The organism is Azospirillum sp. TSH20, assembly GCF_003115935.1.
Lineage (GTDB): Bacteria > Pseudomonadota > Alphaproteobacteria > Azospirillales > Azospirillaceae > Azospirillum.
This window is the reverse complement of record NZ_LGQU01000103.1, coordinates 1-41,753: the sequence shown is the minus strand read 5'-3', so window position 1 is coordinate 41,753 and position 41,753 is coordinate 1. Positions and strand designations below refer to the sequence as shown.

Sequence of the window (41,753 nt, the reverse complement as noted above, 5' to 3'; positions counted from 1 at the left end):
CGGACGCCCGGACTCCATCCGCATCGCGTAATCAACAGCGTCGGCCACGCCGTCAGAAGTTCCACCGCCTCGATGCAACAACGTCGGTTGGGTCGATAGTAGGTCGGGTTCTGCGGCTACGGCACACCGAAGCGACCACACTGACTGTTGCGGCTTGTGCATGTGTGGCGCCAATGTCTGTCCATCTTTTTCCGGCACCTCTAACCGCCTTTTCCCGCAATATGTAATCGGCTTTTTCCGCCATATCTAGTAGTCTTTTCCCGCTGTTTCTAATCACCATTTTCCGTCATATTGGCCTTGGACAGAGTGGACCGCGAGCAGGATCATGGCACCAATCCCGAGGCATCTCACACCGAAGGTCGAGCGAGCGCTTGCCACCTCTCGGGTCGTCAACGTCATCGGCCCACGCCAGGTCGGGAAGACCACCCTGGTTCGCGACCTCATTGATTCTGCCGTCTACGTTACGCTTGACGCGGACGATCTGCGCTCTTCGATCGACAGCGACCCTTATGGACAATTGCAACTTCTATCTAAGGAAGGAGCGACCAAGCAACTCCCCATAGTGATCGATGAGGTGCAGCGGCTGCCCGATGTCACACTGGCGCTGAAGCGCATCGTCGACACCGAAAGCCGTCCAGGACAGTTCCTGCTGACCGGTTCCGCCGACATCTTCACGATCGGCCGGGCGCTGGATTCCCTAGCCGGTCGGGTGATGACGCTGACGCTCCGTCCGCTGAGCGGAGCAGAGATCCACATGAAGAATCCCGCAGCGATCCTCGATGCCGTTGCGAAGAACCCCGACGACTGTCTGCAACACCTGCCGGCGCCTGCTGCCTACGCCCGCGAGGTGGCCATCGATCTCATGCTGCGCGGCGGATTTCCGGAGATCCGCCACCTCGACACCCCTGATCGCATGGACCGGTATCAGAGTTACCTGGACAGCGTCGTCGAAAAGGACGTGGCCGTTGTGGCGCCGATCCGCAAGCCGGACGTCCTGCGCAGGCTCATCGATCAACTCGCGAACCGCACGGCCAACGAGTTGAACATTGCGTCCCTGTGCAGCGCGCTGGGTGATGTCCGCAAGGAAACCGTCAACGAGTACATCGACATCCTACGGCGTTTGGGCATCGTCCATCTGCTCGGCGCCTGGACGTCCGCAGCAACCAAGCGGGAGGTGAAGCGGCCCAAGATCCACTTCATGGACACCGGGATCGCCACCGCGCTTCGCGGTGAGGACGAGAACAGTTTCGGCCTGCTGGCAAACCCGACGGCGCTTGGCCATGTGCTGGAGACTTTCGTCTACACCGAGGTCGAAAAAAGCCTGCCGCTGCAATCAAAGCGCTGGACGCTCCATCACTACCGGGACGACAAACAGCGCGAGGTGGACCTCATCGCCCAGGCTCCCAACCGCGTCCTCGCCCTGTTCGAGATGAAGGCGTCAGCCACCGTCACGAACGGCGACTTCCGCCACGCAGACTGGTTCTTCGGACCCGGCGGCCCAGCCGAAGCGTACAAAGGATGCTCGTTCGTTGTTTACCTCGGCGACCGCCTCTTGTCGTTCGGCCCACGCAAGATCGCGCTGCCGCTTTCCATGTTCTGGTCGTTCTGAAAAGTCCGACCATCATGTAAAGAGCGCGCTTCCGCCATCGGCCTTCCCGCCGTGGCAGACCGTTTACCGCTACTTCCGCGCCCTCCTGGAGGCTGGGCTGTGCGAGGGCCTGCGCCCTCGCTTGGTGATGCTGCGCCAGCTGGAGGGTCGCGGTCCGACGCCGTCAGCGACCATCCTCAACACCCAGAGCGCCAAGACGACAGAAAAGGGGGCGCCCGAGGCTTTGACACGGCCAAAAAGGTCAAGGGTCGCAAGCCCCACATCGTGGTCGATACTTTGGGTTTCCTGCTTGGCGTCCTCGTCCACACTACCGACCTCCAGGACGCCGACAGTGCGGGAACGTTGATGACGCGGGTCAAGCGACTCTACTGCTGGCTCCCACCTCTGTTTCGAGGATTTTTGCTGGATCACCGCTACATTCGCCTGATTGCCCTCCCACCTATAACCTGAATGTTCTGCCCCCTTATCTTGCCAGCCCCTGCCTGCTTGGCAACGGCGATCTGGCGAAGACGCTCCGCCAAGCCTCGTTCATTGGCGACTGCCTCGTCGCACAGCGCCCGCATCTCCATGATCGTTGGCCGCCATTTCTTCGTTCGCCGCCAGACACGGACCGCCTGATCGACTGCCCATTGCGGATACTCACCAAGATCCTCTGCCCAGTCGCTAGCGACCATCCGTTCGACAGCCGGATCCAGCGGGGTCGAACGCGGGGGACAATGAGCGAAAAGCGCAAGCAGGCGAGCCAGCAGCCAACCCGGATCGACCGGCGCCAGGATCTCATGATCTATTGCGGCCAACGCCCTGGTAGCGGCCTCGGTGTGAATCGACTCGGAAGCGGGCCCCCTATCAGAAGCAATGTAGACCTTTGTAAATGAATGAATTTTACTCACTAAGGTGGGGTCCCGATCAGCGCCGATCGGGACCCCACTTCAGCAGAGTTTTCCTCAACCAATTCAAGTGTTTGTGGTGCGTCGGTTTGGGGGCTCGGTTGGCTGCTGGTTCACAGAGAAGCCTTATGAGGTTGGCGGCTTCCAGACCGCCCGCCTCGACCGGCTGCGCGCCGCGCTGGAGGCCAACCCGGGCAGCTTTTGCCCTTCTCAGTATGGCAACGCCGACAACCCGCGCGCCTATGCCGAGGTCGCCGAGCAGATCGCCGAACGCCTCGGTCATGTCGATTGCCTCGTCGGCACCGTCGGGTCCGGCGGCTCGATGTCAGGCATCGCCCGCTTCCTGCGCCACCTCAACCCCGACCTTCACGTCATCGGCGTCGACACCCCCAACAGCGTCGTCTTCGGCCAGCCCGACGGCAAGCGGCTGCTGCGCGGCCTCGGCAACAGCTTGGTGCCGCCGAACGTCGACCACCGCCAGTTCGACGAGATCCATTGGGTCGGCGCCGCCGAGGCGTTCTTGGCCACCCGCCGCCTGCACCAGCACCACGCGCTCTACCAGGGCGGCACGAGTGGCGCCGCGTACCTGGTGGCCGAGTGGTGGGCGCGCACCCATCCCGACCGCAAGGTGGTGACGCTGTTCCCCGACGAGGGTCACCGCTACGTCGCCACCATCTACAACGACGACTGGCTTGCCGCGCTGCCGGGCTGGACCGGCGTGCTGCCCGCAGCTCCACAGCCGGTGGCGCATCCCAGCGACATCCGGCCCAGCTGGAGCAGCTTCCGCTGGGACCGCCGGACGCTGGACGAGGTGCTGGCGGCAGGCACCCCGGTTGCGCGCGACCTCGCGGAGGCCGCGTGATGCCGCGCCTCCTGCTGTTCATCGAAAGCAACACGTCCGGCACCGGCCGCCTTTTCGCCCAAACCGCCCGTACCCTCGGCTTCGAGCCGGTGCTGATCAGCTGCCAGCCCAGCCGCTATCCCTATGTCGCCGAAGACGCCATCCGCAGCGTCGAGGCCAATACCGCCGACCTGAACGTCTTGCGCTCGCTTGTGCGGCAGCTGGCGCTCAGCGAGGGGGTGGCCGGGATCACCTCCAGTTCGGAATACTACATCGCCACCGCCGCTCGCCTGGCCGCCGAACTCGGCCTGCCGGGGCCGGATGCCGACGCGGTGGCCGCCTGCCGCAACAAGGCGACCCAGCGCCGCCGCCTGGGCGAGGCCGGTATCGACCGCGTGCGCCACGCCGAGGTCACCGACGCCGCCGATGCCGTCCAGGCCGCCATCGGCATCGGATTGCCCGTTGTCCTGAAGCCGGTGGCCGGATCGGGCAGTGTCGGCGTTCGGCTCTGCGCCACGATGGCCGAGGTGGCCGCTCACGCCAGATCGCTGCTCGCCGACCCGACCTGTGGCGCACTGCTGGTCGAGGAAGTCGTCCGGGGCGACGAGTATTCGGTGGAAATCTTCCACGACACGGTCATCGGCGTGACCCGCAAGCACCTGGGTGCCCTGCCGCACTTTGTTGAGATGGGCCACGATTTCCCGGCCCCTCTCGCCTCGACAGTGGCAGATCGGATCGCGGGCTTCGCGCTGGCCGCAACGCGAGCACTCGGCCTCACCTGGGGGCCGCTGCATGTCGAGCTTCGCCTTGGCGAGGACGGCCCGCATCTGATGGAGGTCAACCCGCGGCTGGCCGGAGGATTCATCCCGGAGCTCGTCCGCCAGGCCACCGGCATCGACCTCATCCGGGCGACCGTCGAACTGGCCGTCGGCCGGACGTCGGTGGTGACGCCGATCCGGCAGGAGCACGCGGCGATCCGCTTCCTCACGCCCCCCGACGACGGACTGTGGTTCGCCACCGAGGGTCTGGAGGCGGCACGGGGTGCGCCCTTCCTGCGCGACCTGCGGCTTTACCGCGCGTCGCCGCTGCTGATCGCTCGCCGCGGCGATTTCCAGGACCGCCTTGGCCACGCGCTCACCAGCGCCCCCACCCTGGAGGCAGCCGTGGCCGCCGCCGAACTGGCGCGCTGCGCCATCCGCTTCCGTGTCGCAGCCGACGGCACCGGAACCCTTGCCACCGTCGCCTGACCGGAACAGCAGCAGGAGCCCCCCTTCCATGTCCTCAACCTCCATTGCGGCCGCCGGACCGTCGCGCGCCGGGGCGAACCCGGCGCTGCTCTCCCTGCTAGCGGGCGCGCTCGCCATTGCGCTCGCCCCCATCCTGGTGCGGGTCAGCGAACTGGAGCCGATCGCCACCGCCTTCTACCGGCTGGTCATCGCACTCCCCTTCTTCTGGCTTGGCATGCTCGCCGAACGGAAGGCACCCCAGGCCGCCAGCGCGCGCGTCACCGCCGCCGACATGGCGCTGATGGGGGTGGCCGGGCTGATGCTGGCGGGGGACTTGGCACTTTGGCATCTCAGCATCACGATGACCTCGGTGGCCAAGGCGACGCTGTTCAACAACTGCGCACCGGTCTTCGTCGCCCTGCTCGGCTGGCTGCTGTTCGGCGAGCGGATCGGCCTCGGCCTGATTGTCGCCTTGGCGGTGTCGCTGTCGGGCATGGCGCTGCTGATTGGCGACGGGCTGTTCGCGTCGGTGGGAAGCGCGGCGGAGGGGCAATGGCAGGGTGACGCCATCGCCGTCAGCACCGCCGCCTTCTACGCCGTCTACTTGATGGCGGTGAAACGCCTGCGGGCCAGCCACTCGACCAGCGTCATCATGGCGGGATCGAGCGCTGCGGCCGCCCTGGTGCTGGCGGTGGCCGCCTGGATTGAGGGCGGCCCGCTGCTGCCCGCAACCGCTTGGGGCTGGGCCGTGGTGCTGGCGCTGGGCGTCGCCTGCCATGTCATCGGCCAAGGCCTCATCACCCATGCGCTGGCACACCTTCCGGTCACCTTTTCGTCCATCGGCCTGCTCATCCAGCCAGTCGCGGCGGCGGCGCTGGCCTGGATGCTATTCGGCGAGGCCCTGGGGCCGCTCCAGTGGCTCGGCGGCGCGCTGGCGCTGGTCGGCATCACGCTGGCCCGCCGGACCTCCAGCCGCTGACCCAGCGACCAGCCACGCTCCGACCAGCCAAACACCCTAAATTCCTTCTCACCGAGAGCCACCCTCATGGTGATCAGCAACGCCCAGATCCTGGCCCACCTCGGCGACACCGGCCGGGTGGCCGGGACGCTCAACCCGACGGCCCAGTCCATCCTGTTCGGCGACGTCGCCGACGACGCCATCGACCGCGACCTGCCCTGGATCACCCAGGTCGACCGGGCGCACCTGGTGATGATGGCCGAGACCGGCCTGCTGCCGGTGGCGCAGGTCTCCCCCCTGCTCCGGCGCATCGACGAGATGGAAGGGTCGGGTTTCGCCGTCCTGCGCGGCCGGTCGGCCCCGCGCGGCGTCTACCTGCTCTACGAGACCTATCTCATCGCCGACCTCGGCGAGGAGATAGGCGGCGTCCTCCAGACGGCGCGCTCGCGCAACGATCTGGGCGCCACCGTGCTGCGCCTGCGGCTGCGCAACATCGTCGCCGATCTGCTGACCGGCCTGACCCGTCTCCAGGCCACGCTCCTGCGCCGGGCAGAGGCCTGCACCGACGCCGTGTTCCCAATCTACACCCACTACCAGCCCGCCCAGCCGGTGACGCTGGCCCATTATTACGCCGGGGTCGCCGCGGCGCTGGACCGCGACGCCGAGTCCTTGCATGCGGTGCTGGCCGATCTCGACCGCTGTCCGCTGGGCGCCGGGGCGGTGGGTGGTACCGGGCTACCAATCGACACTCGGCGAACAGCTACCCTGCTCGGCTTCTCAGGGCCCTGGACGCACTCCATCGACGCCGTGGCCTCGCGGGATGCCGTCCTGCGCCTGCTGGCGGCCCTGGGCATCCTCGGCGTGACGCTCAGCCGCCTTGCCCATGACCTCCAGCTGTGGACCACCGGCGAGTTCGGTTTCCTGACAGTGGCCGACGATCTGGTCGGCACCAGTTCGATGATGCCGCAGAAGCGCAACGTCTACATGCTGGAGCATGTCAAGGGTCTGGCGGCGGCGCCGATGGGAGCGCTGACGTCGGCAGCGATGGCGATGCACGCCACCCCCTTCTCCAACTCCATCGCCGTCGGCACCGAGGGCGTTAAGCCGGTGTGGTCGGCGGCCTCGGGAATGCTGGACGCCCTGACGCTGGTCCGGCTGATCGTGGCCGGGGCGGAGCCAAACCAGGGCGCTATGCGCCTCAGGGCGGTGTCCGGCCAGACCAATGCCACCGCGCTGGCCGACTGGCTGGTCCGGGAGCATGGCATGCCCTTCCGCCGCGCCCACCATGAGGTCGGGGACATCATCCGCTCGATGATGGTCCAGGGTGTGGTCGATCTCGAGACCGCCGCGCGCGAGGCTCGGCCGGAGTGGTTCCGCGGCACCCGGTCGCCGGTGTTGCGGCCAGTCGACATTGCCGCTGCCCAGGAGTATGGCGGCGGCCCCGGGCGCGCATCCACCGCCAGCGAGATCGAACGGGTGCGGGACTCGCTTCGCAGCCGCCGTGGCGCGCTGGTGGAGCAGCGGCGGCGCTGGCGCCGGGCAAACCGGTCCTTGCGTTTGGCGGTCGATGGCGTCCTCGGCATTGCCGTTCTCGACCGGACGGGCCGTGGCCGCTCCGGCCAAGCATAATCAGGAGTGAGAGGTCGACCATGCCAAGCATGGCCAAGGTTGCGCCCAGGGCGAGGGCCGGGAGACCGGCGGCCGCCAACAGCCCCCGGCCGTTCCCGGTGATGAGGGACCCGAGGGTCGGCGGGAGCCTGGAGGGGATGCCGGACGAAGCCCTGCTGTCCTCTTTACTCGCGATGGCCGCCCCGGACGCCGACGGCGATCTCCTGGCCCTGCGCCTGCTGGCTGGGCATGGCTCATTGGAGACGGCAATCGCAGCGGCGTCAGCGGGGAAGCTGCCCGGCGGCATACCCTGGGACGATCATGCTGCCCTCCGCTTCCAGGCCGTGCTCGAACTGGCGGTACGCTTGGCAAGGCCTGTGCTGGAGCAACGCCTGCTCCTGTCCTCTCACGAGGATCTGGTCACCTATGCCCGCCTCCGCGCCGCGTGCTCGTCCGTCCAGACGCTGCGCCTGCTGTTCCTCGACCGCCAGCGCAAGTTGATTGCCGATGAGCTTCACCGAACCGGGTCAGTCGGTGACGTCGCCTTGTATGTCCGGGAGATCATGAGTCGTGCGCTGACCATGGACGCCAGTGGTTTGGTGATCGTCCACAGCTGCCCCAGCGATGAACCACCGAACCCGGCCAGCGTCAGGGTGTCCTGCGCGGACATCCAGAAGGCCGGGAGCTTGCTCGGGGTCGAATTGGTCGAGTACCTCCTCATCGGCAGGCGCTCTTACGTCACCCTGCTGGGCGAACCTGTCGTGAAGCGGCTGGCCCGCCTTGTTGCAGCGGAACGGGACGGTGCAACGGCGTCGCCGGAAGCCGCCATCCGTTAGGCATCGGTGGCGGCCAGAAAGGCGTCCGCTGGGACGTCCGCTGCGGCAAGCGCCCTGATCAGGTCGAGCAGCCGTCTGCGCTGGCCTCGGTCCTCGATGCGGTAATAGGCTCGGACGAGCTCGAGCGTCTCTCGCCTTGCCATCGGGTCCGGCTCTCCCGGTGTGCAGAGGTCGGGTTCGAGGATCACGTCCGGTAGATCGCCCTGGTCGGCAAATCCGTCGAAGAAGAAGGAAACGGGCACGTCCAGCGTCACACCGAACTGCCACAAGTGGGATGCTGAAACCCGGTTGGCTCCCTTCTCGTACTTCTGGATCTGCTGGAACGTCAGGCCGACGGCTTGGCCCAGCGCCGTCTGGGTCATACCCAGGAGTGTGCGACGCATCCGGATGCGGCTTCCAACATGCCGGTCGACCGCTGTGGTCGCTACAACTTCGTCTTTAGCTTGGGTTCCATTCCTTCGACGCGCCATGCCGCCCAACCGATCCGTTTGCGTGAGCATATGAAATCATTATACAACCCTAACGTCCGCACATCCAAATGTACTTTCACGGACCTGGGTCGGGCACAGAGGGCAAGGAGTGCTTGTTGGCATGTCCCGAGGGTCAGCGGGACAGCCAAGGCTGTGAACTCTGCGTCCGCTGCCATTCACTTGAACGGGTTGTCGACCGTATCCGTCGGCTTCGGGGGAGGGATCTGGTCGGGAAGATCAGTTTCGGTCTCCAGGGATTTCACGACGGCAGCCAGCAGGTCACGCAGCTTGCGGGCATGTTCCAGTCCTTGCTTATCCCTGGTCAGATCGATTGACCCATAGAGCGCCACCCGGTCGGTGCCGTTCTCGACCTGGAGTTCACCGATCTGCATGGCTCCGGCGTCGTCGGCATACGGCTTGATCATCGCATCAACTCCTTCAGGAACTTCAGCACGTCGCGTTCAGAGAAACCGGGCTCATCCTTCTTCCGTCCCCGCCCCGAGGCCTGAGGTTCCGGCAGAGCCAGTACCGTGGACTTGGCCGCGGCTGGAACTCCTGGAAAGACCGAGATGCCGGTGACCTCCTCCAGCTGTGCAATGGGGATGCGCTGGTAATCGTTCCCTGGCGCGTTGGGCACGAGATAGGCGGCGGCCTCACGGCGACGCGGATCGTAGATGGCCTTGAAGACGTGGGTCGGCACGAGAACCCGGCCGCCGATACGCTGGAGGTTGACGCCCTGGAAGACGGGACCAGTCACGACATAGACCTCGCCGCGGGTGTTGGCGAGATGGCGGGTCGCCCCTTCGATGGCACTCCAGATCCCACGGTTGCTCTCACCGATCTGGGGGATCATGTTGGCCAGAGTAAAGCTCTCCTGCTGGGCCTTAGGCGTCGGCATGTCGCCGTTCGGCGCCATGTGGCCGCGGTCGAAGCCAGAGCGCTTGAAGTCGGCCAATTCGGAGCGCTCGTCCGGCGGCAAGGCCGTTTCGGCGTGGAAGGCGCTCGCCTCCGGACGCTCGAGGCCCTTGGCGGCCGCAACGCTGTCGCGGGTCAGGTGCTCAACCGCATAGAGAGGAGTCCGTGTCACACCGGAATGAAGAGCGGCGAAGGCTGAGTAGCAAAGCTCCCGCGTCTTCGCAGCCAGCTTCTGATTGATCAGATCCGGCGCTACGGCCGCAGCATAATGATCAGGGCAAGCAGTCGACGCGGCGTCAGCGGGAGCAGAAAGGGCGAACAGGACGAGAGCCGGAAGCGAGCAGGCAACCCCCGATCGGGCAACTGCATATAGTCCGCGAAGCATGATGTCTCCCATTCCCAGAAAGGGCCGAAGCTACGACAGCTTGCAGTGCACTGTCAGCCGTTGTGCACTTCCAACAGGAGCAGCCGCTTGTCGAAATCGATGACCAGAGGTTCGTCGCTATCGTACTCCTGCACGCCTCCGAATCGGAGAATCTCGACCCGAATAGGCACGTAGCTGCCGGGCGTGTAGGAGGAAGCAGAGGCGGCCGTCAGGTCGGGCGGCGTCTGGGCGGCGGCGTCCACCTGGAGCGGCAGCAGGTCTTTGGCGACGGCCTTCGACCACACTGGCCGGTTCCTCCGGTACCAGTCGAGCAAGGCCCGCGCCTCGTCCGTTCCCAGGGCGAAACGGCGCGTTCCATCCGCGTCCAACCCAACCGGCCGACCGCTGACCAGATCGACCAGCAGACTGTCCAGGGAATGGAGATGCAGGCTGCGGACGTCTGCGGTATCCAGCATGAAATCGTCCAGTTCGGCAATGATCGGACGAAAGGTAGAGTGGTCTTGACCATTTACGCAACCAGGGAGAGCTGGACTTCACGAACCCGCGCGCCGCACGGAATGGTCCGACGCCGGGATTGACCGTGACGGGTCGAACACCCGACACTGTGACCATAACTCCCCCCTTCCGGCTATTCAGATCGCCATTCTCCATGCCGACCTTCGTCCGACGTTCACCGAGGCAATGTCCTGTCCTCGTGACGCGCCGCCTCCGGCAGGTTCTGCCCGCATCCGAAGACGGCCAGCCGCGCGAGGGGGTGTTCGCGGACTTCCTGGACAACCGCCTCGTCGTGCTGCTGGGCGAGCCGGGGCTCGACAAGACCACCGAGTTCAAACGGGCCGCGGCGGGTGAGGCGGATGCGGAGGTGATGCCGGTCGGCCGCTTCCTGAGCCGGCCGGCATCGGCGATGCAGGGCCGAACGCTGTACCTGGACGGTCTTGACGAGCACCGGGCGCGCACCGGCGGCGGGCGCAGCGTGATGGATCACATCCTCGGCAAGCTGGAGGAACTCGGCATCCCGAAGGTCCGGCTGTCCTGTCGCACCGCCGACTGGTACGGCGGCAGCGATACCCGCATGCTGTCGCAGCTCGGCAGGGAGCCGGTGGTCCTGGAGCTGCTGCCGCTCAGGTTCGAGGATGCCGTCTTCATCGCGGCAGCGCGGTTGGACGACGCCGGGGCCAGGGCTTTCATCGCCGGAGCCAGGGCGCGCAACCTGGACCCCTGGCTGCTCAATCCCGAACTGCTCGGCCTGTTGCTGGAGGCCCATGGCGGTGATGGCGGCTGGCCCGCCACCCGCACCGCCCTGTTCGAAAGCGCCCGTGCCCAGCTGCTGACGGAACTGAACGACGAGCATGCCGAGATGGTGGGCGATTCCGTGTCCGACCCGGCGCTGTCCGCGGCGGCCGATTGGCTCTCCGCCGTGGCGCTGCTTGCCAATCGGATGGGCTTCGCGCTCCACCCCAACCAAGCCGATGCCGAGTTCACCGCGATCCAGTCCCTTGGCGGCGATGTTCCGGCCTTATCCGCGGCGGCACGGCGGCGGCCGTTCTCACCGGTCGAGGGCCGGCGGGTGGTGCCGCGCCACGACGTTGGTGCAGAAATCAGCATTTGGGCGGACTTCGCCCTATCCCACGGTGTTCAGGTGGCGCGACGGGACACCGGCATGCCGAAGCCGGTCATGATGTTGATCACCTTGCAGGCGACCTTGGCCTCGGTCTTCTGTCGGGGCAGAGACCGGGCGTGGAGGCTGCGACCGATCAGCGTCTTGTAGCGCAGCATCGCGACTTCCCCGAGGGAGCGGCGGCCGTAATCGACGGCGCGCTGCCAACCAGCCCGGCCGCGCTCCTTGATCATCCGGATGTGCCGGTCGCGTTGGGTTGGAGCGGTTTCGGTCGTGTCGCTCGGCACGGCGGTCGAGCGGGGTGGGATGACCACTGCGGCGTCGGGCGTGTGGCCCATGACGGCCTGGTAGATTGGCTCGCCATCGTAGGCGCCGTCCGCCAGCACCGTGCCGATCGGGCGGGCGATCTGGTCGAGCAGCGGACCGATCAGCGAGGCATCCCCCTCCTCGTTGGACGTCAACGCCGATGCCAGGATCTCACCGGTGTCCGGATCGATCGCCAAGTGGAGCTTTCTCCAGCTCCGGCGCGCTTGGCCTCCATGCTTTTCCAGGTGCCACTCGCCCGTGCCGAACACCTTCAGCCCGGTGGAGTCGATGACCACTCTGACCGGCCCGTCCGTCCTGGCCAGCGCTGACGCGACCTCCAGATTAGCGCTGCGCCGGGAGAAGGTCGTGTGATCCGGAACCGGCAGGTCCAGGCCGAGCAGGCGCATGAGCGAACTCAGCAAACCTTCGGTCTGCCGCCATGGCCGACCGAACGCCAGACGCAGCATCAGCCCGGCTTCGATCGCCACGTCCGAGTAGCGCGCTGGCCGGCCGCGTCGGCCCGAAGCCGGCGGCGTCCAGGTGGCGATCGCCTCCGGCATCACCCAGATCGTCAGGTCACCGCGCCGGCGCAACGCCGCATCGTAGTTCGACCAGTTCTCGACCGGGTAGCGCGCCTTCGGGATTTTGTGGCGACGGCTTTCGTTGGCCTTGTACGGCATCACACTCTCGGTCTCAGAGGGGCCGCTTTTCTACCCAATACCCCAAGCCCAAGGCCAATCTCCGACCGATTTACGCGCCAACGCCGTTCCGCTCAGCATCCACCTGATCGCCTTCTACACCCGCGTCGCCCAGGTCAGCCTGAACGAAGTGGACCATGGGCTGATCGAGGCGGCCCACGCCATGGGCTTCCGCCGCTGGCACATCGTCCGCCATGTCATCCTGCCCGAGGCCCTGCCCGGCCTGATCGGCGGTATGACGGTCTGCGTGATCGCGATGATCAACGCCTCGGCAATGGCGGGGGCTGTCGGCGCCGGCGGCCTGGGCGACCTCGCCATACGCTACGGCTATGAACGCTACGAGACCCAGGTGCTGTTCGAGATCATCGTGATCCTCATAGTGCTGGTGACTTCGGTGCAGTTCGGCGGCGAATGGCTGTCGCGCCGGGTCGATCATCGCCGCTGAGGCCATCCCCGGCAAATCAAGTTCCGGAGCGGCGCCGGCTACCGCCAAACCCTACCCTTCCCAGCGGTGGGAGAGGATGAAGCTGTAGCGTTCGGACCGGATGTGGAACACCGAACGGTCGGCACAGCCGCCGCCGACGAAGACGGAGCGGCGGTCCATCACCAGCACCGGCGCGCCCGCCGGCAGACCGAGCGCCGCCGCCACCTCCGCATCGGCCGCTGCCGCCTTCACCTCGATGTCGGCGCCGCCGACCGGCTTGCCGACGATGTCCTGCAGGATGCCGTAGATCGGCCGGTGTCCTGCCGCCTGCCAGTCGACCGGCTCCAGAGCCTGCGGCAGCAGGCTGCGACCCAGCGCCACCGGCTCGCCATCCACCAGATGCAGGCGGCAGACCTCCAGGCAATGGGGGCCGAAATCCTCCCGCAGGTCCGGGGGCGTCACGACGATCCGCGCCGAGATCGGCCGCATCGCGGCATCCAACCCCTGAAGCCGCAGGGATTCGTGAAAGCTGCGCAGGCGGTCGAGCGGATGCTGGACACGCTTGCCCACCGTGAAGGTGCCCTTGCCCTTGCGGCGCTCGATCAGCCCGTCCGCCTCCAGCCGGTCGAGCGCCAGCCGGACGGTGACCCGGCTGACGCCGAAGCGGGTCCCGATCTCGCTTTCCGTCGGCAGCCGCCCTGACGGCTCGAACAGCCGGGCGGCGATCTCGTCGCGCAGCCGGTCGGCGATCTGCCGGTACAGCGCCGTCGCGTTGTCTCGCACCACGGGCACCCTGGCGTACCTCCCTGATTGATCGACCCAGCCAATGGATCGAGGCCGCCTTGATGCCACCGGCGACGGGATGGCTCAAGCGTCCATGCCGCTACGGTGCCAGCCGCGTGAATCCAATCCAATTCCCTAGTTGCCACGTATTGTATACTATGTATTATAATGTATTATCGAATTGGGTCGGTTGATCGAGGGGATAAAACGGACATGGACTGTGGACTTCCGACCTCTCCATCCAGCAGCCGCTTCGGTGCTTTTTCCGGTGATCGCTCCGGCGGTGCCGCCTTCCACGTCGATGGCGTGGGTTTCGCCTATGACGGTGCACACCCGGTGTTCCGCTCGCTGGCGCTGTCCGCCCGGCCCGGAGAGTTCGTGGCGCTGCTCGGCCCGTCGGGCTGCGGCAAGACCACGCTGCTGAACCTGCTGTCCGGCTTCCTGCCGCCCGACTCCGGCCGCATCACCATCGACGGGGAGACGGTGACGCCGGAAATGCTGGCGCTCGGCTATGTCTTCCAATCGCCGCAGCTGTTTCCCTGGCTCGACGTGCTCGACAATGTCCGCTTCGGCCTGCGGATGGCGGGCCGGCTGCCGGATGCGGACCAGCGGGACAAGGCGATGGCGGCGCTGGCGCTGGTCGGGCTGGAGGCTGCTGCCGGCAAATTCCCCCACCAGCTGTCGGGCGGCATGCAGCAGCGGGTGGCTCTGGCGCGCGCGCTGGTGCTGGAGCCACGCCTGCTGCTGATGGACGAGCCCTTCGCCGCGCTGGACGCCATCACCCGCGCCACCCTGAACGAAGAACTGCTGCGGCTGTGCGGCCAGCTCGGCCAGACGGTCCTGTTCATCACCCACGACGTCGAGGAGGCGGTGTTCCTGGCCGACCGCGTCGTGCTGCTCGGCATCGCCCCGGCCGGCATCCACAGCGAACTGACCATCGACCTGCCCCGCCCGCGCCGCCTGCGCGAGACGCGGCGGCTGCAGCGCTTCACCACCCTGACCGACACACTGCTGGAGCGGATTTCCGCCATCGTCGCCGCGGCCTGAGCCGCGGCCGGGACTATCCCCGGCCAGCCCCCTACCAAAAGGATTTCGCGCATGAACCGGATGTTCGCCGCGGCGCTGTCCGCCGCCCTGTACGGCTCCATCGTCCTGCTCGCCGGCATCGCCCCGGCCGGGGCCGCCACAACAGGCGACAGCCGGCCGCTCCGGGTCGGCTGGGTCTTCGCCATGGCCAACGCCCCGGCGCTGGTCGCCGACCGGAAGGGCTTCTATGCCGAAGAGGGGCTGACAGTGGAGGCCAAGCCTTTCGGCGACGGGCCGGTCATCCAGCAGGCGCTGGCTGCCGGCGAACTGGATGTCGCCTATATCGGCGCGCCGCCGGTCTATCAATGGGCGGCGCGCGGGCTGGACAGCCGCATCCTGGCCAAGGTCAACTACGGGCAGGCGGCGATGATCGCCAACAACCCCGCCATCGCCAAGCTGTCCGACCTGCGCGGCCGCAAGGTCGCCGGGGTGGCGCGCGGCAGCGGAATGGACGTGCTGCTGCGCGGCGTCGTGCTGAAGGAGGCCGCCGGCCTCGACCCCGACCGCGACCTGTCGGTGGTCTCCATGCCGGTCGGCAACATGAACGCCGCGCTGGACAGCGGTACGGTGGACGCCGCCTTCACCTGGGAACCCTTCATCAGCCAGCAGGTGCTGCGGGGGAGCGCGCATGTGCTTTTCGACGTGAACCAGGCGCTGCCCGGCTATCCCTGGTACGTGGTGATGGCGCCGAAGAAGACGCTGGCGGAACGGCCGGACGATGTGGTGAAGCTGCTGCGCGCCCATGCGAAGGCCATCGCCTGGCTGTCCGACCACCCGGCCGAGGGCGACGCCCTGATCGCCGAAGCGTTCAAGCTGGAGACGGTGAAGCGCCCCGACGGCACCGAGATCGCGCCGGCCGCGGTCGCCGCAGAGGCGCGCAAGCGGCTGGGCTGGTCGGACCGGCTGGAGGAGAGCGACCTCGCCTTCATCCAGCGGCTGATGGACAGCTCGCTGGCGCTCGGCTTCATTCCGGTGCCGATGAAGGCGGCGGACATCGTCGACGGCTCCTATCTGCGCCGGGCGGGCCGCTGATGCGGACCCGGCTTTACGGCTGGGCGGCCTTTCCGGCGCTGCTGCTGGTGTGGAGTGCGGCCGCCTGGAACCTGCCGCCCTATGTCCTGCCGCAGCCCTGGGCGGTGGTGGCGGAGGCGCTGCGCTGGCTCGACAGCGGCCAGCTCGCCGCCCATGTCGGCGCCAGCCTGCTGCGCGAGGCCGGCGGCTTCGCCGTCGCCGTGCTGGGCGCGCTGGCGCTGGGTCTGGCCGGCGCGCTGTCGCCGGGCTTCCGCGCCTTCTCCGCGCCGCTGACCGGCCTGTTCATGGCGATCCCGCCCATCGCCTGGGCGCCGCTGTCGATGATCTTCTTCGGGCTGGGCTATGTCGCCATCACCATGGTGATCGTGGTCGCCGCCCTGTTCCCGATGGCGGTGACGGTGCAGGAGGGCTTTCTCGCCATCCGCAACGGCAACCTGCGCGCCGCCCGCGTGCTGGGCGCTCGCCGCTGGCAGCTGATCCGCCATGTCTATCTGCCGGCTTCGCTGCCCTTCCTGACCGCGGCGCTGCGCATCGGCTTCAGCCAGGCGTGGCGGGCGCTGGTGGCGGCCGAGATGCTGGGCGCCTCGCAGGGGATCGGCTGGATGGTGGCGATGGGCGGCCAGATCGGCAACGCCACCCAGGTGCTGCTGGGCGTCGCCATCATCGGCATGACCGCCTGGATCACCGAAAGCCTCGTCTTCCGCCGCATCGAGCGGCGCTACCGCCACTGGCACCTCGCCTGACCCGAAAAACCGCGAAACCGGAGGAAACGCCGCCATGTCCGAAGCCCAGCCGCCTGTCCGCCACATCGCCCCCGTCGGGCTGTACGAGCGCAACAAGGACCGTCCCTTCCTGGGATCAACCAGCTGTTCGCACCGCCGGCTGGTCGCCGGCGAATGGACCGAACTGCAGCTGGTCTATGAGGTCGGCGCGTCGGGGCTTGCCGACGGCGCCGGCATCAAGCTGGCGATGAAGTTCTATTCCGACTGGTCGCTGTTCCAGACCAGCGACCCGCAGGCCGCCAACTATGTCTCGGCGGAGTATGAGGCCGGGCCGCTGGTGCCGGGGCAGAGCCCGGCGACGATCCAGGCGCTGAAGGTGCGTTTCGACCAGAAGGGACATGAGCGCCCCTATCAGAAGGCCATCGTCATCGACGTGATCGACGGCTACCTCAACCCCGGCGACCGCATCGTCATCCGTCTGGGCGACCGGCGGCGCGGCGGGCCGGGCACGCGGGTGCAGAGCTTCGTCGAACAGGGCTTCCGCTTCCGCGTCTTCATCGACCCGCTCGGCAGCCAGAAATACGCCGAGGTGCCGGGCGACTGCATGATCGACATCGTCCCCGGCGCACCGGCCGCCCTGCGTCTGGTGGCGCCGCGCCTGATCGCGCCCGGCCCGGCCAGCCTGCTGCTGCGCGCCGAGGATGTCTGGGGCAATTGCTGCACCGGCGGCGCCATCGATGCCGCCCTGACGCTGACGGGCCCGCAGGGTGAGACCACGCAGCAACTGACGCTCTCGCCCAACCCGGACGCCTATGGCTGGCTGGTCCATCGCCAGGAAACGGCGTTGCCGGTAGGCGAATGGCGCATCGCCGCCACCGCCGACGGGCTGGTCCCGGCCGAAGCCTTCGTCACCGTCGAGGAGAATGCGCCGCGCGCCTACTACGCCGATCTGCATGTCCATTCCAACGACACGGTCGGCACCAACGACACCGCCTACAACCTGTCCTACGGCCGCGATATCGCCGGGCTGGACGTGCTGGGCTATACTGCCAACGACTTCAACGTCACCGAACGGGCCTGGAACGAGGCGGTCGGGCTGATCGACCGCTTCAACGAGGCGGGCCGCTTCGTCTGCTATCCCGGCACCGAATGGTGCGGCAACTCGGCGGCCGGCGGCGACCACAATGTCGTCTTCCTGCGCGACGGCGTGCCGCAATTCCCCACCGACAGCCGAGGCCAGCCGGTCCGCTCCTTCGAGTGGAACGAGTCCACCCGCGGCAAGCTGCGCCCCGGCGCCTGGCCGCTCGACGATCTCTATGCCGCCTATCAGGACGACCCCGAGGGGCATCTGCTGATCCCGCATGTCGGCGGACGCCGCTGCAATCTCGACTGGCACCATCCCGAACTGGAACGGCTGATCGAGATCGGTTCCGCCTGGGGCCAGTTCCACTGGGTCTATGCCGAGGCGCTGGCCCGCGGCTACCGGCTCGGCGCCTCGGCCAGCAGCGACGAGCATCAGGGCCGCTGCGGTGGTGGCGCGCCAGCCACCGCGGTGTTCGGCGCGCGCGGCGGGCTGACCGGCGTGCTGGCCGACCGGCTCGACCGCGCCACCATCGGCCGGGCGCTGCGCGCGCGCCGCACCTTCGCCACCACGGGCGAGCGCAGCTTCGCCAGCCTGCGGCTGGGCGACCGCTGGATGGGCGAGGTGGTCACGGCGTCTGACGGGGACGAACTCGACTACCGGCTGCTGGGAGATCGCGGCTGGGAGAGCCTGCGGCTCTACGACGGCGAGACCCTGCTGTGGGAGCGCGACCTGCACCGCGAACTGGGATTGTCAGAGCGCCGCATCCGCCTGCGCCTGGGCGGCGCCCGCATCAAGGACCGCTACCGCGGCGCCTATTGGAGCGGCGGCATCACCGTCACCGGAGCGGCGGTGCAGCGGGTCGAGCCCTTCGGCTTCGACCATCCCGAACAGGGCTGCTGGCGGCAGGACGCCACCACGGTTGCCCTGCGCACCGTCACCCACGGCGACACCGACGGGGTGGAACTGACGCTGTCGCGACTGGCCGGCACCCGCATCCGGGTGCAGCTCGACATCGGCACCTATGTAAAGGTCGGCAACCCGCTGACCCCGCCGCCCAACCCGCATGCGCCGGAGGCGGTGCTGGAGATCGACGGCGACGCGCTGCTGGATGCCGCCCGCTCGCCGGCCGGAGCCGTCACCCGCCAGCTGCCCGGCACGGAACTGGAGGTGACGGTGGAGCGTGTCACCGAGGCGCCGCTGCCCCGCGACCTTGCCGGCCGCATCCCGCTGGCCGGGTTGGGGCTGGAGGAAGGCCGCGAGCATCCGCTGTTCCTCACCGGACGCCAGCGCGACCAGTCGCGGGTGTGGACCTCGGCGCTGTTCCTGACAGTGTGATCGCCTTGGCCCGCAGTGCCGGCTCGCCGGGATCGCGGGTCGCATCCGCGGATCAGGGGGACCGCGGAAACATGCCGTGCCGCCATGCCGTCAATGCCTCGGCAACCGCCAGCGCGTGCGGCACGATCTCCGATGCGCCGGTCACTTCGCCCAGGCAGCCGCGGGTCGGCGGCCCGACGACAAACAGGGAGGTGACCGGCCGGCCACCGGCATCCAATGCCCGGTGCTGTCGGTCCACCTCCACACCCAGACCAAGCGGATCCGGCCGGATCAACCCTTGGGCGGTCAGGGCCGCCAACAGCGGGTTCCGGCCGAAAGAAACTCCATGGCCGGCGCCGGTGCAGTTCAACAGGGCATCGTAGGTTCGCCCGGTCAGGGCGTCGCCGCCGCGCGGCCGATAGAGAACCCACAGACCGCCACCCTCATCACTGCGGGTGCCTGACGAATCGGCGTCGGCGTTCGCCCCGACCAACCGTCCGGCCAGGACCGAAAGACGCCCGTCCGCCTGTGCGGACGCCAGCAGCCGGGCGACCTGCGGGGCCGCCTGGAAGCGGTGGGCGTCCCACCAGGGCCGCAGATGGCGCTGGAACCGCCTCCGCTCCTCGATGGGAAGGGCCGCCCACAAGGCACCGTTCTGAAGGCGCAGGCTTTCGAGCACGTCGGTCCAGGGCCGCCCCTGCCGGCCCGCGTCAGCGACGGCGGCACGCACCCGGCGCAGCAGGTCACGGACACCGGCAGGCGGATCGGCGGTGAAGTCGGTCCAGGAGTCGGCATGCCCGGCAGGGCGAGACCGCGGCACCAGACCATGGCGCGACAGGGCGGTCAGCGGTCCTCGATGGCCCTGGCCAAGCAGGGTCGACACCACGTCACCCATCGTCAGGCCGGTGCCGACGATCAGCACCCGGTCGGTCCGGCCGATGGGATCGAGCGCGCCGGGCGCCCATGGATCGGCGACGACCCGCTTGTGCCCCGCCAGCCCGGCCAGCACGCCCGGCAGTTCGGGCCTCGGGTTGCCGGTGCACAGCACCAGCGCATCGGCCTCCAGCACCCTGCCGCCGGCGAGTTCCACGACGAACCCGGTTCCCTGCGGCGATGCCAGCCGGCGGGCGGCGACGGCACGGTCGCGCCGGTGGGTCACCCGCACCGGCCCGGCCGCGGCGAACAGCGCGCGCAGCCTCTCGTCGAGATAACGCCCGAACACCGACCGCGCCGGATAATGCAGCCCGTCCGCCCAACCGGCCGGATCGGCCTCCAGCACGCCGCGCTCCAGACACCAGCGATGGAAATCCTCCTCCCCGCCCTCCCCGGCCGTCCCGCCGGTCACCGCTGCCATGCGGATGGAGGGAACATTCATCCGGTGGCGCGAGTCGCCGCCCGCCGCGTAGGTCAGCCCGGCTCCGGGCGACGGCCGCGGGTCCACAAGCTTCACCTCGGCGGAGAATCCGCCCGCGGCACCGGCGCGCACCAGCCCGGCCGCGACGCCGCTACCCGACACGCCGGCACCGACGATGACGATCCGAAACGGCCGCGGCACGGTCACAGCCCCTCGCGATGGACGATCCGTCCGCCGACCAGCGTCAGGCGGCAGCGCAGGTCGCGCAGCCGGTCCGGGTCGATGGCGGTGGGATCCTCCGACAGCACCGCGAGGTCGGCGGCGAAGCCGGGACGCAGCGGCCCTTTCCATCCCTCGTCGAAGGTCAGGGCGGCGCCGGCCATGGTGAACAGTCGCAGCGCCGTTTCGGCATCCAGCCTCTGGTCGGGACCAATGACCCGGCCGCTGGTCCGTTCCAGCCGGCTGCAGACCGACCACAGGGTGAAGAACGGGTCGTGCGGGATGTTGTCGGTGGCGATGGCGGTCGGAATGCCAAGCCGCAGCAAATGGGCGTGCGGCACCACCAGATCGCCGCCATCAGGCTCGTCCAGATAGGCGGCTCCGCCCTTCCACAGGAAATAGGTCGGGATCGTCGTCACCAGCACGTCCAGCCGTTTCAGCGCCTCCAAATCGGACAGCCGAGCGCGGCCGATATGCTCGATCACCCAGCGGCGGCCGGACAGCGGATGGCGTTCGTTGACCGCTTCCAGCACCGGCACCACCTCGTGCAGCCTGTCGCTGACGATGGTGTGCAGGCGCAGATCGTGCTCGGCGGCCAGGAAACAGGCCTCGCGGAAGTCGGCCGGGGTCAGCGCCTGCTCGACGAAGCCGGACCAGCCGGTGTCCGGCAGATTGTCGCGGGCGCAACAGGCGACCGCCGGGTCGCCGCCATAGGCGATGTGGACGCCCGACAGCCTCAGCCAGGGGTCGCCCAGACCGGCGCCGCGCGCGTGGGCCAGCCAGTCGCGCATGGCGCGGCGCGCCTCGGCGATGTCGGCCCAGCTCGGGCTGACCACCAGCCCGACCCGCACCGTCAGCTCCCCCAGCTCCCACAGCCGGCGGTAGACCGAGATGGTCTGCGGCGCGGAGCCGTGCCCCTCGTAGATGCTGGTGGTGCCCTGGGCGTTGTAGAGCCGCTGGGACAGCCGGACGCCCTCCAGCCGTTCGGCGAAGCCGAAGCGGGGAACCGCGGGCAGCAGGTCGAACTCGACGGTCGGGCGGCTGTTGTGCTCGACGATCACGCCGGTCGGCTCGCCGTCGGCATCCTTCAGGATCTCGACGCCGCCGCAGCTCGGCACGCTGGCCGCGGTGATGCCGTTCAGCGCCAGCGCCCTGCTGTTGAGCGCGCTGTGCCCCGGCGGCTTGCCCCAGTTGCCGAACAGGCCGGGGATGTAGACGGGATGGTCCGGTGCCGCGCGGTCCAGCTCGTGGCGGTCCGGCGGCCTTCCCTCGGCCAGCGTCGCCGCACCGTCGAAGAAGAAGGGTGGCGTGCCGATCGGCATGGTGACGATCCACTGGCCAGGCGGCGTCTCCGCCACCACCGCCCGCACCCGCTCCAGAATGTCGCCGACGCTGCGGGCGCCGGCCAGCGAGGGGCGCAGGCGCTTCAGCCCCTCGCGCTCCATATGGGCGTGGGCGTCGTTGAAGCCGGGGATCAGCGTCGCGCCGCCCAGGTCGATGGCCTCGGTGCCGGCAGTCGCTAGTGCCGCCACCTCCTCCCCGCCGACCGCGAGGATGCGGTCGCCGGCCAGCGCCACCGCGCTGGCGCGCGGCCGGGCCGGATCGAAGGTGAGGACGTTGGCGTTGCGCAGGATCAGGGTGGGGGAAGAACTCGGTCCGCTCATCCGGCGATCCTCACGAGGCGGTGGTGTACCAGGGGAACAGGCGGCGGATCAGCGCCACGAACAGGCGGTCGGCGATGAAGCCGAAGGTGCCGAGCAGCACCAGCCCGATCAGCATGATGTCGACCCGGAACATCTGGTGGCCGGTGGACATCATGTAGGCCACCCCCTCCCGCGCGCCGGACAGTTCGGCGGCGACCAGCAGGATCAGCGAGACGGCGATGCCCTGGCGCAAGCCCGCCAGGATCATCGGCAGGGCCGCCGGCAGCACGACCAGAAGCAGCGTCGCCAGCCGCCCGGCGCCCAGACAGGCGGCGGAGCGCAGATAGGCCGCCGGCACGTCGCGCACGCCGATGAAGGTGGTGATCCAGATCGGGAAGAAGCTGCCCCAGGCGACCAGCGCCACCTTCGAGCCTTCGCCGATGCCGAACCACAGGACCGACAGCGGTACCAGCGCGATGGAGGGGACGGAGCGGAAACCATGCAGGATCGGCTCGCTGACATGGTGCAGCAGGCCGATGCGCGCGGTCAGCAGCCCGGCCGTCACACCGGTTGCCGTTGCGATGGCGAAGCCCAGCGCCGCCCGGCGCAGGCTGGCCAGGATGTTGGCCGGAATCTCGCCGGACAGCAGCATCGGGACGAAGGTATCGAACACCGCCGACGGTGGCGGCAGCAGCACCGGATTGACCCAGGTCCCCAGCCGCGGCACCGCCTCCCAGACCGCCAGGAACAGCAGGATGCCGGTCACGTTCAGGAGGGCGCGCAGCCAGGCCGCCCGCCGCAGGCCACGGCGATGGGCGCGGCGGAACTCTTTAGCGAAGGCGTCCCTGTCGGACGGCGCCTCCACCGCCGGGCGCCGGGAGGAAGAAAGATCGTTGCCGGTCACGTCATCCGTCGCCGCCGTCACGCCGCCCTCCGTTCACCGTCGCTTTGGTCGGCTCCCCGGCTACCGCGGGCCAGCGCCGCGGCGATGCGGGCGTATTCCCGGCCGAACTCCGCCGACCCGCGGTCGCGCGGATAGGGCAGATCGACCGTCAGATCCTCGCGGATCACCCCCGGCCCGGCCCCCATCACCACGACGCGCTGGGCGAGGAACACCGCCTCGTCGATGTTGTGGGTGACGAACAGCACCGACACCCCGGTCTCCCGCCACAGCCGCAGAAGGTCTTCCTGCAAGGTGGTGCGGGTCATGGCGTCGACGGCGGCGAAGGGCTCGTCCATCAGCACCACCTCCGGCTCCACCACCAGGGCGCGGGCGACGGCGACGCGCTGGCGCATGCCGCCCGACAGCTCGTGCGGGTAGCGGTCGGCGGCATGGCGCAGCCCGACCCGGTCGAGCGCCTCCAGCGCCCGGCGGCGCCGGACGGGGGCGGAGACCCGCTGCATGCGCAGCCCGAACTCGACGTTCTGCCGCGCGGTCATCCAGGCGAACAGCGCATATTCCTGGAACACCACCCCGCGGTCCGGCCCCGGCCCGTCCAGCGTCCGGCCGCGGAAACGCACGGCGCCGGACGTCGGCTTGAGGAAGCCGGCCAGCAGATGGATCAGCGTGGACTTGCCGCAGCCGGACGGGCCGATCAGACAGACGAACTCGCCGGCCTCCACCCGCAGCGACACATCGCTGAGCGCCCAGACCGGCGACCCGTCGCGCGCCGCATAGATCTGCGACACGCGGTCGAAATCGATCAGCGGCCCGCCCGTGACCCCACTCGTGACCCCGCTCATGACAGCGTTACCCGGTCGGGCGCCACCGCCTTCAGCGGGGTATCGACGATCAGGCCGCGGAACAGGGCCCGCAGGTCCCCCGCCGGACGCTTGGCGAGACCGGCGGCGATGGCCCATTCCGCCTCAGCCACCAGATCGTCGACGAAGCGGTCGTCGAAAGCGATCTTGAAGGTGAACTCGGAGGTCGCCTCCAGAATCTCCTTCGGCGGCGTGTGGATGCGGCGCGAGATCAGGTCGGCCCAGCCGCCGTCGGCCAGGATGTGGCGTTCCGCCCCCTGCAACGCCCGGATGGCGCCGGCCACCAGCTCCGGCTTCTCCTTCACCACCTTTTCGGTGGTCAGCAGCAACTGATGGCTCTGGAAGAATTTCTCCAGCCCGTCCTGGGTCATCACCGCGGTCTTGCCGCCGGACTGACGCTCGGCCACCGCGGCGGACTGGCTGCTCCAGGCGAAGCCGTCGATGTCGCCGCGCACCAGGGCGGAGGTCATGTTGTTCGGGGTGAGGTCGACCACCTCGACGTCGCCCGGCGCCAGCCCGGCGAATTCCAGATATTTCGCCAGCATATATTGCCCGGAGGTGCCGACGCGGGTGGCGATCCTGCGCCCCTTCAGGCTGGCCGGCCTGGTCGGATCGATGCCGCCGTCCTTGCGGACGACGATCTTCATGTCACGCGAATAGCGGCTGTAATTCACCAGGATCAGCGGCCGCAGCCCCTGCAGCACCGCGAACACCACCGGCGTGTCGGTCGAGGCGGAGAAATCGGCCGAGCCGGCGAGCAGCGCCTGCATCGAATCGCGCCCGCTCTCGAACTCCATGGTGCTCAGATCGAAGCCGGCCTCGGCCCAGGTGCCGGCAGCCTCGGCGACGAAGGGAACCGCCCAGGTGTAGCCGGTGCTGCCATAGGCCAGCGTCGCCTTGGCCGCGGCGGCCTGCGCGCGGCCGGTCCACAGCGGCCCGGCGGCCAGCATACCGGCGGTGACGGCTGCACCGGTCAGCAGGCGGCGGCGGTTCAGGCGAATGCCGGAGGGATCGAACACGGACATGATCAAAAGGCTCCTGTCGGATGCGGCCGGGCGCTCAATGGGGCGCCAGCAGCCGGAAGGTCTGGTCGGCGGAACGGTTCTCGCGATGGGCGGCAGTCCAGCCGATGGCACGGCGGTAGCTGCCGAACAGGCCGGCGGCGGCAACCGCGTCCTCGGCGATCCCCGTCACCGTTTCGGCATCGGGAGCGACATAGAGGGCGTCGTCCGGGCAATGGGCTTCGCACAGGAAGCAGGTCTGGCAGTCGGACTGCCGGGCGATGACGGGGGCGGCCCCCTCGGCCCGGCCGCCACCGGTCGGCTGGAACACGTCCATCGGGCAAACGGAGACGCAGATGTTGCAGCCGGTGCAGCGGGTCGGGCTGATCAGCTCGATCATGCGACCAACTCCCGGCCGGCCTCGGTCGGATCCGCGCGGACCGGCGCCGGGCGGGTCGAGACATGCACCTCGTCCAGGCCGCCGACCGTCAGCAGATGGCGCTGGGCCGGGTCGAGGGCGGCATGGTCGATGCGGCGATGCATGCCGCGCGATTCCGTGCGGGCCAGCGCCGAACGGTACATCCAGCGGGCGGTCGCCAGCATCGCCGCCGCTTCCCGTACGCGCAGGACGGTGTCGGCTGAGGCCGGCATGGCCCCGGCGGCATCGGCCCACAGCCTGTCCAGCCGGCCGAGAGAGCCGGTCAGCCCCTCCTCCGTGCGGAAGTAGTTGATGTCGTAGGGGAACACCTCGGCCTGGACGGCGCGGGTCAGGCTGCCGGCATCGACCGCAGCACCATGTCCGCCCCGCGGCCTGTCCTGCAATCCGGCGCCGCCCGCCCGCCGCAGGGCGCGGGTTCCATTCCCCAGGGCACGGGCATGATCGGCGGCCCCGAGCCCGGCCCAATGGCCGGTCGACATCGCCCAGGCGGCGTTGTGGCTGCCGCCGCCGGTGAAGCCGCCGCAGATCGGTTCGCGCGTCGCGGCATCGCCGGCGGCGAACAGTCCGGGGACCGCGGTGGCGCAGGTCCCGTCCACCAGCCGCAGGCCGCCGGTGCCGCGCACCGTGCCCTCCAGCCGCAGGGTCACCGGGAAACGCTGGGTGAAGGGGTCGATGCCGGCGCGGTCGAAAGGCAGGAAGAAGTTCGGCTGGGCCTGACGCATCGCCGCCCACAGTTCCGGTTCGGCCCGGTCGAGGCGGGCATAGACCGGTTCGGTCGTCAGCACGCGTGCGATGACGGAGCGGCCGCCCTTGGAGGCCGCCCCGGGAATAGGCTCGCCGTCGGCACGGGTGAAGCTGGCCCACTGGTAGAGCAGCGTCTTGGTCACCGAGCCGAAGGCCGGGGCGATGGCGTAGGCGTTGGAGAACTCCATCCCCGACAGATCGGCCCCGGCCTCCGCCGCCATCAGCAGGCCGTCGCCGGTCAGCACGTTGCAGCCCAGCGCCTTGCTGAGGAAGGCGCAGCCGCCGGTGGCGATGACCACCGCCTTCGCCCGCACGGTCCAGCGCCCGCCCTTCTGCCGCTGCAAGCCGACGGCACCGGCCACGGCGCCGCTGTCGTCGACCAGCAGCTCCAGCGCCGGGAAATGGTCGAGGATCGTCACGCCTGCCTGTTTCACCCGGCGGCGCATCAGCCGCATATATTCCGGCCCCTGCACCGACACGCGGCGCTCACGTCCGTCCGCATCGCGTGGAAAGGGATAGCCCCAGTCGGCGAGTTGGCCGACCGCCGCATGGGTGCGGTCGAGCACGCGGTCCATCCAGCCATGGTCGGCCAGATGGCCGCCCAGCCCTTCGCGCGATGCCTTGGCTGCCGCGCGCTTGGCCGGATCGGGATCGACATACCACAGCGTGGTTCCGGACGCGGCGGTGGCGCCGGACGTGCCACAGAATCCCTTGTCGGCCAGAATGGTGCGGGCACCGCCGGTTGCAGCAGCGATGGCGGCCCAGGTCCCGGCGGGACCGCCCCCCAGTATCAGGACGTCAGTCTCAAGGTCGAGGGATGCGGCGGATGAACTGACAGGAGCGCCGGGCACGTTGGCCATCGGAAAAATCCTCCAGGACTGTCGATCATGCGGATTGGGCGAAGCGGCGATTCCGGAGCAGCTGGACGATGGGCATCACGCCTCGGCCAGCGCCTGCTCCAGGTCGGCAATGATGTCGTCGGGATGCTCGATGCCGACCGACAGACGGACATAGCCGGGGGTGACACCGCTGGCGCGTTGGTCTTCCGGCGACAGCTGGGAATGGGTGGTGGTGGCCGGGTGGATCGCCAGCGACCGGGCGTCGCCGATGTTGGCGACGTGGTAGAACAGCTTCAATGCGTCGATGAAGCGCCGCCCCGCCTCCGCTCCGCCGGCCAGTTCGAAGCCGACCAGCCCGCCATAGCCGCCTTTCAGGTAGGTGTCGGCGCGCCGCCGCGCCTCGCCCTCCTGGAGGCCGGGGAAGATGACCGACGTCACCTTCGCATGCGTCTTGAGGTAGTTCGCGACGATGCCGGCGTTCGCGTTGTGCTGGCGGATGCGCAACGGCAGCGTCTCCAGCCCCTGGATCAGCTGGAAGGCCGATTGCGGGCTGAGCGCGGCGCCGATGTCGCGCAGCAGGGTTACGCGGGCGCGCAGCGCATAGGCGATGGGGCCGAGCGGCTTGGCCGCCTCCGTCCAGATCGCGCCATGATAGCTGGGATCGGGCTGGGTCAGCAGCGGGAAGCGGGCGGCATGCGCCTCCCATGGGAAGGTGCCGCCGTCGATCAGCACGCCGCCGATGGTGGTGCCGTGGCCGCCGATGTATTTGGTCGCCGAATAGATCGTCACCGCCGCGCCATGGTCGAAGGGCCGCACGGTCAGCGGGGCGGCGGTGTTGTCGACGATCAGCGGCACGCCCAGCTCCAGGCCGATGTCGGCGACCTCGCGGATCGGGAAGACGTTCAGCTTCGGATTCGGCAGCGTCTCCGCATAATAGGCGCGGGTGCGGTCGTCGGTGGCGCGGCGGAAATTCTCCGGATCGGCCGGATCGACGAAGCGCGCCTCGATGCCGATCTGCTTCAGCGTGTTGGCGAACAGGTTCCAGGTTCCGCCATAGAGATCGGTGGAGGTGACGATGTTGTCGCCAGCCTGCGCCAGATTCAGCACCGAATAGAAGGACGCCGCCTGTCCGGACGCGACCGCCACCGCCGCCGCACCGCCCTCCAGAACGGCAAGCCGCTGTTCCAAAACCTCGACCGTCGGGTTGGTGACGCGGGTGTAGATGTGGCCCAGCTCCTGAAGCGCGAAGAGGCGCTCGGCATGGGCGGTGTCCTGGAACTGGTAGGAGGTCGTCTGGTGGATCGGCACCGCGACGGAGCCGGTGACGGGATCGGCGCGGAAGGCGCCGCCATGGACGGCCAGGGTTTCGAAATGCGGCGTACGGTCGGTCATCGGCAGGGCTCCTTCTTATTCCTTGAGAGTTCGGCGGTCAGGCGGAGGCACCGACCAGATCGGCGTAATGGCGGCGGGCCACGTCGGGGTGGGAGCGCAGGCGGCTTTTCAGCGTGTTCTCCCCGACCGAGCTGTAGAGCGGGTTCAGCGGGTTGCGCTCCGGCCCGCGCGCTTCGGCGGCGAGATCGTCCGGCAGCGGCAGCACCGGCACCCGGACGTCCAGCCCGGCCCCCAGGAAGAAGGCGGTCGACAGCCGGTCCACCCCCGCCGGCGGCGTCACCACCCGATGCACGGCGGCGCGGAAATAGCCGTCGGTCGCCAGCTCCAGCAATTCGCCGGCATTGACGACGAAGGTGCCGGGGACCGGCGGCACATCGGCCCAGCCCCCGTCGGTTTCGATCTGCAAACCGCTCTGGCGGTGCTGGAGAACCAGCGTCAGCAGGCCGCTGTCCTTGTGCGGCCCGACCCCCTGTCCCCCAGAATCATCGGCGGGGGCATCGTCGGCGGGAACCGCGTCATGGCCCGGATAACGGATCAGCTTGACGAGCTGCGTGGGCTGGTCGGTCAGGATGGGATCGAAGGCATCCTCCGGCAGGCGCAGGGCCACCGCCACCGTCGACAGGATGCGCCGCGACACCGCGGTCAGCTGGTCCTGCAGGCGCAGCACCGCCGGGCGCAACTCCGGCAGAGCCGCCGGCCACTGGTTGGGCCCCTGCAGGCGGACCCAGGGCGGCGAGTCCGGACTCCAGGGCAAGGCCGGCCGCTCCGCACCGACGTCCAGCTGTTCACGCCAGTCGGCCTGACCGCGCGTGCGCTCCCAGCCGGCGCGGGTGTATCCGCGGAAATGGGGCGAGTTGACCATCTCGATGGATAGCTTGTCCTGCTCCGGCAGGGCGAAGAAGCCGCGCGACAGGTCGAAGACGGAGTCGATGAAGGCCGGATCGACCCCATGCCCGGTCACATAGAAGGCGCCGAAGCGGCGGATCGCCGCTCGCAGCTCCGACAGGAACAGGGCGCGGTCCGCCGCGGCGCCATCCAGGCGGGCGAGATCGAGAAACGGCAGCGGCGGCCGCTCGGCCGAAGGGGGAAGCGCGGTCACAGGACTCTCCTTTGCGGACATGCGTTCGGGAACGCCCGCTTGCGTGCGGCGACGTGTGAAATCGGATTTGTGGAAGCGGGCCCGGCCGCTCAGTCGATGCGGCTGCGCGCCTTCAGCCAAGTGCCGCGCATCTGTGCCCAGAGCCGGCCGGCCGGTGCCTGCGGCGTCGGCCCGTCATTTACGGCACAGATCCCCATGGCTTCCGGAAGCGGGATCCAGACCATGGTCTGTTCGGACGCTGCGGAGGCGGAGGCCCGGCGGGCCGTCTGAGGATTGGCCATGATAGCGTTCCAGTACAATGCCTTGGGAGGTTAGGGCTTGAGGCTGGTCATGGCCGCCGCGGTCACGAAGCTCCGGGCGGCATCGCGGTTTCACATCCGATCATTACGCAGATGATTCTTATTGTCTACTATATTTATGGATTTATGAGGCGGTAAAATTCACAATCGACGTTATAGATTTGTTATTTCATAAATTTTCACGAAACTGTTGACAGCTCAAATTTCCTATCTGCTAATTAGGGAATAAGCGCTGCCCCTTCGCGGCTGCCCTGCCAACCGCCGGTCAGCAAACGGATCCGGCAGGTTGGGCGCCTTTTCATTGCGGCGCTCCGCGTCTTTCACAAAACAACAAACACATTGCGGGAAACCACCATGCGCACTCCGTCACAAGCTCCTTCGCGTCCGGCATCCCCAAGCGGCCTGTCGCCGCGGTTTCTGATCGCCGGCGCCCTCAGCCTCGCCATCGGCCTCGCCCTGACCGGCGCCGCCAAGGCCGGTCCGACGCTGGACGCGATCAAGGCGCGCGGCAGCATCAAGGTCGGCGTCGGCACCCAGCCGGGCTTTTTCGCCCCCGACAGCAACGGCCGCTGGCAGGGCTTCTTCGTCGATTTCGGACGGGCGCTGTCCATTGCCGTGTTCAACGACCCGGACAAGGTGCAGTTCGTCTCCTCCTCGCCGCAGCAGCGCCTGCCGGCCCTGCAATCGGGCGAGTTCGACATCCTGCTCTCCGGTGTGACCCAGACCTTCACCCGCGCCACCAAGCTGGGCTTCCATTTCGGCCCGGTGGTTTTCTATGACGGCCAGGGTCTGCTGGTGCCGAAGAAGCTGGGCGTGACCAAGGGCAAGGACTTGAACGGCGCCACCGTCTGCGTGCAGACGGGCACCACAGGCGAACTGAACATCACCGACTTCTTCCGGCAGAACAAGATCGCCTTCAAGCCGGTGGTGATCGAGGAAACCGCCGAGAATCAGAAGGCCTTCGCCAGCGGCCGTTGCGACGTGCTGACCCAGGACGCCTCCGATCTGGCGATCACCCGCACCCAGCTGCCCAAGCCCGACGATTACGTCCTGCTGCCCGAGCGTATCTCGAAGGAGCCGCTGGCCCCGGCCATCCGCTATGGGGACGACCAGTGGCTGGAGATCGTCAACTGGGCGATCCATGCCACCATCCAGGCGGAGGAGCTGGGCATTACCCAGGCCAACGTCGACAGTTTCCTGAGCAGCGGCGATCCGGCGGTCCGCCGGTTCCTGGGCGTCGATCCCAGCCTGGGCGAGGCGGCCAAGCTCGACCCGAAATTCGCCTGCACCATCGTCAAGACCGTGGGCAATTACGGCGAGATCTTCGACCGCAACGTCGGGCCGGCGACCAAGGTCGGGCTGGACCGCGGCTTCAACAAGCTGTGGACCCAGGGCGGCCTGCTCTACGCCCCGCCCTTCCGGTGAGCAACCCCATGCCGCCCGGTGCCCTGCGCTCCGGTTCGGTCGCCGCGGTCACCCTCTGGTGGGGTGGCCGCAGCGGCCTTCAGGCGGCGATCCTGGCGCTCGTGCTGCTGGGCGGCTTCCTGCTCGGCTCCAACACGCTGGCGAACATGGAGCGCTTTGGCATCACGCCGGGCTTCGCCTTCCTGGGCCGCCCGGCGGGTTTCGAGATCGGGGAGGCGCTGCTCGACTACCGGCCGCAGGACAGCTATGCGCTGGCCCTGCTGGTCGGGCTGCTGAACACCGTCAAGGTCGCGGTGGCCGGCTGCCTGATCGCCACCGTCCTGGGCGTGCTGCTGGGGGTGGCGCGGCTGTCCGACAACGCGCTGCTGTCGGGGCTGGTGCAGGGCTATGTCGAACTGGTGCGCAGCACGCCGCTGCTGCTGCAACTCTTCTTCTGGAGCGCCACCTTCCAGGCGCTGCCCTCCCCGCGCCAGGCGCTGAACCCGCTGCCGGGCGTCTTCCTGTGCAATCGCGGCATCCAGCTGCCGGCCCTCGCCGACGGGCGGGCGGTCGGCTGGCTTTTTGCGGCCATCGCGCTGGCGCTGGCGCTCGCCCTCGCCGGGACTGCGCTGCGCCGGCGCCTCGGGCGGCGGGATGCGCTGTCCGGAGTGTCGGTCGCGGCGGCCGCATGCGGCCTGCCCGTGGCACTGCTGCTGGCATCGGGCGTGCCGTTGCAGGTCGAGGTTCCCGAACTGGCCGGCTTCAATTTCAGCGGCGGGACGACGGTGTCCCCGGAATTCTCCGCCCTGCTGGTCGGGCTGGTCGTCAACGCCGCGGCGATGATCGCGGAGATCGTGCGCAGCGGCATCCAGGCGGTGTCACCCGGGCAGTGGGAGGCGGCCCGCGCGCTGGGCCTGCCACGCCACCGGATCATGCGGCTGGTGGTTCTGCCCCAGGCCATGCGGGTGATCGTGCCGCTGCTGACCTCCAGCTATCTCAACCTGACCAAGAATTCGAGCCTCGCCGTCGCGATCGGCTTCCCAGATCTGGTCAGCGTCATCAACACCAGCGCCAACCAGACGGGTCAGGTGCTGGAAACCATGGCGATCATGATGGGCGCCTATCTGACGGTGAACCTCGCGGTCTCGGCGGCGATGAACCTGTACAACCGCCGGCTGGCGGCGAAGGGGGCGCGATGACCGACGGCGTTCTGCAAAGCGCCCCGCCCCTCACCTCGCCGCAGCCGCGCTGGCAGCGCTTGTGGGCCGGCCTGTTCGGCACGCCGCTGAATGCCGCGATGACGCTCTGCTGCCTCGCCCTTCTCGGCTGGGTCGTGCCGCCGCTGCTGCGCTGGACCCTGCTGGATGCCGTGTGGGTGGGGCCCGCCGACCGCTGCGCCGACGCGGCCGGCGCCTGCTGGGCCTTCATCGGCGAGAAGCTGCGCTACATCCTGTTCGGCTTCTATGACCAGGACCGGCAATGGCGGCCGGCGGTGGCCGGCGCCATCCTGCTGGTGCTGGCCGGCGTCAGCGGCATGCCGCTGTTCTGGCGGCGGGCGACGCTGTGGCTCTGGCTCCTCGGGCTGGCCGCCGCCCTGCTGCTGCTGACCGGCGGTCCCGGCGGGCCTACGGTGCCGACCGAGCGCTGGAGCGGCCTGCCGGTCAGCCTGCTGCTCGCCGTCGTCGGGCTGGTCGGCGCCTTCCCGCTGGCAGTGCTGCTGGCGCTTGCCCGGCGCAGCTCCATGGGCGGGGTGCGGACGCTGGCCGTCCTGTTCATCGAGGTGACGCGCGGTGTGCCGCTGATCGCGGTGCTCTACGTCGCGACCCTGCTGCTGCCGTTGATGCTGCCCGCCGGCGCCGCCATCGACAAGCTGCTGCGGGCGCAGATCGCCATCGTCCTGTTCGTCTCCGCCTATCTGGCCGAGATCATCCGCGCCGGCCTCCAATCCATCCCGGCGGCCCAGTATGAAGCCGCCCAGGCGCTGGGGCTCGGCTACTGGCAATCGATGCGGCTGGTGATCCTGCCGCAGGCGCTGCGGACGGTGATCCCCTCCATCGTGACCCTGGCGATCGGCCTGTTCCAGGACACCACGCTGATCATCGTCATCGGCCTGTTCGACCTGCTGAACACCGCGCGCACCGCCGCCAAGGATCCGGCATGGCTCGGATTCTATGATGAAGCCTTCGGCTTCGTGGCGCTGATCTACCTGACGGTCTGCGTCATCGCCTCCCGCTATAGCCTGTGGCTGGAGCGCCGGCTGCAGCGGTGAGGCCGCCAGCGGGCCCGCCCGCCGCAGCCGGCCGGATCAGGAGGAGAAACCCGGTTCCGGAAGCGCGCCGGTCAGGGGAACGCCCAACTCTTTCAGCTTGTAAGCCAGCGGGTCGTGCAGGGGGTGGGTGCGGACATTGCGCTAGAAGCGGTCGAAACCATAGCGCCAGGCGGCCCCAAGGATGTCGGCAGCCGACACCGCCACGTCGGTGAAGGTGACGGTGCTTTCGCGAAAAGGCAGCAGATGCAATGGCCAAGATCAGCACCATCGGCTCATGCAGACCCGGACCAGAACCCTCGACGGCAACCCTCCACCCCTATTCACCCGCTGGGACCCGGTAACAGTCGCCAATGACGACCACGATTTACCCCAGGCGGCCGCAGCCTGACCAGACCTCACAGTTCTTGATGCTCTCCCTGGTAACCAGCAGGGGTCGGACGACCTTGTCTCGCCCCCCGATGCACCTCGCTGTGGCATGCGGGACGAGGCGAGAACCCGCCCCATCCAGCCCATCGTCAACGTCGTCATTCCACAAAGTCGTGAACCGCACCGGATTTGTCGGAGGCCCCGTTTTTTTGAGAGGATGGGGTCATCATGACGAAGCAGGCATCACCCAAATACGCCCCTGAAGTGCGCGAGCGCGCGGTTCGGATGGTGTTCGAGCACGAAGGCGAGCATGCCTCGCAGTGGGCGGCGATCAGCTCGATTGCGGCGAAGATCGGCTGCAATCCCGAGACGCTGCGGAACTGGGTCCGGCAGGCCGAGCGTGACCAGGGCAAGCGACCCGGTCCGACAACGGACGAGCAGGAGCGGATCAAGGCGCTGGAGCGTGAGGTTCGGGAGTTGCGCCAGGCGAACGAGATCCTACGCAAGGCGTCGGCGTATTTCGCCCAGGCGGAGCTCGACCGCCCGTTCAAGAAATGATCGCCTTCAACGACGCGCACCGCGCTGTCCACGGGGTCGAGCCGATCTGCCGAGTGCTGCCGATCGCCCCGTCGACTTACCACGCCCATGCCGCCCGGCGGGCCGATCCGTCCAAGGCGCCGGCCCGCTCACGAAGCGACGCGGAGCTGAGTGTTGCTATCCGGCGGGTCTGGGACGCGAACTTCCAGGTTTATGGGGTGAGGAAAGTCTGGCGGCAGTTGCGGCGGGACGGCGTCGATGTGGCCCGCTGCACGGTTGCCCGGCTGATGAAGCTGATGGGCCTGAAGGGGGCGACGCGTGGCAAAGCGGTGCGCACCACGATCAGCGACAAAGCCGCGCCCTGTCCCGCTGACCGGGTGAACCGCCAGTTCCAGGCGCCACGCCCGAATGCCTTGTGGGTGGCGGATTTCACATACGGTGCGCCTCGACCCGGATGGTCCGGGGTGCGTGTGTCTGGAATGCTGAAGAGAAAGGAGGAACTGAACGAACGCCTTGCCCTCTGCTGTGAGAGGGCATGAGCCCAAGCGGCGGTGACCTGCCGTCAACTGGCAGGGTGACGTAGCCCGCGGGAAAAGGGGGTTGAGGCGAAGCCGTTAGGCCAAGATGGTCCCCGAGGCTGAAGTGCTGGAAGGTTGAGGAACACGAACCGGTTAAACCGCATCCGAGGGCTGAAATGTCGCCTTCGCCTACACGGCTTAACAGGCGGAATGCCGATGTCGCCACCGGACACGTAAGTCGGCGGCGTCCGAAGTCAGGCGCAAATGTAAGGCGACCTGAGGGGCCATGGGGAGAACGCAGCCAGACCATGGCATCGGCATCGACTTGCAGGACGCAAGGACAAGGACTGCGACCGGCAACCTCTCCAGCGCGTGGACGTCCAGCACACGAACGAGGGAAGGCATGATGGAATGCCAAGGGAGTTGGCCCCGATGCCCATCATGCTGGCGGAGTCTTCGTAGTAGTCCGCGACAGGGAAAGCCTGTCACATGGCGAAGGAGGACAGTTCAATCAGCTTGGAGTGCAGACTATCTGACCCAACGAGGTGAAGACCTTTGATAATCAGGGAAATGCAGCACAAGCTCGCGACATGGGCCGAGAGCGACCCGAACCGCCGGTTCGATCGCCTTCTCCGGCTCATGGCCGACCGGGAATGGCTTGCCGAAGCTGCCCGGATCGTCCTGGCGTCGAGTGGCGCCAAGACACCGGGCATTGACGGAATGGACAAGCGGCGGATGCAGGCTGAGTTGGCGGAACATCTGGCCAGCCTGCGGACGGACTTGCTGACGGGGAATTACCGCCCGCAGCCGGTCAAGCGCATCTATATCCCCAAAGCCAACGGCAAGAAACGACCACTGGGTATCCCGACCCTGAGAGACCGCATCGTCCAGCGTGCGATGCTGATGGCCATGGAGCCGATTTGGGAAAGCGACTTCCATCGCCTCTCCTACGGCTTCAGACCCGAACGCAGCGTGCATCACGCTGTCCGGACCGTAAAGCTCCAGTTGCAGGATGGTGAGGCCGAAACAAGGGGCCGCTGGGTCGTCGAAGGCGATCTGGCGAGCTACTTCGACACGGTTCACCACCGGCTGCTGGTTCGGTGCGTCCGGCGGCGGATACGGGATGATCGGTTCATCGATCTGCTCTGGCGGCTCCTGAAAGCAGGTCACGTTGATCGTGGCCTGTTCGTGGCGTCGAGCGAAGGGGTTCCGCAAGGCGGCGTCCTGTCGCCGCTCCTGTCCAACATCATGCTCCATGAGTTTGATGCGTGGCTGGAGGCGAAATACCTGAGCGCGAAAGCCCGCAAGGACCGCTGGGCCTGGAACTTCGGCATCCAGCAAGGGCGTCCCATCGCGGTTCGAGAGAACCGACAATGGAAGCCCGCTGTCGCCTACTGCCGATATGCCGATGACTTCATCGTCATCGTCAAAGGCACCAAGGCACATGCCGAAGCCATCCGCGAAGAATGCCGAGCCTTTCTGGAAGACCGCCTGAAATTGACGCTGAATATGGGCAAAACCCATATCACCCACGTCGATGACGGGTTCGTCTTCCTGGGACACCGGATCATTCGTAAGCGGGGATCGAGCGGGCGTATGTCCGTGGTCACCACCATACCCAAGGAGAAAGCCAAGACCTTCGCTCATCGCTTGGTCGAGGCACTCTCCGGCAATCATGAGGTCGCCTCGGTGGACATGATCGACAGCCTGAACCGGCAACTGACGGGATGGGCCGCGTTCTACAAGTTCACCGACTTCACAGCGCGCACGTTCCGGCGCATCGACACCGTCGTGTTCTGGAAATTGGCGCACTGGCTGGCGCACAAATACCGCTCTCGCATCAAACCTTTGATGCGGAAATGGTATCGCGCTCCGGCTACCGGCCAGTCAAAAACCTGGCTGGTCTATGGTCGGAATGCAAAGGGCGACCCTGTCGGTAAAGGGCTGCGCCGGCTGGTCACCAGCTCCAAGGCTCAGTTCCGGTGGCGCAACCCGGAGCGAAACCCCTACATCTTCAGGGACGAGCTTCGAAGTACCGTCACCTCCCGATATCATGATGTCGCCATGGCCTTGGGCCAAGGTTGAATGGAGAGCCGTATGCGCTGAAAGGTGCACGTACGGTTCGGGGAGGGGAAGCGCTTCAGCGCTTCCTACTCCACTGTCAACATGGCAGGGCTTCGTCTACGTGGCCTTCGTCATCGACACCTTCGCCCGCCGGATCGTGGGCTGGCGGGTGTCCAGCACAGCCCATACCGGCTTGGTTCTGGACGCGCTCGAACAGGCACTCCACGACCGCCGGCCCGCCAAGAGCAGTGGCCTCATTCATCACTCCGACAGGGGATCGCAATACGTTGCGATCCGCTACACCGAGCGTCTCACCGAAGCTGGGGTCGAGCCCTCCGTCGGCAGCGTTGGCGATTCCTACGATAACGCGTTGGCCGAGACCATCAACGGTCTCTACAAGACCGAGGTGATCCGGCGTCGCGGGCCATGGCGCACCCTGGAGGCTGTCGAGTTCGCCACCCTGGACTGGGTCGACTGGTTTAACAACCGGCGCCTCCTCGAGCCCATCGGCAACATTCCTCCCGCCGAGGCCGAGGCGCGCTACTATGCTCAAATTGAGGACGTCGCCATGGCGGCGTGACCCAACACAAATGGCCTCCAACAAACTCGGGGCGGTTCACCAGCTTTTCGCGGCCGGACGCGTCCAGGTGCCGCTCCAGGGCCGCGGCGAACAGGAACAGCGACTGCATGGGCTGGCGCAGGTCGTGGCTGGCGGCAGCCAGGAACTTGGACTTCGACCGGGACGCCACCTCGGCCTCCTGCTTGGCGGCCTCCAGCGCCCGCTTGGCCCGGCGCTCCTCCGTTACCTCGCGGACAATCGCGCCAACGGCGACAACCGTGCCGTCCGGCCCCTTCAGGGGGTAGAAGTCCTCGATCCAGTCCCGCTCGATACCCGGATGGCTGGCCGTCGTACCGTGCAGCTCGATGCCGTGGATCGGCTCCCCGGTCTCGAGGACCTGCCGGAACAACGGCTCGGCCGCCTCGCGCAGGGAGGGAACGACGTCCCAGGCGTTCCGGCCGATGTGCTCCGCGACCGGGACGCCATTGATCTCGGCCAGGGCCTCATTAATGCGCACGAAGCGCACGTCGCGGTCGAGCAGAGTGAGGCCGATGGGGGCGGTGTCGTAGATGGTTTCAAGCTCGTGGAGCTGCCGGCGCTGCACCAAGACGGCCTCCTCGGCCCTCTCCTTCGCCCTCTTGAGCTCCTCCTCGGCCCGCTCCCGGAAGCGCAGGTGGCGGCGCAATCCCCAGGCTGCCGTGAGGGCGGTCGCCAGGAGCGCCGCCGCCGAGGCCAGCAGCGTGCGCAGCATGGTGCCGTCCGCCGCCGCCATCCGGGCATCCAAGTCGATAGACAGAACGGTGAGGGTGTCCTTCACCCCGATGCCCAGTGGGGAGAATGCGTTGATCAGCCGCCTGCCGTCGTCTCCACGGACTTCGACGACGCCGGCGTCCGGGGCCTCAAGCAGCGGCCGAAGGAACCCCGGCAACGGCCTTGGGGGGGGCGCCGCTCTCCGGAGCGCGCGCGAACACCGTCCCCGCCTGGTCAGCGACCAGAAGGCCGGCATGCGGGGGCAGAGGCTTCTGCGCGAGCAGGTCCTCGAGCCACGCGGTGTCGATCAGGGCGTTAACGGTCCCGGCGAACCGTCCGGCATTGTCCTCGTACCGTCTGACCATCGGGACCATGGGCCTGCCCGAGTAAGCGGACGGGGCGCTCAGTCCCCTGACGATCCCGCCCGTTTCGCGGGCCTGCTGAAAGGCGGCCCGATCCGCGATGGAGCGGCCGAGGGACTGCGGAGCGGTGGAGCATCGGACGATGCCGTCGGCGTCGGCGATGGTGAGCACGAGGTGGCGTGGAAGGTGCGCGCCCAGATGCGCCATGACGTTCGGGCACCGGGCCGGGTCCAGCGCCGCGACACCCGTGTCGACCAGCCAGTTGAGCATCTGGCCCGCCTCTCCGAACACGTGGCGTTGCTCGTCCTCGATGTTGGCAAGCCAGCGCTTGGCCTCGTCGCGGAGTTCGGCCTGCCGGACCGCCCTGGCCGCGAGTTCATTGTAGAAGATGACGACGAACAGGGGGATCGCGATGAGGAGCAGCAGGAGCGGCGCCCGTGTCGAAGCCTTGCCCGTCATCCCTGCCATGCGGAGGTGCTCGCGTATCGTCACCGCGGCTGGCCGCCTGCCGTGCTGGCGCGGGAGGGCGCGCCGGCACCGGGGGAGGTCCTGCGGTCCACGAGGTCGCCGTCGTCAATCTCGGCGATGCCGGCGTCGCGGATGAGTCGCAGCAGCAGGCCGCGCACGGTCAGGCCCTCCTGCTCCGCGCGCAGGCGCACGGCGCGCCGGATGTGACCCGGCACCATCGCCGACAATTGAACGTCGCGCGATTTGCCGCGGGCGTCGGTCGGCGTCGGTCGATCGTGACGCATGAAGGTACCCTAGTTCCAGACTTCCCGATGTCTGGCGAAGGTACTCCTCTCGGGGATGGTCATCGACCGCTCAAAAGAACATATGGCCTGCTTCAGGTAGAGGTGCCGGCAATGTTCGCGTGATGTCCGACGGCCTCAAGGGGGCATCTGCGACCAAAATGGGCGCAGCGTGGCAGGCAACTATTCTGCTGCACAAGACAGGCACGGCTCTTGTGCCGGTTCGTGAATGGACCACCCCCCTTTTCCCGCCGTCTTGGCACGATACATCGCGGCGTCCGCCAGGCGCAGGGCACAGGCCACATCGTCACATTCGTCGTCGGTGAGCGCAATTCCGATGCTGCACCCCACGCCAAGATCCAACTCGCGAACCTCCCTGATGATGCGGGCGGCGACGCCGGTGGCGACGGCCCGGACATCGGGGCTATGCCCGGACAGGCAGATGACGAACTCATCGCCACCAAGCCGGCCGAGCAGATCGCCGTCCCGGGTGGACTGGCGCATGATCTCGGCAACCATCCTCAGGACCTTGTCGCCTTGCTCGTGGCCGTGCCGATCGTTGACGCCTTTGAAGCCGTCCAAGTCGATGTAGAGAAAGGCGAGGCTGGCCCCCTTTTTCTTGGCGCTCCGACGCAGTTCCTCCGCCAGTTCCAGGAACAGCCCTCGGGCGGGCAGACCGGTCAGGGTGTCGCGCCGGGCCTGATGGAGTTCGGCATCAAGTAGCCGTGCGGCGCCTTCGGCTTCGAGCGCGCGTTTTTGGACATGGTGTTCGCGGCGGATCATGCCGGCTCCCCATAGGAGCAGGAACAGGACGAGGATCGTGGTCAGGATCACTTCGGCAATGAACCAGAGGGAGCGGGAGCGCCAAGCGGCAAAGACCGATCCGCTGTCGATCCCGGTATCGACGACCAGGTTCAGATCGGGAATGAACCGGTAGGCCGCGAGCCGCTCCTTGCCGTCCAGCACGGATTGTGCCCAGTAGGTTCCAATGGGGGAGCGTGGGATTTGCTCCTGGAAGAGCGGTCCGTTCCGGTTGTTCTTACCGAGGTGGCTGTCGAGGTCCGGGCTGCGGGCAACGATTTCGCCGTCGGTGCGGAAGACGGTCACGGTGGTCTCCAGCCCGAAGGACATCAGGGCATAGAAGTTGACCAGCCATTCCGTCTTCATAGCGGTGCTTGCGACGCCGATGATCTCGCCGGTCCAGTCGCGGATTGGCCGCGCGATGATGAAGATGATGCGGTTGTCCAAGCGGCTGCGCAGAGCCGGGCTGACCACGAAGTCGGCGCCCGCCATCACCTCTTTGAAATAGGGGCGATCGGCAATGTTGAATGGCCGCTCCTGCTGCCGTCCGGTCCCGACCACGGCATTTCCCTTGGTGTCGAACAGCCATAAGGTTTCGCCGCCGTCGACATTCGCGAGCGCATCCCGCAGTCGATACCAGTAGGGGTTGGTCCGCACGGCCTCCAGGCTGCCGGCATCGTCGACGACCGCGGTGGCTTGGCGCAAGCCGATGTCCGCACCTTTGGTCGTGTGTTGAACGTGGGATTCGACGACCTTGGCCATATCGGCGACAAGCGCCTCCATCTGGGCGATGGTGGCCTGCCGGTCCCGCATGACGACGTGGGCCGTCATGCCGATGACGACGATCAGGGCCGATGCGGCGGCGACCAGGGCACTGTGGTGTCGGGACATGGATACTCCCCCGCAACTGCGAAGCGCTAAAATATTCGGCAGACCTGCAAATGACATACCAGAGCATATGGCTTGGAAACGTATGGGGCGCCCTTGATAGGAACTGGAAAGAATCGCACGTTGCATCGCAAAAGTGGAGGGGCTGAGCAGAATGCCGCTGCTACGGACAGGAGAGAAGCCCGGATTCGCGTGACCCACCCCTTGCCTTCGGTTGTGCAGGGTGTGAAACGGCACGGGATTTCAACGCCGATCGGCACAGTAAGCTGTTAAGTACCAGATCCCTTGGGGTTCCATCTGCGTGCTGTTTCGCACTTCTTGCGCCGTCAGCGGTGGCATGGCGCGAAGCCTAACGGAACCGAACGGTTAACGTGCAAGTTCGACTCGGTTCCGTCCGGCCCGTTTGGCGGTATACAATGCGGCATCAGCTCTTGAGATCGCCGCATCGAGACCATCGGTTCCGATCCCGGAGATCCCGATGCTGGCCGTGACGCGAAATGTAATGCCATCGTGATTGATGTTGGTCGTCTCAATCGCCGTACGAACGCGATCAGCGATGGTGACTGCGACGTAGGGATTGGGCTCCGGCAACAGCACAGCGAACTCTTCGCCGCCGAACCGACTGAGCAAATCATTTGGACGTAGGGATGTCTCGCAGACGCTGACAAAACGCTGCAATGCCACATCGCCACCTGCATGGCCCCAAGTGTCGTTGACCGACTTGAAGTGGTCAATGTCCAACAACAAGATCGACAGCGATCGCTGATGCCGTTCAGCGTCGTTGAGAGCGACTCGCGCACGCTCCAGTGTCAATCGGCTTCCAAAAACCAGCCAGCATCGGCGTCCAATATCCAGCCACGCCTGAGGTTGCAGAACCCGTTGTCCAGGGTGTCC

Annotated in this window: 36 protein-coding genes, 2 pseudogenes and 1 other annotated feature; of the genes and pseudogenes, 17 read left to right on the top strand and 21 right to left on the bottom strand. The window is 67.7% G+C overall.

What is annotated here, in order from left to right:
- Positions 1-325 precede the first annotated feature (325 nt).
- From TSH20_RS25310 to TSH20_RS25275, 6 genes are all read left to right on the top strand, one after another.
- The gene (locus tag TSH20_RS25310) at positions 326-1,609 is read left to right on the top strand and encodes an ATP-binding protein (RefSeq protein WP_109155848.1); all 1,284 of its coding nucleotides are present in this window, start codon (positions 326-328) and stop codon (positions 1,607-1,609) included.
- A gap of 966 nt (positions 1,610-2,575) precedes the next feature.
- Positions 2,576-3,358 carry a pyridoxal-phosphate dependent enzyme gene (locus tag TSH20_RS25295; RefSeq protein ID WP_199231885.1) on the top strand — a complete coding sequence of 261 codons (783 nt, stop codon included), beginning with the start codon at positions 2,576-2,578 and terminating at the stop codon, positions 3,356-3,358.
- Positions 3,358-4,584: an ATP-grasp domain-containing protein gene (locus tag TSH20_RS25290; RefSeq protein WP_109155852.1), complete on the top strand. Its 1,227-nt coding sequence runs from the start codon at positions 3,358-3,360 to the stop codon at positions 4,582-4,584. Before TSH20_RS25295 ends, TSH20_RS25290 begins: the two co-directional genes overlap by 1 nt.
- Before the next feature lie 28 nt (positions 4,585-4,612).
- Positions 4,613-5,542, top strand: coding sequence for a DMT family transporter (locus TSH20_RS25285; RefSeq protein ID WP_109155853.1), 930 nt, complete (start codon positions 4,613-4,615; stop codon positions 5,540-5,542).
- Between the two features lie 66 nt (positions 5,543-5,608).
- Positions 5,609-7,150, top strand: coding sequence for an argininosuccinate lyase (gene argH / locus TSH20_RS25280; RefSeq protein ID WP_109155854.1), 1,542 nt, complete (start codon positions 5,609-5,611; stop codon positions 7,148-7,150).
- A 137-nt stretch (positions 7,151-7,287) separates the two neighbouring features.
- Positions 7,288-7,965 carry a JAB domain-containing protein gene (locus TSH20_RS25275; protein ID WP_158282060.1) on the top strand — a complete coding sequence of 226 codons (678 nt, stop codon included), beginning with the start codon at positions 7,288-7,290 and terminating at the stop codon, positions 7,963-7,965.
- Here the strand turns inward: TSH20_RS25275 and TSH20_RS25270 are convergent.
- The 5 genes from TSH20_RS25270 to TSH20_RS25245 all read right to left on the bottom strand — a co-directional run bounded on the left by TSH20_RS25270 (position 7,962) and on the right by TSH20_RS25245 (position 12,339).
- Complete coding sequence (locus TSH20_RS25270; protein WP_348770456.1) at positions 7,962-8,348, bottom strand: helix-turn-helix transcriptional regulator; 387 nt, start codon at positions 8,346-8,348, stop codon at positions 7,962-7,964. The two genes, TSH20_RS25275 and TSH20_RS25270, sit on opposite strands and share 4 nt — an antisense overlap.
- Positions 8,349-8,611: 263 nt before the next feature.
- On the bottom strand, positions 8,612-8,860 hold the full coding sequence (locus TSH20_RS25265; RefSeq protein ID WP_109155856.1) for a hypothetical protein: 249 nt from the start codon (positions 8,858-8,860) through the stop codon (positions 8,612-8,614).
- Positions 8,857-9,735: a DNA/RNA non-specific endonuclease gene (locus tag TSH20_RS25260; protein ID WP_109155857.1), complete on the bottom strand. Its 879-nt coding sequence runs from the start codon at positions 9,733-9,735 to the stop codon at positions 8,857-8,859. The genes TSH20_RS25265 and TSH20_RS25260 overlap by 4 nt, the downstream gene beginning before the upstream one ends.
- Before the next feature lie 53 nt (positions 9,736-9,788).
- Positions 9,789-10,190 (bottom strand): hypothetical protein, encoded by a 402-nt coding sequence (locus TSH20_RS25255; RefSeq protein ID WP_109155858.1) that lies wholly within the window; start codon positions 10,188-10,190, stop codon positions 9,789-9,791.
- Between the two features lie 1,180 nt (positions 10,191-11,370).
- On the bottom strand, positions 11,371-12,339 hold the full coding sequence (locus tag TSH20_RS25245; RefSeq protein WP_109155859.1) for an IS5 family transposase: 969 nt from the start codon (positions 12,337-12,339) through the stop codon (positions 11,371-11,373).
- On the opposite strand from TSH20_RS25245, the gene TSH20_RS25240 reads away from it, so the two are divergent.
- A complete protein-coding gene (locus tag TSH20_RS25240; protein ID WP_247871158.1) occupies positions 12,329-12,802 on the top strand; it encodes an ABC transporter permease subunit in 474 nt (157 codons plus the stop codon). The two genes, TSH20_RS25245 and TSH20_RS25240, sit on opposite strands and share 11 nt — an antisense overlap.
- Positions 12,803-12,853: 51 nt before the next feature.
- On the opposite strand, the gene TSH20_RS25235 is transcribed toward TSH20_RS25240, so the two are convergent.
- Positions 12,854-13,573 (bottom strand): GntR family transcriptional regulator, encoded by a 720-nt coding sequence (locus TSH20_RS25235; RefSeq protein ID WP_109155860.1) that lies wholly within the window; start codon positions 13,571-13,573, stop codon positions 12,854-12,856.
- A 204-nt stretch (positions 13,574-13,777) separates the two neighbouring features.
- Here TSH20_RS25235 and TSH20_RS25230 point away from each other — a divergent pair, with 204 nt between their 5' ends.
- Genes TSH20_RS25230 through TSH20_RS35840 form a run of 4 tightly spaced genes read left to right on the top strand, consistent with a single transcriptional unit; the run spans position 13,778 to position 18,823 of the window.
- Positions 13,778-14,611, top strand: a complete 834-nt coding sequence (locus TSH20_RS25230) for an ABC transporter ATP-binding protein (protein WP_199231886.1) — start codon at positions 13,778-13,780, stop codon at positions 14,609-14,611.
- 51 nt (positions 14,612-14,662) lie between these two features.
- Positions 14,663-15,682: an ABC transporter substrate-binding protein gene (locus tag TSH20_RS25225; protein ID WP_109155861.1), complete on the top strand. Its 1,020-nt coding sequence runs from the start codon at positions 14,663-14,665 to the stop codon at positions 15,680-15,682.
- Positions 15,682-16,425, top strand: coding sequence for an ABC transporter permease (locus TSH20_RS25220; RefSeq protein WP_109155862.1), 744 nt, complete (start codon positions 15,682-15,684; stop codon positions 16,423-16,425). The genes TSH20_RS25225 and TSH20_RS25220 overlap by 1 nt, the downstream gene beginning before the upstream one ends.
- 34 nt (positions 16,426-16,459) lie before the next feature.
- Positions 16,460-18,823, top strand: a complete 2,364-nt coding sequence (locus tag TSH20_RS35840; protein ID WP_109155863.1) for a hypothetical protein — start codon at positions 16,460-16,462, stop codon at positions 18,821-18,823.
- A gap of 52 nt (positions 18,824-18,875) precedes the next feature.
- Here TSH20_RS35840 and TSH20_RS25210 read toward each other — a convergent pair whose 3' ends face one another.
- The 10 genes from TSH20_RS25210 to TSH20_RS25165 form a co-directional block, all read right to left on the bottom strand.
- Positions 18,876-20,357, bottom strand: a complete 1,482-nt coding sequence (locus tag TSH20_RS25210; RefSeq protein WP_158282059.1) for an FAD/NAD(P)-binding protein — start codon at positions 20,355-20,357, stop codon at positions 18,876-18,878.
- Between the two features lie 2 nt (positions 20,358-20,359).
- Entirely contained in the window at positions 20,360-22,039 is a 1,680-nt protein-coding gene (locus tag TSH20_RS25205; RefSeq protein WP_199231887.1) for an amidohydrolase, read from the bottom strand.
- Between the two features lie 10 nt (positions 22,040-22,049).
- A complete protein-coding gene (locus TSH20_RS25200) occupies positions 22,050-22,943 on the bottom strand; it encodes an ABC transporter permease (protein ID WP_199231888.1) in 894 nt (297 codons plus the stop codon).
- Positions 22,940-23,761, bottom strand: coding sequence for an ABC transporter ATP-binding protein (locus TSH20_RS25195; protein WP_109155865.1), 822 nt, complete (start codon positions 23,759-23,761; stop codon positions 22,940-22,942). The genes TSH20_RS25200 and TSH20_RS25195 overlap by 4 nt, the downstream gene beginning before the upstream one ends.
- Entirely contained in the window at positions 23,758-24,804 is a 1,047-nt protein-coding gene (locus TSH20_RS25190; protein ID WP_109155883.1) for an NrtA/SsuA/CpmA family ABC transporter substrate-binding protein, read from the bottom strand. The genes TSH20_RS25195 and TSH20_RS25190 overlap by 4 nt, the downstream gene beginning before the upstream one ends.
- Before the next feature lie 34 nt (positions 24,805-24,838).
- Positions 24,839-25,180 (bottom strand): ferredoxin family protein, encoded by a 342-nt coding sequence (locus TSH20_RS25185; protein ID WP_109155866.1) that lies wholly within the window; start codon positions 25,178-25,180, stop codon positions 24,839-24,841.
- A complete protein-coding gene (locus TSH20_RS25180) occupies positions 25,177-26,823 on the bottom strand; it encodes an FAD-binding protein (protein ID WP_109155867.1) in 1,647 nt (548 codons plus the stop codon). The genes TSH20_RS25185 and TSH20_RS25180 overlap by 4 nt, the downstream gene beginning before the upstream one ends.
- Positions 26,824-26,898: 75 nt before the next feature.
- A complete protein-coding gene (locus TSH20_RS25175; protein ID WP_109155868.1) occupies positions 26,899-28,194 on the bottom strand; it encodes a PLP-dependent transferase in 1,296 nt (431 codons plus the stop codon).
- Between the two features lie 37 nt (positions 28,195-28,231).
- Entirely contained in the window at positions 28,232-29,293 is a 1,062-nt protein-coding gene (locus tag TSH20_RS25170; protein ID WP_348770455.1) for a 2-oxoglutarate and iron-dependent oxygenase domain-containing protein, read from the bottom strand.
- Between the two features lie 89 nt (positions 29,294-29,382).
- Positions 29,383-29,574 carry a hypothetical protein gene (locus TSH20_RS25165; RefSeq protein ID WP_109155870.1) on the bottom strand — a complete coding sequence of 64 codons (192 nt, stop codon included), beginning with the start codon at positions 29,572-29,574 and terminating at the stop codon, positions 29,383-29,385.
- 372 nt (positions 29,575-29,946) lie between these two features.
- On the opposite strand from TSH20_RS25165, the gene TSH20_RS25160 reads away from it, so the two are divergent.
- The 6 genes and pseudogenes from TSH20_RS25160 to TSH20_RS25130 all read left to right on the top strand — a co-directional run.
- Complete coding sequence (locus tag TSH20_RS25160) at positions 29,947-31,017, top strand: amino acid ABC transporter substrate-binding protein (RefSeq protein ID WP_247871159.1); 1,071 nt, start codon at positions 29,947-29,949, stop codon at positions 31,015-31,017.
- 8 nt (positions 31,018-31,025) lie between these two features.
- A complete protein-coding gene (locus TSH20_RS25155) occupies positions 31,026-32,195 on the top strand; it encodes an ABC transporter permease subunit (protein WP_247871160.1) in 1,170 nt (389 codons plus the stop codon).
- Positions 32,192-33,265 carry an amino acid ABC transporter permease gene (locus tag TSH20_RS25150; RefSeq protein WP_109155872.1) on the top strand — a complete coding sequence of 358 codons (1,074 nt, stop codon included), beginning with the start codon at positions 32,192-32,194 and terminating at the stop codon, positions 33,263-33,265. The genes TSH20_RS25155 and TSH20_RS25150 overlap by 4 nt, the downstream gene beginning before the upstream one ends.
- A 594-nt stretch (positions 33,266-33,859) precedes the next feature.
- A pseudogene (locus tag TSH20_RS25140) lies at positions 33,860-34,605 on the top strand (IS3 family transposase); the annotation flags it as partial.
- Positions 34,144-34,260, top strand: a sequence feature (AL1L pseudoknot). Its footprint overlaps the pseudogene before it by 117 nt.
- Before the next feature lie 636 nt (positions 34,606-35,241).
- Entirely contained in the window at positions 35,242-36,771 is a 1,530-nt protein-coding gene (ltrA, locus tag TSH20_RS25135; protein ID WP_348770454.1) for a group II intron reverse transcriptase/maturase, read from the top strand.
- 67 nt (positions 36,772-36,838) lie between these two features.
- A pseudogene (locus tag TSH20_RS25130) lies at positions 36,839-37,330 on the top strand (IS3 family transposase); the annotation flags it as partial.
- Here the strand turns inward: TSH20_RS25130 and TSH20_RS25125 are convergent.
- From TSH20_RS25125 to TSH20_RS25105, 5 genes are all read right to left on the bottom strand, one after another.
- Entirely contained in the window at positions 37,230-38,126 is an 897-nt protein-coding gene (locus TSH20_RS25125; RefSeq protein ID WP_158282058.1) for a PAS domain-containing protein, read from the bottom strand. The pseudogene TSH20_RS25130 and the gene TSH20_RS25125 sit on opposite strands and share 101 nt — an antisense overlap.
- Before the next feature lie 82 nt (positions 38,127-38,208).
- Positions 38,209-38,889: a hypothetical protein gene (locus tag TSH20_RS25120; protein ID WP_109155875.1), complete on the bottom strand. Its 681-nt coding sequence runs from the start codon at positions 38,887-38,889 to the stop codon at positions 38,209-38,211.
- A gap of 20 nt (positions 38,890-38,909) precedes the next feature.
- On the bottom strand, positions 38,910-39,173 hold the full coding sequence (locus tag TSH20_RS25115; RefSeq protein ID WP_109155876.1) for a hypothetical protein: 264 nt from the start codon (positions 39,171-39,173) through the stop codon (positions 38,910-38,912).
- Between the two features lie 180 nt (positions 39,174-39,353).
- Positions 39,354-40,862 (bottom strand): sensor domain-containing diguanylate cyclase, encoded by a 1,509-nt coding sequence (locus TSH20_RS25110; RefSeq protein WP_158282057.1) that lies wholly within the window; start codon positions 40,860-40,862, stop codon positions 39,354-39,356.
- Positions 40,863-41,225: 363 nt separating this feature from the next.
- Positions 41,226-41,753 (bottom strand): GGDEF domain-containing protein (locus tag TSH20_RS25105; RefSeq protein ID WP_146207493.1); only part of this gene is annotated, 528 nt, incomplete at its 5' end.

Bases quoted from the DNA above. Each gene is read 5' to 3' on its own strand.
- TSH20_RS25245 (WP_109155859.1), bottom strand. From the start codon at position 12,339: ATGCCGTACAAGGCCAACGAAAGCCGTCGCCACAAAATCCCGAAGGCG.
- TSH20_RS25270 (WP_348770456.1), bottom strand. From the start codon at position 8,348: ATGCGTCGCACACTCCTGGGTATGACCCAGACGGCGCTGGGCCAAGCC.
- TSH20_RS25205 (WP_199231887.1), bottom strand. From the start codon at position 22,039: ATGAGCGGACCGAGTTCTTCCCCCACCCTGATCCTGCGCAACGCCAAC.
- TSH20_RS25230 (WP_199231886.1), top strand. From the start codon at position 13,778: ATGGACTGTGGACTTCCGACCTCTCCATCCAGCAGCCGCTTCGGTGCT.
- TSH20_RS25110 (WP_158282057.1), bottom strand. From the start codon at position 40,862: ATGTCCCGACACCACAGTGCCCTGGTCGCCGCCGCATCGGCCCTGATC.
- TSH20_RS25190 (WP_109155883.1), bottom strand. From the start codon at position 24,804: ATGTCCGTGTTCGATCCCTCCGGCATTCGCCTGAACCGCCGCCGCCTG.
- TSH20_RS25220 (WP_109155862.1), top strand. From the start codon at position 15,682: ATGCGGACCCGGCTTTACGGCTGGGCGGCCTTTCCGGCGCTGCTGCTG.
- TSH20_RS25255 (WP_109155858.1), bottom strand. From the start codon at position 10,190: ATGCTGGATACCGCAGACGTCCGCAGCCTGCATCTCCATTCCCTGGAC.
- TSH20_RS25260 (WP_109155857.1), bottom strand. From the start codon at position 9,735: ATGCTTCGCGGACTATATGCAGTTGCCCGATCGGGGGTTGCCTGCTCG.
- TSH20_RS25115 (WP_109155876.1), bottom strand. From the start codon at position 39,173: ATGCGTCACGATCGACCGACGCCGACCGACGCCCGCGGCAAATCGCGC.
- TSH20_RS25275 (WP_158282060.1), top strand. From the start codon at position 7,288: ATGCCGGACGAAGCCCTGCTGTCCTCTTTACTCGCGATGGCCGCCCCG.
- TSH20_RS25310 (WP_109155848.1), top strand. From the start codon at position 326: ATGGCACCAATCCCGAGGCATCTCACACCGAAGGTCGAGCGAGCGCTT.
- TSH20_RS25155 (WP_247871160.1), top strand. From the start codon at position 31,026: ATGCCGCCCGGTGCCCTGCGCTCCGGTTCGGTCGCCGCGGTCACCCTC.
- TSH20_RS25195 (WP_109155865.1), bottom strand. From the start codon at position 23,761: ATGAGCGGGGTCACGAGTGGGGTCACGGGCGGGCCGCTGATCGATTTC.
- TSH20_RS25225 (WP_109155861.1), top strand. From the start codon at position 14,663: ATGAACCGGATGTTCGCCGCGGCGCTGTCCGCCGCCCTGTACGGCTCC.
- TSH20_RS25265 (WP_109155856.1), bottom strand. From the start codon at position 8,860: ATGATCAAGCCGTATGCCGACGACGCCGGAGCCATGCAGATCGGTGAA.
- TSH20_RS35840 (WP_109155863.1), top strand. From the start codon at position 16,460: ATGTCCGAAGCCCAGCCGCCTGTCCGCCACATCGCCCCCGTCGGGCTG.
- TSH20_RS25290 (WP_109155852.1), top strand. From the start codon at position 3,358: ATGCCGCGCCTCCTGCTGTTCATCGAAAGCAACACGTCCGGCACCGGC.
- TSH20_RS25120 (WP_109155875.1), bottom strand. From the start codon at position 38,889: ATGGCAGGGATGACGGGCAAGGCTTCGACACGGGCGCCGCTCCTGCTG.
- TSH20_RS25180 (WP_109155867.1), bottom strand. From the start codon at position 26,823: ATGGCCAACGTGCCCGGCGCTCCTGTCAGTTCATCCGCCGCATCCCTC.
- TSH20_RS25285 (WP_109155853.1), top strand. From the start codon at position 4,613: ATGTCCTCAACCTCCATTGCGGCCGCCGGACCGTCGCGCGCCGGGGCG.
- TSH20_RS25165 (WP_109155870.1), bottom strand. From the start codon at position 29,574: ATGGCCAATCCTCAGACGGCCCGCCGGGCCTCCGCCTCCGCAGCGTCC.
- TSH20_RS25150 (WP_109155872.1), top strand. From the start codon at position 32,192: ATGACCGACGGCGTTCTGCAAAGCGCCCCGCCCCTCACCTCGCCGCAG.
- TSH20_RS25160 (WP_247871159.1), top strand. From the start codon at position 29,947: ATGCGCACTCCGTCACAAGCTCCTTCGCGTCCGGCATCCCCAAGCGGC.
- TSH20_RS25185 (WP_109155866.1), bottom strand. From the start codon at position 25,180: ATGATCGAGCTGATCAGCCCGACCCGCTGCACCGGCTGCAACATCTGC.
- TSH20_RS25175 (WP_109155868.1), bottom strand. From the start codon at position 28,194: ATGACCGACCGTACGCCGCATTTCGAAACCCTGGCCGTCCATGGCGGC.
- argH (WP_109155854.1), top strand. From the start codon at position 5,609: ATGGTGATCAGCAACGCCCAGATCCTGGCCCACCTCGGCGACACCGGC.